The 57,671-nt window shown below is 67.8% G+C and carries 44 protein-coding genes, 1 tRNA gene, 3 rRNA genes and 2 pseudogenes (2 of these 50 only partly in view); 44 read left to right on the top strand and 6 right to left on the bottom strand.

Features of this window, described 5'->3' with window-relative positions; genetic code table 11:
• Positions 1-277, bottom strand: partial view of an ABC transporter permease gene (locus QE397_RS10250; RefSeq protein WP_027506755.1) — the beginning only. The gene continues 608 nt to the left of window position 1, outside the view; only the first 277 of its 885 coding nucleotides appear in the window; it begins with the start codon at positions 275-277; the stop codon falls past the left edge of the window.
• Positions 274-3,162: an alpha/beta fold hydrolase gene (locus tag QE397_RS10245; RefSeq protein WP_307093181.1), complete on the bottom strand. Its 2,889-nt coding sequence runs from the start codon at positions 3,160-3,162 to the stop codon at positions 274-276. Before QE397_RS10245 ends, QE397_RS10250 begins: the two co-directional genes overlap by 4 nt.
• Before the next feature lie 127 nt (positions 3,163-3,289).
• On the opposite strand from QE397_RS10245, the gene QE397_RS10240 reads away from it, so the two are divergent.
• Entirely contained in the window at positions 3,290-3,742 is a 453-nt protein-coding gene (locus QE397_RS10240; RefSeq protein ID WP_027506754.1) for a universal stress protein, read from the top strand.
• 56 nt (positions 3,743-3,798) lie between these two features.
• On the opposite strand, the gene QE397_RS10235 is transcribed toward QE397_RS10240, so the two are convergent.
• The 3 genes from QE397_RS10235 to QE397_RS10225 form a co-directional block, all read right to left on the bottom strand.
• Positions 3,799-6,084, bottom strand: a complete 2,286-nt coding sequence (locus tag QE397_RS10235) for an ATP-binding domain-containing protein (protein WP_307093179.1) — start codon at positions 6,082-6,084, stop codon at positions 3,799-3,801.
• Positions 6,085-6,239: 155 nt separating this feature from the next.
• A complete protein-coding gene (locus tag QE397_RS10230; protein WP_222627019.1) occupies positions 6,240-7,262 on the bottom strand; it encodes a DoxX family protein in 1,023 nt (340 codons plus the stop codon).
• A gap of 163 nt (positions 7,263-7,425) precedes the next feature.
• A complete protein-coding gene (locus tag QE397_RS10225; protein WP_307093174.1) occupies positions 7,426-8,115 on the bottom strand; it encodes an MBL fold metallo-hydrolase in 690 nt (229 codons plus the stop codon).
• 210 nt (positions 8,116-8,325) lie between these two features.
• Here QE397_RS10225 and uvrA point away from each other — a divergent pair, with 210 nt between their 5' ends.
• Positions 8,326-11,244 (top strand): excinuclease ABC subunit UvrA, encoded by a 2,919-nt coding sequence (gene uvrA, locus QE397_RS10220; RefSeq protein WP_307093172.1) that lies wholly within the window; start codon positions 8,326-8,328, stop codon positions 11,242-11,244.
• A gap of 19 nt (positions 11,245-11,263) precedes the next feature.
• On the opposite strand, the gene QE397_RS10215 is transcribed toward uvrA, so the two are convergent.
• The gene (locus tag QE397_RS10215; protein WP_231476444.1) at positions 11,264-11,656 is read right to left on the bottom strand and encodes a DUF1844 domain-containing protein; all 393 of its coding nucleotides are present in this window, start codon (positions 11,654-11,656) and stop codon (positions 11,264-11,266) included.
• Positions 11,657-12,157: 501 nt separating this feature from the next.
• Between QE397_RS10215 and infC the strand changes: the two genes are divergently transcribed.
• From infC to QE397_RS10005, 42 genes and pseudogenes are all read left to right on the top strand, one after another.
• On the top strand, positions 12,158-12,835 hold the full coding sequence (gene infC, locus QE397_RS10210) for a translation initiation factor IF-3 (protein WP_082544654.1): 678 nt from the start codon (positions 12,158-12,160) through the stop codon (positions 12,833-12,835).
• A gap of 50 nt (positions 12,836-12,885) precedes the next feature.
• Complete coding sequence (rpmI, locus tag QE397_RS10205) at positions 12,886-13,080, top strand: 50S ribosomal protein L35 (RefSeq protein ID WP_027506747.1); 195 nt, start codon at positions 12,886-12,888, stop codon at positions 13,078-13,080.
• A gap of 47 nt (positions 13,081-13,127) precedes the next feature.
• Positions 13,128-13,517 carry a 50S ribosomal protein L20 gene (rplT, locus tag QE397_RS10200; RefSeq protein ID WP_027506746.1) on the top strand — a complete coding sequence of 130 codons (390 nt, stop codon included), beginning with the start codon at positions 13,128-13,130 and terminating at the stop codon, positions 13,515-13,517.
• The gene (locus QE397_RS10195; RefSeq protein WP_037186780.1) at positions 13,517-14,356 is read left to right on the top strand and encodes an RNA methyltransferase; all 840 of its coding nucleotides are present in this window, start codon (positions 13,517-13,519) and stop codon (positions 14,354-14,356) included. Before rplT ends, QE397_RS10195 begins: the two co-directional genes overlap by 1 nt.
• Positions 14,357-14,441: 85 nt before the next feature.
• A complete protein-coding gene (gene pheS, locus QE397_RS10190; protein ID WP_307093169.1) occupies positions 14,442-15,521 on the top strand; it encodes a phenylalanine--tRNA ligase subunit alpha in 1,080 nt (359 codons plus the stop codon).
• 48 nt (positions 15,522-15,569) lie between these two features.
• Positions 15,570-18,072: pseudogene (gene pheT / locus QE397_RS10185) on the top strand (phenylalanine--tRNA ligase subunit beta).
• A 48-nt stretch (positions 18,073-18,120) separates the two neighbouring features.
• Positions 18,121-19,179: an N-acetyl-gamma-glutamyl-phosphate reductase gene (gene argC / locus QE397_RS10180; protein WP_156380537.1), complete on the top strand. Its 1,059-nt coding sequence runs from the start codon at positions 18,121-18,123 to the stop codon at positions 19,177-19,179.
• Positions 19,176-20,417: a bifunctional glutamate N-acetyltransferase/amino-acid acetyltransferase ArgJ gene (gene argJ / locus QE397_RS10175; RefSeq protein WP_307093166.1), complete on the top strand. Its 1,242-nt coding sequence runs from the start codon at positions 19,176-19,178 to the stop codon at positions 20,415-20,417. Before argC ends, argJ begins: the two co-directional genes overlap by 4 nt.
• Complete coding sequence (gene argB / locus QE397_RS10170; RefSeq protein ID WP_027506740.1) at positions 20,414-21,316, top strand: acetylglutamate kinase; 903 nt, start codon at positions 20,414-20,416, stop codon at positions 21,314-21,316. The genes argJ and argB overlap by 4 nt, the downstream gene beginning before the upstream one ends.
• Positions 21,313-22,521, top strand: a complete 1,209-nt coding sequence (locus QE397_RS10165; RefSeq protein WP_307093164.1) for an acetylornithine transaminase — start codon at positions 21,313-21,315, stop codon at positions 22,519-22,521. Before argB ends, QE397_RS10165 begins: the two co-directional genes overlap by 4 nt.
• Positions 22,518-23,465: an ornithine carbamoyltransferase gene (gene argF, locus QE397_RS10160; RefSeq protein WP_027506738.1), complete on the top strand. Its 948-nt coding sequence runs from the start codon at positions 22,518-22,520 to the stop codon at positions 23,463-23,465. Before QE397_RS10165 ends, argF begins: the two co-directional genes overlap by 4 nt.
• Positions 23,444-23,965 carry an arginine repressor gene (locus QE397_RS10155; RefSeq protein ID WP_197027837.1) on the top strand — a complete coding sequence of 174 codons (522 nt, stop codon included), beginning with the start codon at positions 23,444-23,446 and terminating at the stop codon, positions 23,963-23,965. The genes argF and QE397_RS10155 overlap by 22 nt, the downstream gene beginning before the upstream one ends.
• Before the next feature lie 53 nt (positions 23,966-24,018).
• Positions 24,019-25,245 carry an argininosuccinate synthase gene (locus QE397_RS10150; RefSeq protein WP_222638613.1) on the top strand — a complete coding sequence of 409 codons (1,227 nt, stop codon included), beginning with the start codon at positions 24,019-24,021 and terminating at the stop codon, positions 25,243-25,245.
• Complete coding sequence (gene argH / locus QE397_RS10145; RefSeq protein ID WP_027506735.1) at positions 25,242-26,669, top strand: argininosuccinate lyase; 1,428 nt, start codon at positions 25,242-25,244, stop codon at positions 26,667-26,669. Before QE397_RS10150 ends, argH begins: the two co-directional genes overlap by 4 nt.
• Positions 26,670-26,778: 109 nt before the next feature.
• Positions 26,779-29,737: pseudogene (locus tag QE397_RS10140) on the top strand (AMP-binding protein).
• A gap of 49 nt (positions 29,738-29,786) precedes the next feature.
• The gene (locus QE397_RS10135) at positions 29,787-30,011 is read left to right on the top strand and encodes a Trm112 family protein (protein ID WP_307093159.1); all 225 of its coding nucleotides are present in this window, start codon (positions 29,787-29,789) and stop codon (positions 30,009-30,011) included.
• Between the two features lie 31 nt (positions 30,012-30,042).
• Entirely contained in the window at positions 30,043-30,690 is a 648-nt protein-coding gene (locus QE397_RS10130) for a DNA-3-methyladenine glycosylase (protein ID WP_307093157.1), read from the top strand.
• A gap of 44 nt (positions 30,691-30,734) precedes the next feature.
• The gene (gene tyrS / locus QE397_RS10125; protein ID WP_307093154.1) at positions 30,735-32,003 is read left to right on the top strand and encodes a tyrosine--tRNA ligase; all 1,269 of its coding nucleotides are present in this window, start codon (positions 30,735-30,737) and stop codon (positions 32,001-32,003) included.
• Positions 32,004-32,537: 534 nt separating this feature from the next.
• Positions 32,538-34,056, top strand: a 16S ribosomal RNA gene (locus QE397_RS10120).
• 331 nt (positions 34,057-34,387) lie between these two features.
• Positions 34,388-37,523: ribosomal RNA gene (locus tag QE397_RS10115) — 23S ribosomal RNA — on the top strand.
• A gap of 143 nt (positions 37,524-37,666) precedes the next feature.
• Positions 37,667-37,783, top strand: a 5S ribosomal RNA gene (gene rrf / locus QE397_RS10110).
• The 16S, 23S and 5S rRNA genes sit together here, the layout of an rRNA operon.
• Before the next feature lie 134 nt (positions 37,784-37,917).
• The gene (locus QE397_RS10105; protein ID WP_373425223.1) at positions 37,918-38,937 is read left to right on the top strand and encodes a hypothetical protein; all 1,020 of its coding nucleotides are present in this window, start codon (positions 37,918-37,920) and stop codon (positions 38,935-38,937) included.
• Positions 38,934-39,938, top strand: coding sequence for an HAD-IIA family hydrolase (locus QE397_RS10100; protein ID WP_307093153.1), 1,005 nt, complete (start codon positions 38,934-38,936; stop codon positions 39,936-39,938). Before QE397_RS10105 ends, QE397_RS10100 begins: the two co-directional genes overlap by 4 nt.
• A 59-nt stretch (positions 39,939-39,997) precedes the next feature.
• The gene (locus QE397_RS10095) at positions 39,998-40,252 is read left to right on the top strand and encodes a hypothetical protein (protein ID WP_222631329.1); all 255 of its coding nucleotides are present in this window, start codon (positions 39,998-40,000) and stop codon (positions 40,250-40,252) included.
• Between the two features lies 1 nt (position 40,253).
• The gene (locus tag QE397_RS10090; RefSeq protein WP_056444390.1) at positions 40,254-41,087 is read left to right on the top strand and encodes a TlyA family RNA methyltransferase; all 834 of its coding nucleotides are present in this window, start codon (positions 40,254-40,256) and stop codon (positions 41,085-41,087) included.
• Positions 41,084-42,028 (top strand): NAD kinase, encoded by a 945-nt coding sequence (locus QE397_RS10085; RefSeq protein ID WP_027505467.1) that lies wholly within the window; start codon positions 41,084-41,086, stop codon positions 42,026-42,028. Before QE397_RS10090 ends, QE397_RS10085 begins: the two co-directional genes overlap by 4 nt.
• Positions 42,029-42,033: 5 nt before the next feature.
• Positions 42,034-43,803, top strand: coding sequence for a DNA repair protein RecN (gene recN / locus QE397_RS10080; protein ID WP_027505466.1), 1,770 nt, complete (start codon positions 42,034-42,036; stop codon positions 43,801-43,803).
• 94 nt (positions 43,804-43,897) lie between these two features.
• Positions 43,898-45,082: a putative cytokinetic ring protein SteA gene (gene steA / locus QE397_RS10075; RefSeq protein WP_027505465.1), complete on the top strand. Its 1,185-nt coding sequence runs from the start codon at positions 43,898-43,900 to the stop codon at positions 45,080-45,082.
• Positions 45,079-46,026, top strand: coding sequence for a copper transporter (locus tag QE397_RS10070; RefSeq protein WP_027505464.1), 948 nt, complete (start codon positions 45,079-45,081; stop codon positions 46,024-46,026). Before steA ends, QE397_RS10070 begins: the two co-directional genes overlap by 4 nt.
• 150 nt (positions 46,027-46,176) lie before the next feature.
• A complete protein-coding gene (locus QE397_RS10065; protein WP_222632474.1) occupies positions 46,177-47,913 on the top strand; it encodes a CTP synthase in 1,737 nt (578 codons plus the stop codon).
• Positions 47,910-48,548 carry an NUDIX hydrolase gene (locus tag QE397_RS10060; RefSeq protein WP_307097476.1) on the top strand — a complete coding sequence of 213 codons (639 nt, stop codon included), beginning with the start codon at positions 47,910-47,912 and terminating at the stop codon, positions 48,546-48,548. Before QE397_RS10065 ends, QE397_RS10060 begins: the two co-directional genes overlap by 4 nt.
• Entirely contained in the window at positions 48,538-49,464 is a 927-nt protein-coding gene (gene xerD, locus QE397_RS10055) for a site-specific tyrosine recombinase XerD (protein ID WP_307093149.1), read from the top strand. Before QE397_RS10060 ends, xerD begins: the two co-directional genes overlap by 11 nt.
• Positions 49,465-49,570: 106 nt before the next feature.
• Positions 49,571-50,470, top strand: a complete 900-nt coding sequence (locus QE397_RS10050) for a ParA family protein (RefSeq protein ID WP_307097474.1) — start codon at positions 49,571-49,573, stop codon at positions 50,468-50,470.
• A complete protein-coding gene (locus QE397_RS10045) occupies positions 50,467-51,315 on the top strand; it encodes a segregation/condensation protein A (protein ID WP_222632467.1) in 849 nt (282 codons plus the stop codon). Before QE397_RS10050 ends, QE397_RS10045 begins: the two co-directional genes overlap by 4 nt.
• Positions 51,312-51,986 carry an SMC-Scp complex subunit ScpB gene (gene scpB / locus QE397_RS10040; RefSeq protein WP_307093145.1) on the top strand — a complete coding sequence of 225 codons (675 nt, stop codon included), beginning with the start codon at positions 51,312-51,314 and terminating at the stop codon, positions 51,984-51,986. The genes QE397_RS10045 and scpB overlap by 4 nt, the downstream gene beginning before the upstream one ends.
• A gap of 9 nt (positions 51,987-51,995) precedes the next feature.
• A complete protein-coding gene (locus tag QE397_RS10035; protein ID WP_081821205.1) occupies positions 51,996-53,033 on the top strand; it encodes a pseudouridine synthase in 1,038 nt (345 codons plus the stop codon).
• A gap of 29 nt (positions 53,034-53,062) precedes the next feature.
• On the top strand, positions 53,063-53,755 hold the full coding sequence (cmk, locus tag QE397_RS10030; RefSeq protein WP_307097472.1) for a (d)CMP kinase: 693 nt from the start codon (positions 53,063-53,065) through the stop codon (positions 53,753-53,755).
• Positions 53,752-55,197 (top strand): ribosome biogenesis GTPase Der, encoded by a 1,446-nt coding sequence (gene der / locus QE397_RS10025; RefSeq protein WP_307093143.1) that lies wholly within the window; start codon positions 53,752-53,754, stop codon positions 55,195-55,197. Before cmk ends, der begins: the two co-directional genes overlap by 4 nt.
• A gap of 106 nt (positions 55,198-55,303) precedes the next feature.
• A tRNA-Pro gene (locus QE397_RS10020) sits at positions 55,304-55,377 on the top strand.
• 175 nt (positions 55,378-55,552) lie between these two features.
• Positions 55,553-56,158, top strand: coding sequence for a TetR/AcrR family transcriptional regulator (locus QE397_RS10015; RefSeq protein WP_307093141.1), 606 nt, complete (start codon positions 55,553-55,555; stop codon positions 56,156-56,158).
• Positions 56,159-56,241: 83 nt separating this feature from the next.
• A complete protein-coding gene (locus tag QE397_RS10010) occupies positions 56,242-56,589 on the top strand; it encodes a hypothetical protein (RefSeq protein ID WP_307093139.1) in 348 nt (115 codons plus the stop codon).
• On the top strand, positions 56,582-57,671 hold the 5' portion of the coding sequence (locus QE397_RS10005) for an ATP-binding protein (RefSeq protein ID WP_307097470.1). The gene runs 422 nt beyond the window's last position; the window shows 1,090 of its 1,512 coding nt (coding positions 1-1,090); the start codon lies at positions 56,582-56,584; the stop codon falls past the right edge of the window. The genes QE397_RS10010 and QE397_RS10005 overlap by 8 nt, the downstream gene beginning before the upstream one ends.

The raw sequence follows: 57,671 nt of genomic DNA, 5'->3' as shown, positions 1-57,671 counted from the left end.
CGAACAGGGCGAAGACGAGAAAGTTCACCCCGCTCTGCGTGCCCAGGTCGATGAGGCTCCCGCTGGCGGTGTCGGAGTCCGACCCGCCCACCGTGAACGCGATGGCCATGATGACGGGCAGCAACGCGAGGAAGCCCAGGGACAACTGGGTTCTCCGCCGCGTGAACTGCCGCGTCAGCTCGGTCCGTAGCGACAGCGTGCCCGCGGGGGTGTACCCCGCGACCCGGCCGTCCGGATGCGCCGCGGTGGTGGTCGTCGGTCGACTGTCGGCGCTCATGTGGTCGTTCCGTTCCCCGAGGATGCTTCCGCCGCATGACGGAGTCGGTCGGTGTCGTCGTGCACGAGGTCGAGGAAGACGTCCTCGAGTCGTGTCGATCGCGACGCGGAGGAGACGCCGATACCGGCGCCCACCAACGTCCGCACCACCATCGCGGGATCGAGCACTCCGAGCTGCGCCTTGATCGCGCCCTCCGGTTCCGCCTCGACGACCTCGCCCATGCCGTCGATGCCTCGCAGCACCGAGACGGCATCGGCGGGCCGATCGACACGGAACTCCAGCGGACCGCTCGCGCCGATCAGATCGTCGACCGTCCCGGAGCTGATGACGACGCCCTTGTTCATGACGACGACGTGCGTGCAGGTCTGCTCGACCTCCGCCAGCAGGTGGCTGCTGACCAGGACCGTGCGTCCCGTCTGCGCGTAGCGGATGAGGACGTCGCGCATGGTGCGGATCTGGGGCGGGTCGAGCCCGTTGGTGGGTTCGTCCAGGACCATGAGGTCCGGGAGTCCGAGCATCGCCTGCGCGATGGCGAGCCGTTGCCGCATGCCCTGGCTGTACGACCGGACCTTGCGGTGGATCGCCGTGCCGAGGTCGGCGATCTCGAGTGCCTCCTCGAGATGGGCGTCCTCCGCCGGTCGGCCGGTCGCCTTCCAGTACAGGTCCAGGTTCTCCATCCCCGAGAGATGGGGAAGGAATCCGGACCCCTCGACGAAGGAACCGAGTCGGGACAGGACCGGCGCCCCCGGAGAGACCAGGTGCCCGAAGACCCGGATCTCGCCGCTGGAGGGCGTGATGAGGCCCATCAGCATGCGCAGCGTGGTGGTCTTGCCGGCGCCGTTGGGGCCGAGGAGCCCGAGCACCTGCCCCGCGCCGACGCGGAACGACACGCCGTCCACCGCGCGGAAGCCGTTGGAGTAGCTCTTCGCGAGATCGGTGATCACCAGCGGGACGTCCACCAGCGACTCGTCCACCTCGGCGACGGTGCGACGCCGGGAGATGAACGATGCGAGAGCGACGAGGGCGGCGACCAGCACGGCGAGCCCCGCGATGCCCACGACGGGGACCCACGGGAACGTCGACTCCGCGTTCTCGGCGGGTACCTCGGGCAGCGCGAGCGTGGCGTCGGAGAGTGTGACCGACACCGCCGCGGGCTCGAGCGGGACGGCGTAGGCCTGGTCGGTGGTGGAGAACGCCACCTCGACGCGATTCCCGGCGGCGACCTGGTATGCCATGCCCGGCAACGTGACGTTCACCGCGGAGGGCTGGTCGGACGGGGGGACCCGCACCGCGGACACCAGGCCGTTGGGCAGAGTGCGTCGACCGTCGTCGGACACGTCGTACAGCTTGGCGAAGAGCACGGTGCCGCTCGGCGAGGTGGTCGGACCGACGGTGACGGACACCGACGACGTACCGACGATCGTGTACGACGAGTCGAGCGGCTCCGTGACGAACGACGCGGTCTGTCCCGGGATGTCGCCCGTCAGGAGTGCGCTCGCGGCCCCGCCGAGCCCGGCCGCGGCGCCGCCGAGGACCGAGGCGGAGCCGACCCCGGGCAGAGACGTGAGAGCAGCCGGGGACCCACCGGGCGGCCGGACGACGGTCTGAGTGTCGTTGCCGGTGGCCGAGGTGAGCGGGAAGTCCTGGCGTTCGGTCGGAGTGGCGTCCGAGAGCCCCGGATATGCGGCGGCGGTGAGCTCGCGAGCCCGATCGCCCTGGTCGGTCGGATCGCCCGCCAACGCGTACGTGAACGCCGAATCGGCGCGCGGGGAGTCGGTCCCGTCCCCGATCAGATGCTGCACCAGGAAGTCCGCGACCGCACCGTCCGCGGTGGAGTCGGTCCCGCCGGCATCGTGGCCGCCGTCGAACCACCGCACCTGGACCGAGCCACCGGCCGCCGCGATCTGCCGCGCGGTGGCGTCGGCCTGGTCGAGTCCGAAGAGGGTGTCGCGCTGGCCCTGCACGAGCAGGGTGGGTGCGGTGATCGAGGAGGCGAACGACCGGGGCGAGCGCGCACGCAGCAGTTCGCTGGTGGCCTCGGACGGTTGTCCGCTCACCGCGGACTCCGCGTACGCGAGACACACCTGGAGGGCGAACCGGCCGCATGCTCCAGCGGGGGCGGTCGATGTCGGAGCGTCGCCGGCTCCACCGGGAACGGGGGCCGCACCGGCGCCGAAGAAGATGCCGGCCCAGCCGCGCTTCAGGACGCCGGCGTCGCTGCCCTCGGACACGGCGGGTGTCGGTGCCTGCGACGACGGCTCGGCCACCGAGTAGTTGGGAAAGAGGGACTGGTTCAGGTCGTTCCACGTGATCGAGGCGGCGTCCGCGTCGATGCGAGGATCGGTTCCGGCCGCCATGAGCGCGAGCGCGCCGCCGTAGGAACCACCGGCGACGCCGACCCGAGGGTCACCCGGGGAATCGAGTTGCACCTCGGGGCGAGTGGCCAGGTAGTCGATCAGCCCGCGAGCGTCGGCCACCTCACGATCGGGATCGTTGAGGCCGATGCTGCCGGTGCTGAGGCCGAAGCCGCGCGCGCTGTACGCGAGGACGACGAGCCCTCGCGACGCGAGATCCCGTGCCTGGGCGGCCACCGAGTTCTTGTCGCCGCCGAAGCCGTGGGCCAACAACACCGCCGGTACGGGCCCGTCCGTGTCCGGCAGGTACAGCGTCGTGTCGATGTCGACGGTGGCACTGCTGCCCGGACTCTCCGGCAGTGTGCGGACGGCGTCCTCGGTCCGCACCGACGACGCGGAACCGTTCGAGTCGCGCAGAAGTGCGAACGACGCCACGGCGAGGGCGAGGACGACGAGCACCGCGACGACGACGATCACCGGTCGTCCGAGCGTCGAGGCGCGTCCGGGCAACCGGAATCGGGGTCGTGGCATTACTTCAATGTATGCGAGGGGAGAGACACGTGCTTTCGACCGGAAGCCGCGTCGGGCGGTCGCCGCTGCGACTAATGTCTCGAATCGACACTCGATGATCGTCGGGACATGACCACTGGAGGAATGTATGAGCGCTTACCGCAACGTCGTCGTCGGAACCGATGGCTCCGATTCGTCACTGCGGGCCGTGGAGAAGGCGGCAGCGCTGTCGGGCGATTCCGCCGCGACGCTCTACATCGCGTGTGCGTACTACCCGGCGGACTCGAAGGCGTCCTCGCAGGACGCGGACGCACTGAAGGACGACGCGTACCAGATCACGGGATCCGCTCCGACACAGGAGATTCTGCGTGTCGCGCGGGAGCGTGCGGTGGCGGCCGGCGCCTCGTCGATCGAGGAGCGTCCCGTGGTGGGCAACCCCGTCGACTCGCTGCTCGAGCTCGTCGGCGAGGTGAAGGCGGATCTGCTCGTGGTGGGAAACCGTGGACTGAACTCGCTCACCGGCCGCCTGCTCGGCTCGGTTCCGTCCGATGCGGCTCGCAAGGCGCGCTGCGACGTGTTGATCGTGCACACCACGCACTGACGCTCGAACCACCGCTGGATGCCGTCACGGCACGATCCGTTCGTGCCGTGACGGCATCACTGCGTCACGGGGGCGATGGGTCCCATCACGTCCGGTAGCGGCGATGTGTGGACGATTCCCAGCCGCTGTGTCGCGCGCGTGAGCGCGACGTACAGATCGTTCAGGCCGCGGGCCGAGTCGTCCACGATCCGTGCGGGTTCCACGATGAGCACCGAGTCGAACTCGAGTCCCTTCGCGTCGCGCACCGTGCACACCCGGACGTCGTCGGCCCCCAGGTGTGCGAGCCGCGCGGCGATGTCCGCGGGTGCCAGCACCGCCGACATCCCCGGGCGCGGATGCGCGGCGACGTGGCGTTCGACCGCCGACACCAGATCGTCCTCCGTGACTCGATGCGCCCACGGCGTCTCACCGTTGTCCCGCACCGACCGCGGGATCGATGCGGCCGGGTCGAGCGTCGAGAGAACTCGCCGGGCGATCTCCATGATCGCCGCGGGGGTGCGGTAGTTCACGGTGAGTTCGGTCAGCTTCCACCGTTGCGCCACATAGGGGCCCAGGACGTCCTGCCAGGACGAGGCACCCGCCGTGTCGCCCGTCTGGGCCACGTCGCCCACGAGGGTCATCCATCGATTGGGTATGCGGCGCATGACCATCCGCCACGCCATCTGCGAGAGTTCCTGCGCCTCGTCGACGATGACGTGGCCGTAGGTCCACGTGCGGTCGCCGGCCGCGCGTTCGGCCGCCGTCAACCGGCGTCCGTGCCCCTGACGCTGGGCGAGTCTGTCGGCGTCGATGAGGTCGTACGCCATGAGGATCTCCGGATCGAGTTCGTCCTCGAGATCCTGCGGTGCCGATCCGGTCAGGATGTCGAGAGCGCCCTGGGCGTCCTCGATCTGGGCGCGCCAGCGACGCTGTTCCCGTTCGCGTTCCGCGGCGTCGTCGATACCCAGGAGCTCGGCGAGCTCGTCGAGCAGGGGAGCGTCGGCACCGCTGAAGCGTCCGTCGTCCGACCGTTCGAGGGCGGCACGGTCCTCGGGGTCCCACCCCGGTGCGGCCGTCCGCAGCCGTTCGGCCGAGGCCAGCAGCCCGGCGAGAACGTCCTGGGCGGACAGCTCCGGCCACAGTGCGCCGATCGCACCCATCAGTTCGGGGCTCTCCCGCATCTCGTCGCGGATATCGGCTATGTCGTCACGGCTCAGCAGATTCGACCCGTCGAGCACGTCACCGCCCACGATGGCGGCGAACTGGTCGGCGAGCAGATCGATCATGGTGGACACGAAGATCGGTCGAGCGAGGTTGTGGGGTCGACGCGAGGACCGCGCTCGTCCCCGTGCGCGCGTGACCATCTTGCGGTCGATCCGCAATGTGTAGGTGTCGAAGTCGACCGACACCGGCTCCGGCGGAAGCTCCTGACGGTCGCGCACGGCGGCGATCAGGACGTCGACGATGTCGAGGGAGCCCTTGAGTTCCGCCGCGCGCGCGGAGTCCTCGCGGCTCGCGTCGACACCCGGGTACAGATCCCCGATGGTCGACAGCAGCACCCCCGTCTCGCCCAGGGAGGGCAGCACCTGGCCGATGTAGTCCAGGAAGGTGCTGTTCGGTCCGATGATCAGCACGCCGCTCTTGTCCAGCTGCTTGCGGTACGTGTACAGCAGGTAGGCGGCGCGGTGCAGGGCCACCGCCGTCTTGCCGGTGCCGGGACCACCCTGCACTACCAGGACGCTGCGATGCGTGGACCGGATGATGTCGTCCTGCTCGCGCTGGATGGTCTCGACGATGTCGTTCATCTGTCCCGTGCGTGCGGCGTTGAGCGCGGACAGCAGAGCACTCTCACCGGCGACACCGTCCGATCCGGTGGCGACGCCGGCGTCCTGCGCCGTCCGGAGGTCCAGGTACTCGTCCGCCACCCCGGTGACGCGTCGACTGCGCGTCCGGATGTGGCGACGGCGTACGACGCCCTCGGGGGCGGCGGGCGTGGCGAGATAGAACGGGCGGGCCAGCGGGGCGCGCCAGTCGTAGAGCAACGACTGGTAGTCGTCGTCCTCGTCGAGGATGCCGACACGGCCGATGTAGCGCGGCGCGTCGTCCTCGACGTCGATCCGGCCGAAACACAGACCGTTCTCGGACGCGTCGTACTTCGCGATGTCGTCGTTGTAGAGAGCCGAGTAGGACTCGCGTTCGCTGCGCGCCTGCGGTGTCCCGCCCGTCTGGAGCAGGACGGCGCTGAGCCGGGACCGTGCATAGGTCCGCAGAGCGTCGAGGCGGTCGTAGAGCAGGGTGACGCGCTGTTGTTCCTGATCGAGGTCGGCGTCGTGCAGATCTGTCGGGGTGCCCTGATCCGGCACATGGTCTCCTGTACGCGAGTGGGGCGGGGTGACGAGGGCGGTCGTGCACCTCTCGGCGGCGCACGGAAGCGCCAGAAAAGTCTACGGGCTCCCGACGGCAACGGCCGGTGCCCCCGATCTCTCGGGAACACCGGCCGTGTGCTGCGGGGAAAAGATCAGAGGTACTGGTGCACCGTGCCCTCGACGCGGGCCCGTGCCTCCTTGGCGCGCTTCTCGGCGTCCTCGAGCGAGGCCTGCAACTGCTTCTGCGCGTCCTTGCTGGTGGACTTGTACTGCTTCTTGTACTCCTTGCGCGCTGCGTCGAACTGCTTGCGCGCGTCCTTGCCGGACTTCTTGGCCTGCTTGCGGGCCTTCTTGCCGTACTTCTCCGCCAGATCGCTGCCGTCGGCCTTGGCCTTCTCGGCCAGCTCGGCACCGCGGGACGCGGCGATCTCGGCGTACTTGCTGCCGCGATCCTGGGCGACGTCGGCGAACTCGGATGCGCGTGCCGCGGCCAGATCGGCCCACTTGGCACTGCGCTCCTTCGCCAGCTCGGCGAGCTTGCCGCCACGATCCTGGGCGACGTCCGCCAGCTCGGCGCCACGCTGCGAGGCGATCTCGACGAGCGGCTGTGCGCGCTCGGCGGCGACGCCCGCGAGCTCCTTGGCGCGCTCGCCGGCGTGGGCGAGCGTCTCGGAGCTGTCCGAGGAGGACACCAGCGGGAGGGCGCCGGCGACGGCGACCTTGGCCGACTTGGCCGCCTTGCGACCGCGCCAGGCGACGGACGGCTTGCCCTCGGTGTCGACGGCGGCGATGAGCAGGCCGCCGAGGAGGCTGACGTTCTTGATGAACTGGGTGCGCTGCAGCGCCTTCGCCTGCGGGTCCGTCTCGTTCCAGAAAGAGTGACCCGCGAGGGTCGTCGGGACGAGGCTGCCCGCGAGCACGGTGGACGCGAGGCGCGGCGCCCGACCGGTCGCGAGAAGGAATCCGCCGCCGATCTGCACCGCGGCGTTGATCTTGACCAGCGTCTCGGGGTCGGAGGGAACGTTCTGCGTCACCTCGTCGGGAAGGGCGTCCTGGCTCTTCTCGATCAGAGGCTTCGCGGCCTGAGCCCTTCCGGCGGGGTTGCGCAGCGCATCCACGCCTCCTGCGATGAAGATGGATGCGAGCATCGGTCGGGCGATCCGGCGGACAATCACTGAGCCTCCTGCGTTGCGGCTGTGGTGTGGGGGACTGCTCTGGCTGCACGAGTGCGGTTGTTCACGCCCATGACATGCATGTGACGCTCTCGAACTGTATCCATACCCCCCGCCCCGGCGATTGAATCGCGGGGCGGGCGGGGGACCGGATCGTGGTGACGGATCACCAGCCGCGGGTCCGCCATTCCTGAAGGTGAGGACGTTCCGAGCCCAGCGTCGTGTCCTTGCCGTGGCCCGGGTAGACGACCGTTCGATCGTCGTAGCGACCGAAGATCCGCGATTCCACGTCGTCCAGCAGCGACACGAAGTTCGCCTCTCCGTCGGTCTTGCCGACGCCGCCGGGGAAGAGCGAGTCGCCGGTGAACAGGTGCACGACGCCGCTCTCGGGGTCCGTGAGCGCCAGCGCGATCGACCCGGGAGTGTGGCCGCGGAGGTGGATCACGTCGAGGGTGACGTCGCCGACCTGCACGGAGTCGCCGTCGTCGAGCAGGCGGGTGGGGGCGACGGGGAGCGGTTCCGCATCGAGCGGATGTGCCGCCGACGGGGCGCCCGTCGCCGATGCGACGTCCTCGAGCGCCTGCCAGTGGTCGAAGTGCTGGTGCGTCGTGACGATCAGCGAGACCTCGGGTGCCACGTGGTCGACGACGGCGCGCAGCGTCGGAGCGTCGTTCGCGGCGTCGACGAGCAGCGATCGGCCCGTCCGGGAACAGACGACGAGGTAGGCGTTGTTGTCCATCGGGCCCACCGAGGTCTTCACGATCGTGGCGTGCGACAGGGTCCGGCGCTGCGAGCCCGTCCCCACGGACACCTCGCCGGTGTAGTCGTCGGAGATCGTCGGTGCATTCTCGGTCATGAGCGTGAGATTACCCACGATGACCGGTCGTGAGCCGGGCGCGGAGCCCGTCGGCCGGTCGAGTCTGTCGGACCTCGGGCATATGGTCGTCGAAGCCTGTCGTGTCCGAACACGACATGTCCGACGAAGAGTGGGCAGTTCACGCGGTCGACGAGAGAGTCGACGCAGCACGTTGCACGGCCGTGGGCCGTGACGAAGGAGAGGACAACCGTGGCGGATCGCCTGGTAGTGCAGGGCGCACGCGAACACAATCTCAAGGGCGTCGACATCGATCTGCCCCGGGACAGTCTCATCGTGTTCACCGGTCTGTCCGGGTCGGGCAAGTCGAGCCTGGCGTTCGACACCATCTTCGCCGAGGGTCAGCGCCGCTACGTCGAGTCGCTCTCGGCCTACGCGCGCCAGTTCCTGGGCCAGATGGACAAGCCGGACGTCGACTTCATCGAGGGCCTCTCGCCCGCGGTCTCGATCGATCAGAAGTCGACCAACCGCAACCCGCGGTCCACGGTCGGCACCATCACCGAGGTCTACGACTACCTGCGCCTGCTCTACGCACGCGCCGGCACGGCGCACTGCCCGCAGTGCGGTGAGCGCATCGCCAAGCAGTCGCCCCAGCAGATCGTCGACCAGGTACTCGCGATGGAGGAGGGCCTGCGTTTCCAGGTGCTCGCTCCCGTCGTGCGCACCCGCAAGGGCGAGTTCGTCGATCTCTTCGAGCAGCTCAACACGCAGGGTTACTCGCGTATCCGCGTCGACGGCACCGTGCACCAGCTCACCGATCCGCCCAAGCTGAAGAAGCAGGACAAGCACGACATCGAGGTGGTGGTCGACCGCCTGACCGTCAAGGCGTCGTCCAAGCAGCGACTCACCGACTCGGTGGAGACCGCGCTGCGCCTCGCCGACGGCATCCTGGTGCTCGACTTCGTCGACCGCGAGGAGAACGCCGCCGACCGTGAGCGCCGGTTCTCCGAGCGTCTGGCGTGCCCCAACGGGCACCCGCTGTCCGTCGACGAACTCGAACCCCGCGCGTTCTCGTTCAACTCGCCCTACGGCGCGTGCCCCGAGTGTGCGGGACTCGGCATCCGCAAGGAGGTCGACCCCGAACTGGTGGTTCCGGACCCCGATCTGAGCCTGGCGGACGGCGCCATCGCGCCGTGGTCCATGGGCCAGACGTCCGAGTACTTCGGCCGGCTGCTGTCCGGGCTCGCCGACGCCATGGGCTTCGACATCGACACCCCGTGGCGGAAGCTGCCGGCCAAGGTGAAGCGTGCCGTCCTCGAGGGCAGCGAGCATCAGGTGCACGTCCGCTACAAGAACCGGTACGGACGCACCCGGTCCTACTACGCCGAGTTCGAGGGCGTCATGCCCTTCCTGCACCGTCGGATGGATCAGACCGAGTCGGAGCAGATGAAGGAGCGCTACGACGGCTACATGCGGGAGGTCGACTGCCCGGTGTGCGAGGGTGCCCGCCTGCGCCCCGAGATCCTGTCCGTGACCATCGCCGCGGGCGATTTCGGGGACAAGTCCATCGCCGACGTGTGTGCACTGTCCATCTCGGAGTGCTCGAACTTCCTCAACACGCTGACGCTCGGTCCGCGTGAGGAGGCCATCGCCGGCCAGGTGCTCAAGGAGATCCAGGCCCGCCTCGGCTTCCTGCTGGACGTGGGACTCGAGTACCTCACGCTGTCGCGCGCGGCAGGAACGCTGTCGGGCGGCGAGGCGCAGCGCATCCGCCTCGCGACGCAGATCGGCAGTGGTCTCGTCGGAGTCCTGTACGTGCTGGACGAGCCGTCCATCGGCCTCCACCAGCGGGACAACCGCCGGCTCATCGACACGCTCACGCGGCTGCGCAACCTCGGCAACACGCTCATCGTCGTCGAGCATGACGAGGACACCATTCGCACGTCCGACTGGGTCGTCGACATCGGCCCGCTCGCCGGTGAGCGCGGCGGACGTGTCGTGCACAGCGGAACCTACGAGACGCTTCTCACCAACGCGGAGAGCCTCACCGGGGCGTACCTCTCGGGTCGCTCGGCCATCGATGTCCCGGCGGTACGTCGCCCGATCGATCCCAAGCGCAAGATCTCCGTGATCGGTGCCCGGGAGCACAACCTGCAGGACATCGACGTCAGCTTCCCGCTGGGAGTGCTCACCTCCGTGACGGGGGTGTCGGGATCGGGCAAGTCCACGCTGGTCAACGACATCCTGGCGACGGTGATGGCGAACAAGCTCAACGGCGCTCGTCAGGTACCCGGTCGGCACACCCGCGTCAACGGCCTCGACCAGCTGGACAAGCTGGTCCGGGTCGACCAGTCACCCATCGGCCGTACGCCGCGGTCCAACGCGGCCACCTACACCGGGGTGTTCGACAAGATCAGGACACTGTTCGCCGCGACGACCGAGGCCAAGATCCGCGGCTACCAGCCGGGTCGGTTCTCCTTCAACGTGAAGGGCGGCCGGTGCGAGGCGTGCTCGGGTGACGGCACCCTGAAGATCGAGATGAACTTCCTGCCGGACGTCTACGTGCCGTGCGAGGTGTGCCACGGTGCCCGGTACAACCGGGAGACGCTCGAGGTCCACTACAAGGGCAAGACCATCGCCGAGGTGCTGAACATGCCCATCGAGGAGGCGGCCGACTTCTTCGAACCGATCACCTCGATCCACCGGTACCTCAAGACGCTGAACGAGGTGGGCCTGGGCTATGTCCGTCTGGGGCAGCCGGCCACCACGCTGTCCGGCGGCGAGGCGCAGCGTGTGAAGCTGGCCGCAGAGCTGCAGAAGCGCTCCATGGGACGCACGGTGTACATCCTCGACGAGCCGACCACGGGTCTGCACTTCGAGGACATCCGCAAGCTGTTGCTGGTGATCAACGGTCTGGTGGACAAGGGCAACACCGTCATCGTCATCGAGCACAACCTGGACGTCATCAAGACGTCCGACTGGGTCATCGACATGGGACCCGAGGGCGGATCCGGCGGCGGAACGATGGTGGCCGAGGGCACTCCCGAGCAGATCGCCGCCGTGCCCGAGAGCTACACCGGCAAGTTCCTGCAGGAGTCTCTCGACGCCGCCTCGACCCCACCGGTCCCGGTCAAGCGGACCCGCAAGCGCGAGCCTGTCGCGGTCTCCTGACCGGGCCGTCGCGTGACGGTCAGTGGACGGGCCCGGTGTACTTCTCGCCGGGCCCGGCGCCGGGCGCGTCCGGGTGCGCCGACTGCTCGCGGAACGCCTTCTGCAGCGCCTGCAGCCCTTCGCGGATGGGGCCGGCGTGCGGCCCCAGGTACTCCACGGAGGCCGTGACCAGTCCGGCGAGTGCGGTGATCACGCGTCGCGCCTCGTCGAGGTCGAGGTGGGGGCTGTCGGACGGATCCGCGTCCGAGAGTCCCAGCTTCTCGGCGGCGGAGCTCATGAGCATCACCGCGGCGCGGCTGATGACCTCGATCGCAGGGACGTCGGCCAGTTCACGCACGTCCGGCTCGAGCTGCGGCGCATCGCCCTCCACCTGTGGAGCACCGGCCTGAACGGCATCATCGGGGGTCGTCATGACATCAGACGATGCCACGATGCGCCGACACCGACGTCCCCGCCCGGTGCGTGACCGGACGGATTCGGTCCGCGAGGGCACCTGGTGTTATTCTTCTTTCCACGACCGCCTTCAGGTGTGTCCGTGTCGGCGCGTGAGTGCCGGGCACGGATGCGGAACCCGGAGGCAGCAAGTGGAGTCCGACTCCCACCACCGCACGGTTCGCCGGGCAGTGGTTCCGGTCCTTCCCAGCCACATCGGGAAGTGGTGCGCTTCGTCGACGAGACGAGGTGGCCCGCGGATGGTGACATCCGTCGACCGGTCGGTACCGGACCCCGCTGCTCGCGATCTCGATCGTGAGCGACGGGGTTTTCGTCGTTCGGAAGGTTCCCGCGGGAACAAATCGGGTGGCCACGGTGTCGAGGTAGACGGAGAGCACGAGCGCCGGTGTGGAGCGCGTAGGACGGCGCACCGCATCGGGTCGAGCACCACCATCCGTCACCGCACTACCGAGGAGGCCCCATCAGCACTGAGACCCGCATCAACGATCGCATCCGAGTTCCCGAAGTCCGACTCGTCGGACCTGGCGGTGAACAGGTGGGGATCGTGCGTGTTGAAGATGCACTCCGCCTGGCTGTCGAAGCCGATCTCGACCTCGTCGAGGTCGCACCCGACGCCCGTCCGCCGGTCTGCAAGATCATGGACTACGGCAAGTTCAAGTACGAAGCCGCGCAGAAGGCTCGTGAGTCGCGCAAGAACCAGACGCTCACGGTCATCAAGGAGCAGAAGCTTCGTCCCAAGATCGACGACCACGACTACGAGACGAAGAAGGGCCATGTCGTCCGCTTCCTCGAGGCCGGGTCCAAGGTCAAGGTGACCATCATGTTCCGTGGACGCGAGCAGTCGCGGCCCGAACTCGGTTACCGCCTCCTGCAGCGCCTGGGCGCCGACGTCGCCGAGCACGGCTTCGTCGAGACCTCGGCCAAGCAGGACGGCCGCAACATGACGATGGTCCTGGCTCCGCACAAGGGCGCCAAGACCAGGGCGAAGGCAGCGGAGGCGTCCAACGCACCGCGCGCCACCGTGCCGCCGCCGGCCTCCGCGCCGACTGCTGCACCCGCCGCCGAGGCGACACCGCCGGCACCCGCTGCTCCGCAGACGCCGGCGACGCCGCAGGCACCAGCCACACCGAGCGCCTGAGCGTTCGGATCCACCAGCACCACCGACCGAAGTAACAGAACTGAGGACTCATGCCCAAGTCGAAGACTCACAGCGGCACCGCGAAGCGATTCAAGGTGTCCGGTAGCGGAAAGATCCTGCGCCAGAAGGCCGGCCGCCGCCACCTGCTCGAGCACAAGTCCTCGCGCGTGACGCGTCGCCTCGACGGCAAGGCCGTCGTCAGCCCCAACGACGTTCCCCGCGTCAAGCGGCTTCTCGGTCTCTGATCTCTTTCCCACCCGGGCCCTAGGCCCCACTACGACAGGATTCACCAGTGGCACGCGTGAAAAGGGCGGTCAACGCCCAGAAGAAGCGTCGTTCGATTCTCGAGGCGTCCAGCGGATACCGCGGGCAGCGTTCGCGTCTCTACACCAAGGCGAAGGAGCAGCAGCTCCACTCGCTCACCTACGCGTACCGCGATCGCCGCGCTCGCAAGGGTGACTTCCGCAAGCTGTGGATCACGCGTATCAACGCGGCAGCTCGGGCGAACGACATCACGTACAACCGTTTCGTGCAGGGTCTGAAGATCGCCGAGGTCGAGGTCGACCGCAAGATCCTCGCCGAGCTCGCGGTCTCCGACGCTGCGGCGTTCACCGCACTCGTCGAGATCGCCAAGGCGGCACTGCCTGCCGACATCAACGCACCGGCCGGAGAAGCAGCCTGATCAGGCGCTTCGACGACACTCCGTCACGACCCGCGGCGCCGCTCACCGAGCGGACTCCGCGGGTCGTTTCGGCTGTCAAGCTGCAGCGCGGCGTCGAACGTCGGCGAACCGGCCTCTTCCTCGCGGAGGGCGAGAACGCGGTGACCGAGGCGGTCGCCGCCGGTGTCGTGCGCGAGGTGTTCGCCACCGAGCGCTGGTTCGACGAGCACCGCGGACTGCTCGAGGCGTCGGCCGCGGCCGGTGCGCAGCCGCAGCTGATGACCGAGCGCGCGGCGAAATCGCTGTCGGACACCGTGACGCCGCCGGGAATCGTGGCCGTGTGCACGTCCGTCGTCGTCTCCCTGGCCGAGGCGTTGGCCGCGAACCCGTCACTCGTGACGGTCGTCGTCGACATCTCCGAGCCGGGCAACGCGGGCACCATCCTGCGCGTCTCGGACGCCGCCGGCGCCGGCGCGGTGATCTTCGCCGGGGACAGTGTCGATCCGCTGAACGGCAAGAGCGTCCGCGCGTCCGCCGGAAGTCTCTTCCATCTCCCCGTCGCACGGGAGCGTTCGGTGACGGCGGTACTCGACGCGGTCCGTGCGACCGGCGCCAGTCTGCTGGCGACTACCGTCGACGGTGAACTGGACCTCGACGACGCCGACGACGCGCTGGCCGGGCCCACCGCCTGGGTGTTCGGCAACGAGGCGCACGGGCTGTCCCGCGAGGTCGCGGCTGCTGCGGATCACCGGGTGCGCATTCCCATCCACGGCCGCGCCGAGAGTCTCAACCTCGCCACCGCGGCCGCCGTGTGTCTGTACGCCGGTGCGCGGGTGCAGCGCCGCGGGGGCACCGCCTAGGCTTTCCCCGCCGGGTTCTGCCCGGCGACCGTGAGGAGCACCGCGACAGAGGTGCTCGCCGATCGAGACGATGGAGTGTGTGGACGTGGAGCGCAACGAGGGTGAAGCGCAGGCCGATCAGGCCGCTGCCGACGCGGAGGCGCTGACCGACGCGGCGCTGGACGCAGCCGTCACCGAGGCCGAGTCCGCCTTCGCCGCCGCGTCCGACATCGACGCTCTGTCCGAGGCCAAGATCCACCACATCGGGAACAAGGCGCCCCTCGCGCTCGCACAGCGCGCGTTGGGCTCGCTACCGAAGGCCGAGCGGGCCGACGCCGGCAAGCGGGTCAAGGTGGCGCGTGACCGCGTGCGGATCGCGTTCGACGATCGTCGTGAGGTGCTGCTCGCCGAACGTGACGCGGCCGTGCTCGTCGCCGAGGCGATCGACGTGACCCTGCCGTCCGTCCGCCGCCCGGTGGGTGCCCGCCATCCCATCACCGTCATCGCCGATCAGGTCGCCGACGTCTTCGTGGCGATGGGGTGGGAGGTGGCCGAGGGCCCGGAGGTGGAGACCGAGCACTTCAACTTCGACGCGCTCAACTTCCTGCCCGACCATCCCGCGCGGACGATGCAGGACACGTTCCACGTCGCGCCCGAGGGATCTCGTCAGGTGCTGCGCACGCACACCTCGCCGGTGCAGGTGCGGTCGATGCTCGAGCGCGACCTGCCGATCTACGTGGTGTGCCCCGGGCGTACGTTCCGTACGGACGAACTCGACGCGACGCACACGCCCGTCTTCCATCAGGTCGAGGGACTCGCCGTGGACAAGGGGCTCACGCTCGCCAATCTCCGCGGCACGCTCGACGCGTTCGCGCGTGCGCTGTTCGGCCCGGAGACGCGGACCCGGATGCGCCCCAACTACTTCCCGTTCACCGAGCCGTCCGCGGAGGTGGACGTGTGGTTCCCCCGCAAGAAGGGTGGAGCGGGCTGGGTCGAGTGGGGTGGCTGCGGCATGGTGAATCCGAACGTGCTGCGCGCCTGTGGCGTCGACCCGGAGATCTACAGCGGGTTCGCCTTCGGTATGGGCCTCGAGCGAACGCTGCAGTTCCGCAACGACATTCCCGACATGCGCGACATCGTCGAGGGCGACGTGCGGTTCAGCCTGCCTTTCGGCGTGGCCGGCTGACGCTCGGCCCCTGCAGACAAGCATTCAGACAGAGAGAGTGGAGAAGTCGTGCGAGTGCCCCAGTCCTGGTTGACCGAGGTCGTCCGGAAGGCCGCTCCCGAGTGGAGCGTCACTGCTGACGAGCTCGACGCGGGGTTCGTGTCCGTCGGCTTCGAGATCGAGGACGTCATCCCCCTTCCTGTGATCACGGGCCCGTTGGTCGTCGGCCGTGTGCAGTCCATCGAGGAGTTGACCGAGTTCAAGAAGCCGATCCGCTTCTGCCTGGTCGAGGTGGGCGAGGCGGAGCCCCGCGGAATCGTGTGCGGTGCACGGAACTTCGCGGAGGGCGACCTCATCGTGGCCGCACTTCCCGGCAGTGTTCTGCCCGGCGGGTTCGCCATCGCCGCGCGGTCCACGTACGGGCGCACGTCCGACGGCATGATCTGCTCGGTGTCCGAGCTCGGTATCGGTTCGGATCACTCCGGCATTCTCGTGCTGCCTGCCGGCACGGCCGAGCCCGGCGACGACGCACTCGCCGTTCTGGGCATGGACGACACCGTGTTCGACGTCAATGTGACGCCCGATCGCGGATACGCCCTGAGCGTGCGCGGTCTCGGCCGCGAACTGGCGTGCGGTTTCGACGTGGACTTCGTCGATCCCGCCGACGCCCCGCAGCCCGTCGTGTCCGCGGCCGCCTCCGAGGGCGAGGCGTGGCCCGTCGACGTCCGTTCCGAGTCGGGTGCCACCCGTTTCGCCGCGCGCCGCGTCGTGGGCATCGATCCGGCGGCGGTGACCCCCTGGACGATCCAGCGGCGGCTGCTGCTGTCCGGGGTGCGACCCATCTCGCCCGCGGTCGACGTCACCAACTACGTCATGCTCGAACTGGGCCAACCACTCCACGCGTTCGACGCTTCCGCGCTCTCGGGCGGGTTGGTGGTCCGCCGGGCCGAGGCGGGGGAGACGCTCCGCACCCTCGACGACACCGTGCGCACCCTCGACCCGGAGGACGTCGTCATCGCGGACGAGTCCGGCGTGGTGTCGTTGGCCGGTGTCATGGGTGGCGCATCCACCGAGGTGGGCGACGAGACCACCGACATCCTGCTCGAGGCGGCCATCTGGAGCCCGCTCGCCGTGTTCCGCACCGCGCGCCGTCACCGGCTGCCCAGTGAGGCCAGCCGTCGCTACGAACGAGTGGTGGACTCCGCTCTCCCGGTGCGCGCGCTCGACCGTGCCGCCGCACTGCTGGCCTCGATCGCGGGCGGCCGGGTGGAGCCGCTGCTCACCGACATCGGTGCACCGACGGTGTCCGACACCGTGACCATGGATCTCGACCTGCCGGACCGGGTGGCGGGTGTGACCTATCCGAGCGGAACCGCGGTGCGCCGCCTCACCCAGGTCGGGTGCGAGGTCGTCGTGGACGTGTCCGAGGCCGGGCGCGGGGTGGCCGTAGTGACGCCGCCGACGTGGCGTCCCGACCTCCGTCAGGCCGCCGACCTGGTCGAGGAGGTGCTGCGACTCGAGGGACTGGAGTCCATTCCGTCCGTCCTGCCGCACGCTCCCGCGGGCCGCGGACTCACCGCCGCCCAGCGTCGTCGCCGGGCGGTGGGTCGGGCACTGGCCTACACGGGGCACGTCGAGGTCCTCGCGCCCGTGTTCCTGCCGGCCGGGGTCTTCGACGTCTGGGGACTCGACGCGGACGATCCGCGCCGGGTGACCACGCGGGTGCTCAATCCGTTGGAGGCGGACCGACCCGAACTGGCGACCACTCTCGTCCCGGGCCTCCTGGAGATCGCCCAGCGCAACGTCTCGCGCGGACAGCGGGATCTGGCGCTGTTCGCCGTCGCGCAGGTCGTCGAACCGGGCGAGGGCACGCGCCCGATCGATGCGCTCGCCGTCGACCGTCGTCCCACCGAGGACGAGATCGACGCTCTGAAGCAGTCGTTGCCGGTGCAGCCGCTGCACGCTGCCGTCGTCCTGACCGGTGCGGTGACGGCACCCGGGCCGTGGGGCCCCCGGCCGTCCTGCCGACGCCACCGATGCCTTCAGCGCAGCGAGGACGATCGCGAGCGCGTCCGGTGTCGAGGTGGAACTCCGGTCCGCCCAGTACCTTCCGTGGCATCCGGGCAGGTGTGCCGAAGTCGTTGTCGACGGTGTCGTGGTCGGGCACGCGGGTGAGCTGCATCCCGGTGTCCTCGAGCGCGCCGGTCTGCCGCCGCGGACCTGCGCGGTGGAGATCGACCTCGATCGCGTTCCCACCCGCGAGCCGCTGCCGTCGCCGTCCATCTCGCCGTTCCCCGCCGTGCTGCAGGACGTCGCGGTCGTCGTCGACGAGTCCGTCCCGGCCGCCGCCGTGCAGTCGGCTCTGGTGTCCGGGGCGGGCCCACTCCTCGAGGACATTCGTGTCTTCGACGTGTTCTCCGGCGATCAGGTCGGTGCCGGCCGGAAGTCGCTGGCTTTCGCCCTGCGGTTCCGAGCGGCCGACCGTACTTTGACCGAGGACGAGGCGAGTGCCGCTCGCGATGCCGCCGTCGCGGCAGCGGCGACGGCGGTGGGAGCCGAACTCCGACACTGACGGTGCGCCGCTTTTGAATGAGCTTGCACCGTCATGCATAATCATCGTATGGACAGTGCATCGACATCGACGGGCACCCGGGTGGCCGTCGCGGGCGCCAGTGGCTACGCGGGTGGCGAGATCCTGCGTCTGCTGCTCGGACACCCGGCAGTGCTCGACGGCCGGATGACCATCGGCGCCCTGACGGCCGGTGGAAACGCCGGAACCACGCTGGGGCAACACCATCCGCATCTCGTTCCGCTCGCGGACCGCGTGCTGGTGGACACGGACGCCGCGGCCCTGGAGGGGCACGACGTCGTGTTCCTCGGGCTCCCGCACGGGAAGTCAGCCGCCCTCGCCGAACAGCTGTCGGACTCCACGCTGATCATCGACTGCGGTGCCGACTTCCGGTTGACCGACGCCGCCGCCTGGGATCGCTGGTACGGCGGGGAACACGCCGGACACTGGCCCTACGGCATGCCCGAGTTGCCCGGTGGTCGGGACGCCCTGGTCGGAGCGACGCGCATCGCGGTCCCGGGGTGCTATCCCACGGCCTCGTCGCTGGCTCTGGCGCCCGCGTTCGCTGCCGGCATGGTCGAGCCCCGCGTGACCGTGGTGGCCGTGAGCGGCACCTCCGGCGCCGGTCGTGCGGCGAAGCCGGACCTGCTGGGTTCCGAGGTCATGGGGTCGGTCCGTGCCTACGGTATCGCCGGTGCACATCGCCACACGCCGGAGATCACGCAGAACTTGTCCGCCATCGCCGGCACCGAGGTGATCGTGTCGTTCACTCCCGTGCTGGCTCCGATGCCGCGCGGCATCCTGGCGACGTGCACCGCTCCGACGACAGTGTCGGCCTCCGAGGCGCGTGCGGTCTACGAGAAGTACTGCGCCGACGAACCTTTCCTCCACCTTCTCCCGGAGGGTCAGCTGCCGCAGACGGGGTCGGTGCTCGGGTCCAACGCGGTCCACCTGCAGGTGGCGGTCGACGAGGACGCGGGACTGCTCGTGGTCCTCGCCGCCATCGACAATCTGACGAAGGGCACCGCCGGTGCCGCGGTGCAGTCGATGAACATCGCTCTCGGACTCCCCGAGAGCGCCGGACTCTCCACGGTGGGAACAGCACCATGACCGACCACAGCCAGTCCTCTCCCGACGCCCCCACGCGCGCTCCCGGGGTTCTCGTCCGCACACAGGGTGTGACGTCGGCAGCGGGATTCAGGGCCGCCGGGGTCGAGGCCGGTCTCCGGGCCAAGGGGGGCCTCGACGTCGCCCTCGTGGTCAACGAGGGCCCCGATCTGGCAGCGGCCGGTGTCTTCACCCTGAACAAGATCAAGGCTGCGCCCGTCCTGTGGTCACAGCAGGTGCTGACCTCCGGTCGGCTCCGCGCCGTCGTCCTGAACTCGGGCGGCGCCAACGCCTGCACCGGCGCGCCCGGATTCCAGGACACGCACCGTACCGCTGAGCACCTCGCATCGACCCTCAGCGACTGGGGAACTGAGACGGGCGCCGGCGAGATCGCCGTGTGTTCGACCGGACTGATCGGCGACCGGTTGCCCATGGACAAGGTGCTCGGCGGTGTCACCGAGGTGGTGCACGAGCTCGCCGGAGGCATCTCGGGCGGCACCGATGCGGCCTACGCGATCATGACGACCGACACCCGGCCGAAGCAGGCCGCGATCCACCACGAGAACGGCTGGAACGTGGGCGGCATGGCCAAGGGCGCCGGCATGCTGGCGCCCTCGCTGGCGACGATGCTGTGTGTCGTCACCACGGACGCGGTGGCTAGCGCCGATCAGCTCGATCGCGCCCTCCGGCACGCGACGGCACAGTCCTTCGACCGACTCGACGTGGACGGCGCGACCTCCACGAACGACACGGTGCTGCTCCTCGCGTCCGGTGCCAGCGGCATCGAGACGACACAGGAGGAACTCGACGCCGCTGTCCTCGCGGTGTGCGACGACCTCGCGGATCAGCTGATGGCCGATGCGGAGGGCGTGACCAAGCGGATCATCGTCAGGGTCGGTGGTGCCGAGTCCGAACAGGACGCACTAGTGGCGGCGCGAACCATCGCACGCGATTCCCTCGTCAAGACGGCGCTGTTCGGCTCCGATCCCAACTGGGGCCGCGTTCTCGCCGCTGTGGGCATCGCGCCGGTCGCGCTCGATCCCGATCGCATCGTCGTGTCGTTCAACGGCAATCCCGTGTGCGTCGACAGCATGGGTGTGCCCGGCGCTCGTGAGGTCGATCTCTCGGCCGTCGACATCACGGTCGAGGTGGACCTCGGTGTCGGCTCCGCGTCGGCGTCGATCAGGACCACGGATCTGTCGCACGCCTACGTCGAAGAGAACTCGGCGTACTCGTCATGACGTCGTCCGAGCCCGTGTCCGCACACGACACCGCACGCATCCTCGCCGGCGCCCTCCCGTGGCTCCAGCAGTGGACGGGCAAGGTCGTCGTGGTCAAGTACGGCGGCAACGCCATGATCGACGATCGACTCAAGGCCGCGTTCGCGGCCGACATGGCGTTCCTGCGCACCGTCGGTATCCACCCGGTGGTCGTGCACGGCGGCGGTCCCCAGATCACCGCCATGCTCACTCGACTCGGACTGGTGGGGGAGTTCCGCGGCGGCTTCCGCGTGACGACGCCCGAAGTGATGGACGTCGTGCGCATGGTCCTGTTCGGGCAGGTCGGTCGCGAGCTGGTCGGACTGATCAACGCGCACGGCCCCTACGCTGTCGGCATCTCCGGCGAGGACGCGCACCTGTTCACGGCGACTCGACGCACCGTGACCGTCGACGGTGTCGCCACCGACATCGGTCTGGTGGGCGACGTGACGACGGTGAATCCCGCTGCGGTGCACGACCTCATCGAGGCCGGGCGCATCCCGGTCGTCTCGACTATCGCTCCCGACGCGGACGGCGTCGTGCACAACATCAACGCGGACACCGCGGCCGCGGCCCTCGCGGAGGCGCTCGGCGCGCAGAAGCTCGTCGTCCTCACCGACGTCGAGGGGCTCTACACGAACTGGCCGGACCGCGGGTCGCTCGTCTCGGAGATCGAGGCGGACGTCCTCGCCGAACTGCTGCCCGGCCTGGACGCCGGCATGGTCCCCAAGATGGAGGCGTGTCTGCGCGCGGTGCGCGGGGGAGTTCCCAGCGCCCATGTCATCGACGGTCGACTCGAGCACTCCGTGCTCCTGGAACTGTTCACCGGCGAGGGCATCGGCACGATGGTGCACGACGGCAGTACGAGAGGACGGGCATGACCAGCACGGAGCAACTGCAGCAACGCTTCTCGAATGCGCTGATGAACAACTACGGCGTGCCGCGCGTGGCGCTGGTCGGCGGTTCGGGAGCCGTGGTGACGGACGCCGACGGCAAGGAGTACCTCGATCTCCTCGCCGGGATCGCGGTCAACATCCTCGGCCACGGACATCCTGCCGTCGTCGAGGCGGTCTCCGCCCAGCTGACGACGCTGGGCCACACGTCCAACCTCTACGCGGCGCCGCCGTCGATCGAACTGGCGGAGCACCTCCTCGAGCACCTCGGTCACGCGGCCGGCGGCGATGCTCGGGTGTTCCTCTGCAACTCCGGCACCGAGGCGAACGAGGCCGCCTTCAAGATCGCGCGTCTCACGGGTCGACCGAACATCATCGCGGCGGAGAACGCGTTCCACGGTCGGACCATGGGAGCCCTCGCGCTCACGGGGCAGGCGGACAAGCGGGCTCCGTTCGAGCCCATGCCCGCCGGTGTGTCGCACGTTCCCTACGGCGACATCGCCGCGCTCGAGGCGGCGGTCAACGAGAACACGGCCGCCGTCTTCCTCGAACCGATCATGGGTGAGGGCGGAGTCGTCGTCCCGCCGGAGGGCTATCTGCCCGCAGCGCGCGAGATCACTGCGCGCCACGGCGCCCTGCTGATCCTCGACGAGGTCCAGACGGGCATCGGCCGTACGGGGTGGTTCTACGCCCATCAGCGGTTCGGCATCGTCCCGGACGTCATCACCCTGGCGAAGGGGCTGGGCGGGGGACTGCCCATCGGCGCCTGCATCGGCATCGGCCCGGCAGCCGCCATGCTCACCCCGGGCAAGCACGGGACCACGTTCGGTGGCAACCCGGTGTGTTCGGCGGCGGCCCTGGCGGTGCTGCGCACTCTCGCGTCCGAGGATCTGCTCTCGCACGCCGACCGGCTGGGCAAGATCCTGCGACACGACATCGAGGCGCTCGGACATCCCCTCGTCGATCACGTACGGGGTGCGGGCCTTCTGCTGGGCATCGTCCTCACCGAGCCGGTGGCGGCCGATGTCGAGACCGCGGCCCGCCACGCAGGCTTCCTGGTGAACGCGGCGCAGGCGAACGTCCTGCGTCTGGCGCCGCCCCTGATCATCACGGACGAGCAGGCAGCATCGTTCGTCCGTGCACTTCCCGCGGTCCTCGACGAGGCGCGGCCGACAGCAGAGGCGACCTCGTGACACTGCGGCACTTCCTTCGAGACGACGATCTCTCCCCCGAGGAGCAGGCCGAGATCCTCGCTCTCGCAGCCGAACTCAAGAAGGCACCGTTCTCGCGGCGCCCGCTGGAGGGTCCGCGCGGCGTCGGCGTCATCTTCGAGAAGAACTCGACGCGCACCCGCTTCTCGTTCGAGATGGGCATCGCGCAGCTCGGCGGCCACGCAGTGGTCGTCGACGGCCGCAGCACGCAGCTCGGACGCGAGGAGACGCTGCAGGACACCGGGCGCGTGCTGTCCCGCTACGTCGACGCCGTCGTATGGCGCACGTTCGGGCAGAAGCGCCTCGAGCAGATGGCGACGGGGGCGAGCGTGCCCATCGTCAACGCGCTGTCCGACGATTTCCACCCCTGCCAGGTGCTGGCCGATCTCCAGACGCTCGCCGAGCGCAAGGGATCGTTGAGAGGTCTGCGCCTCTCGTACTTCGGCGACGGTGCCAACAACATGGCGCACTCCCTCATGCTCGGCGCCGTCACCGCCGGCGTCGACGTCACGATCGCCGCCCCGGAGGGCTTCGTGCCGGACCCGTCGGTGCTGGCTGCCACGCAGGAGCGCGGTGAGCGGACGGGAGCGAGCGTGACCGTCACGAACGATCCGATCGCCGCCGCGACCGGAGCCGACGTGCTGGTCACCGACACGTGGACATCGATGGGACAGGAGAACGACGGCCTGGACCGCGTCGGACCCCTCCGCCCGTTCCAGATCAACGAGTCGCTGCTCGACCGTGCCGACTCGGAGGCACTCGTCCTGCACTGCCTCCCGGCCCACCGCGGCGAGGAGATCAGCGACACGGTGCTCGACGGCCCTCGCAGCGTCGTGTGGGACGAAGCCGAGAACCGGTTGCACGCACAGAAGGCCGTCCTGGTGTGGCTACTCGAGCAGGCGGCATCGGGACGACGGACGCCGTGACCGCCGAGTCGCAGGGCCCGGTGACGTCGTCGACGCGCGCCGGGCGCCAGGCGCGCGTCGTGGCCCTGCTCTCCACCCACCAGGTCCGATCGCAGCAGGAACTCCAGTCGCTGCTCGCGGCGGAGGGGATCGAGGCCACCCAGGCCACTCTCTCCCGCGATCTCGACGAGTTGGGCGCCGTCAAACTTCGCGCCGCCGACGGCGGTGCGGGCGTCTACGTCGTTCCCGAGGACGGCAGCCCGGTCCGAGGGGTCGCGGGCGGCACCGATCGGCTCTCCCGGCTGCTCGGCGAGTTGCTCGTCTCCACCGACGCCAGCTCCACGATGGCCGTTCTCCGCACGCCGCCCGGAGCCGCGCACTATCTCGCCAGTGCACTGGACCGGGCGGCACTGCCCGAGATTGTGGGAACGGTCGCGGGGGATGACACCATCTTCGTGATTGCCCGCGATCCGCTGTCCGGACGCGAGCTCGCCGACCGCATCGAGAATCTCGCGCGCTGAACCACCAGTCCGAATCCCAGAACGTCCGAATCACACGAAGGAGCACACACCCCATGGCCGAACGCGTCATCCTCGCCTACTCCGGCGGTCTCGACACCTCTGTCGCCATCAGCTGGATCGGCCGCGAGACCGGCAAGGAGGTGGTCGCCGTGGCGATCGACCTCGGCCAGGGTGGCGAGGACATGGAGGTCATCCGGCAGCGCGCACTCGACTGCGGCGCTGTCGAAGCCGTCGTCGTCGACGCTCGGGACGAGTTCGCGGACGAGTACTGCCTGCCGACCATCCAGTCGAACGCCCTCTACATGGACCGCTACCCGCTGGTGTCGGCCATCAGCCGTCCCCTCATCGTCAAGCACCTCGTCGAGAATGCGCGCTCGCACGGCGGCACCGTCGTGGCTCACGGCTGCACCGGCAAGGGCAACGACCAGGTCCGCTTCGAGGTCGGCTTCAACACGCTCGCGCCCGAGCTCGAGGTGCTGGCCCCCGTGCGCGACTACGCCTGGACCCGCGAGAAGGCCATCGCCTTCGCCGAGGAGAACAGCATCCCCATCAACGTCACCAAGAAGTCGCCGTTCTCGATCGACCAGAACGTGTGGGGTCGCGCCGTGGAGACCGGGTTCCTCGAGGATCTGTGGAACGCCCCGACCAAGGACGTCTACGACTACACCGAGGATCCGACGGCCAACTTCAACGCGCCGGACGAGCTGGTCATCACATTCGACAAGGGACGTCCGACCGCCATCGACGGCCGCCCGGTGTCGGTGCTGCAGGCGATCCAGGAACTGAACACCCGTGCGGGCAAGCAGGGTGTCGGCCGCCTCGACGTGGTCGAGGACCGGCTCGTCGGCATCAAGAGCCGCGAGGTCTACGAGGCTCCCGGCGCCATGGTCCTGATCCGTGCCCACGAGGAGCTCGAGCACGTCACCCTCGAACGCGAGCTCGGCCGCTACAAGCGGCACACGGACCAGAAGTGGGCCGAGCAGGTCTACGACGGCCTGTGGTTCTCGCCGCTCAAGGGTGCACTCGACACCTTCGTCCAGCACACCCAGGAGCACGTGTCCGGCGAGATCCGCTTGGTGCTGCACGCCGGCACCGTCGTCGTGAACGGTCGTCGCAGCGGGGAGTCGCTGTACGACTTCAACCTCGCGACCTACGACGCGGGCGACACCTTCGATCAGTCGTCGGCCAAGGGCTTCGTGCAGCTGCACGGCCTGTCGTCCAAGATCGCCGCCAGCCGTGACCGTGGCGCGGTGGCGGCGCAGGGACAGTCGGACCTGTGACGTCACCCGCTCACGGCACCAACGCGGGCGCTCTGTGGGGTGGGCGCTTCGCGTCGGGTCCCGCGGAAGCCATGGCGGCGCTGAGCAAGTCGACCCACTTCGACTGGGTGCTCGCCCCGTACGACGTCCGTGCCTCCAAGGCTCACGCACGTGTGCTCAACTCGGCCGGCCTACTGACGGCGGGCGATCTCGAGGCGATGCTCACCGGCCTCGATCAGCTCGCCGCCGACGTCGACTCGGGTGCGTTCGGTCCCGCAGAGTCCGACGAGGACGTGCACGGCGCACTCGAGCGCGGGCTGATCGACCGGGTCGGTCCCGAGCTCGGCGGCAGGTTGCGTGCCGGCAGGTCGCGCAACGACCAGGTCGCGACCCTGTTCCGGATGTGGCTGCGGGACGCGGTGCGGCGGGTGTCGGCGGGCGTGCTGGACGTGGTCGAGGCCCTCACCGCGCAGGCGCAGGCACATCCCGACGCGGCGATGCCGGGCAAGACGCACTCGCAGGCCGCGCAGCCGGTCCTGCTCGCGCATCATCTGCTCGCACACACCCATCCGCTGCTGCGGGACGTGCAGCGCTTCCGGGACTTCGACGGCCGCGCCGCGGTGTCGCCCTACGGTTCGGGCGCCCTGGCGGGCTCGTCGCTCGGACTCGACCCGGAGAAGATCGCCGCGGAGCTCGGGTTCGACGGTTCCGCGGAGAACTCGATCGACGCGACGAGTTCGCGCGACTTCGCCGCCGAGGCGGCGTTCGTCCTGGCCATGACTGCCGTGGACCTGTCGCGTCTCGCCGAGGAGATCGTGTCGTGGAGCACCCCGGAGTACGGCTACGTGACACTCGCCGACGCATGGTCGACGGGCAGTTCGATCATGCCGCAGAAGAAGAACCCGGACGTCGCGGAGCTCACGCGCGGCAAGACCGGGCGACTGATCGGCAATCTCACCGGTCTGCTCGCGACGCTCAAGGCTCAGCCCCTCGCGTACAACCGTGATCTGCAGGAGGACAAGGAGCCCGTCTTCGACTCGGTGCTCCAGCTCGAGATGCTTCTGCCCGCCCTGACCGGGTTGGTGTCCACCCTCACCTTCCACACCGACCGGCTGCGCGAGCTGGCGCCGGCGGGATTCACGCTGGCGACGGACATCGCCGAGTGGCTCGTCCGCAACGGTGTGCCGTTCCGGCACGCCCACGAGGTGGCAGGCGACTGCGTGCGACGTGCGGAGTCGCGCGGTGTGGGTCTGGACGAACTGACCGACGAGGAGTTCGCGACGATCGACCCGGCGCTCACACCGGAGGTCCGCTCGGTGCTCACCGTCGACGGATCCATCGGCTCGCGGGACAGCCGCGGCGGTACCGCGCCCGCGCGGGTGGCGGAGCAGATCATCGTGGTCCAACGCACCGCGGGCGAGCTCAGGACGTGGATCACGGCCTGACAGGACGACCCGATCCGAGCGGTCGGAGTGGTGTGAGACGCTGTGTCCTCATCGGTCGACGAGTCGTGGACCACACCGACCGAATCGATGCCGCCTTCGAGGAGTGCAGTTGCTGGGAATCGACACCGGGTCGGTCGCGACGTCGTTGCGGCGTGTGGTCGCCACGGCGCAGAACGGGCTCGAGGTCATCCGTCTCGGGGGACTCGAGACGGATGCCGTTCCGTCTCCCTTCTCGGTGGTCGCGCGCGATCGTATGTACCGGCTGCGTCGGTACTTCCCGGAGTCCGAGCAGACGGGTCCGCCCGTCGTGCTCGTACCGCCGATGATGATGTCGGCCGACGTCTACGACGTCACCCGCGACCAGGGCGGCGTCGGTATCCTGCACGAGGCGGGGATGGACCCCTGGGTGGTCGACTTCGGTTCGCCGGCCACCGAGGAGGGCGGGTGGAACCGGACGCTGGCGGACCACATCGTCGCGATCAGCGAGATCATCGACATCGTCGCCGAGCGAACGGGTCGCGAGGTCCACCTCGGTGGGTACTCGCAGGGCGGCATGTTCTGTTACCAGGCCGCCGCGTACCGCTCGAGTCGCGACATCGCCAGCATCATCACGTTCGGCAGTCCGGTGGACACCCTCGCGGCGCTCCCTCTCGGGATCCCGGCGAACGTGGCCACCAAGGGTGCCGAGTTCCTCGCCGAGCACGTGTTCACGCGTCTCGCGGTGACCGACTGGATGGCCCGCACCGGGTTCCAGTTGCTCGACCCGGCCAAGACCGTCAAGTCGCGCATCGACTTCCTGCTCCAGCTCCACGACCGGGACGCGCTCCTGCCCCGCGAGTCCCAGCGCCGGTTCCTCGCGATGGACGGGTGGGTCGCCTGGTCGGGCCCGGCGGTCGCGGAACTGTTGACGCAGTTCGTCGTGCACAACCGCATGATGACGGGTGGGTTCTCCATCCGCGGCAAGGTCGTCTCGCTCGCGGAACTGACCATGCCGATCCTCGCGTTCGTGGGGGAGGTCGACGACATCGGCCAACCGCTCGCGGTGCGCGGCATCCGCAAGGCGGCTCCGCGGGCCAAGGTGTACGAAGCAGGGCTCCGCGCCGGGCACTTCGGACTGGTGGTGGGGAGCACCGCAGCCACGCAGACGTGGCCGAGCACGGCGGGGTGGATCCGGTGGCGCGAGGGCCTGGGGCCGCGGCCGGTCGAGGTGCACGCCATGGGGTACGACGAGCACCCGGCCTCGGAGAGCGGCGTGTCGGTGGGAAATCGTCTCGTCCACACCGCGGCCACCATCGCCGAGGTCGGCCTGGGTCTCGGTCGCGGCATCGCCTCGGCGGCGGCCGGGGGCCGTGAAGGGGTCTCGTGAGATCTCGTCCGAGGCCGCTCGCACACTGCCCCGTCTCGCCAGACTCGGCCAGCTGCAACCTCATTCGCAGGTCTCCCTCGGTCGTCTGCTCGGTGAGCAGGCTCGGCGCGCGAGTGCCGGTGAGTGCTTCGTGTTCGACGACCGTGTGTACTCCTACGCCGCCGTGGACCAGCGCATCGACAACGTGGTGCGCGGCCTGATCGTCAACGGTGTACGCCCCGCGATGCACGTCGGAGTGCTGATGGAGACACGTCCGAGCGCACTCGCCGCCGTCGCCGCACTGTCCCGCATCGGTGCGGTGGCCGTCATGCTGCAGCCCACCAGCGATCTCTCGGCGTCGCTGCGACTCGGGCGCGTCGAACTGCTGATCGTCGACCCCGACAATCTGGCCGGATCCGTCGACCACGGACTGGACGTGCTGGTCCTGGGCGGCGGCGAGTCCCGCTCGCTCGACATCGAGGACTCCGACCTGGTCGTGGATCTCGAGCAGGTCGACCCGTCGACGGTGGAGTTGCCGGGGTGGTACGTCCCCAACCCCGGGCGCGCACGGGAACTCGCCTTCGTGCTGTTCAGCGGGAACGACGACACCCTGGATGCCAAGTTCATCACCAACTACCGCTGGGCTCTGTCGGCCTTCGGTACGGCCAGCTCCGCAGGTCTGTCCCGCGGCGACACCGTGTACTGCCTGGCGCCGCTGCACCATTCGGCCGGACTGCTCGTGGCGGTGGGCGGCGCGTTGGCGGGCGGGTCCCGCATCGCGCTGTCGCGCGGTGTCGAGCCCGAGCGCTTCGCGGACGAGGTGCAGCGCTACGGCGTCACGGTCGTGTCCTACACGTGGACCATGATGCGGGACATCCTGACGTCGGAGTCCCTTCCGCACCGAGGACAGCACGCCGTACGGCTCCTCATCGGATCGGGCATGCCCACCAACCTGTGGCGGCACACGCTCGAACGACTGGCACCTGCGCGGGTACTCGAGTTCTACGCGTCCACCGAGGGCGACGTCGTCCTCGCGAACGTGGCGGGAACGAAGATCGGGGCAAAGGGTCGCCCGCTGCCGGGCAGTGCACGGGTGGAACTCGCGGCATACGACGCCGTCTCGGGTCGGTACCTCGTGGACGAGCAGGGATTCGTCCGACACTGTGAGACCGGCGAACCCGGCCTGTTGCTCGGCCGCCCCGGACTGGACGACTCCAGCGGCGCGTTCATGCGTGGTGTCTTCAGTGCCGGCGACGTGTGGACTCCGACCAACCTGCTGTTCCGCCGGGACGAGGGCGGTGACTACTGGTTGCTCGGGCACAAGCGCTCGGTGATCACCACCGCACGCGGACCCGTCTACCCGCAGCCGATAGCCGACGCGATCGGCGAGGCGGAGCCGGTGGACCTGGCCGTGGCGTACGGCATCGGGGAGCACGGTGACCAGTGGTCGGTGTGCGCGGTGACCGTGCGGGCGGGTCAGAACCTCACGGCATCGATGGTGTCGGACGCGCTGCTGGTGTTGGATCCGGCCGAGCGACCCGACGTCGTGCACGTGGTCGCGGACATCCCGCTGAGCCGCGCGTTCCGACCACTCGACGACACGCTGCGCGCTGCCGGACTGCCCGGTCCGGGGGTCAAGACCTGGTATCTGGCGTCGACGTCCGGCGAGTACAAGCGCATGACGAAGGCAGTGGCGGCGGAGCGCTTCACCGCGCATCAGTAGGGTGAGACCGCGTCGGAAGACCGACGCGACGACGGAACGAGGAGTCCTCTTGAGCGTCGATGCTCGCTTGCACAGCATTCTCGCCTGCCCGCAGGACAAGGGTCCGCTTCTGCTGATCCAGGACGAGCTGCTCTACAACCCCCGGCTGCGCCGTGTCTACCCCATCGAGAACGGCATTCCGGTGCTGCTCATCGACGATGCGCGTGACGCCACCGACGCCGAGCACGAGGACATTCTGGCTCGGGCGACCGCGCCCGATCCGATCGCGGAGTGACGGGAGCGACTGCGACTCGTCGATCGCCGACATGACCGGCCCCGTACTGCCGTCCGAACGACTTCTCGGGTCCGCGACTCCCGTCGACGCGGCGACGCGTCTGCTCGGCGCCAGTCTGACCTGCGCCGGCGTCACGCTGCGCATCGTCGAGGTGGAGGCGTACGGCGGAGATCCCGGCGGACCCTGGCCCGACCCCGCGGCGCACTCGTTCCGAGGCCCCACACCGCGCAACTCGGTCATGTTCGGGCCGCCCGGTCGCCTGTACGTCTATCTCAGCTACGGGATGCATCTGTGCGCGAACATCGTCTGTGGTCCTGACGGAACGGCCGGCGCCGTCCTGATCCGCGCGGGTGAGGTCGTCGACGGTCTCGCGGTCGCCAGGACGCGGCGGCCCCGCGCACCGGAGTTCGGTATTGCGCGCGGACCTGGCAACGTCGGGAGTGTTCTCGCACTGTCGTTAGCCCACAACGGTGTTCGTGTCTTCGCCGAGAGCGCGGAAGTGTCGGTGACGCTGTCGGACGAGACGGCGTCACCGGTACAGTCAGGTCCTCGTGTCGGCGTGTCCACCGCTCCCGACCGTCCGTGGCGTTTCTGGATTCCCTCGGTGGCCGTGTCTGCCTATAGACGGAGCCCGCGAGCTCCGACAGACCCCGCCGGGGAGCCCGGTACTCAGGCCTGAGGGCGCCGTCGGGTGACGTGCGCGCATGCGAAAGAATCAGCGGTGTGAGCATCATCGAGGACCTGACCTGGCGTGGACTGATAGCCCAGTCGACAGACATCGAGGCACTGACAGCGGCGACCACCGCGGACGCCCCGATCACCCTCTACGCGGGATTCGACCCGACGGGACCGAGCTTGCACGCAGGGCACCTCGTTCCGCTGCTGGTCCTGTCACGTTTCCAGCGTGCGGGTCATCGTCCGATCGTGTTGGCCGGCGGAGCGACCGGACTCATCGGTGATCCGCGTGACGTCGGCGAACGCATCATGAACTCGAGCGACACGGTGGCCGAGTGGGCCGATCGCATCAAGGGTCAGCTCTCTCGCTTCGTCGACTTCGAGGGTGCCGGCGGTGCGGTCATCGCGAACAACCTCGACTGGACCGCGTCGCTGTCGGCCATCGACTTCCTCCGCGACATCGGCAAGCACTTCTCCGTCAACGTGATGTTGGCGCGGGACACGGTGAAGAAGCGCCTCGAATCGGACGGGATGTCCTACACCGAGTTCAGCTACATGTTGTTGCAGGCGCAGGACTACCTGCACCTGCATCGGCAGCACGGTTGCACTTTGCAGGTCGGCGGATCGGATCAGTGGGGGAACATCGTCGCGGGCATCGATCTCACCCGACGTATGGACGGCGACGCCGTGCACGGACTGACCGTTCCTCTGGTCACTGCGGCGGACGGCACGAAGTTCGGTAAGTCCACCGGTGGCGGAAGCCTGTGGCTCGACCCCGAGATGACGTCGCCGTACGCCTGGTACCAGTACTTCGTGAACACGGCCGACGCCGACGTCGTGAAGTACCTGCGCTGGTTCACGTTCCTCGATCGTGACGAGCTGGCGGAACTCGAGGCGGCGACGGCAGAACGACCCCAGGCCCGCGCGGCGCAGAAGCGACTGGCGGCGGAGATGACGACGCTGGTGCACGGCGCGGACAACACCGCGGCCGTCGAACTTGCCAGCTCCGCCCTGTTCGGCCGGGGAGAGCTTCGCGACCTGGACGCGGGGACACTGTCGGCCGCGCTGTCGGAGACCGACGTCGCCGAGCTGCCGGCAGGGGAGGAGCGCACGATCGTCGACCTTCTTGTCGACACGTCGCTGTGCGAGTCGAAGGGCGCCGCCCGTCGTGTGGTGAAGGAGGGGGGAGTGTCGGTCAACAACCAGAAGATCGCTGCCGAGGACTGGACTCCCTCCGCGGACGACTTCCTGCACGGTGAGTGGCTGGTGCTGCGTCGGGGTAAGAAGAACATGGCCGGCGTACGGCGCTCGGTGTGAGCCACCCGTGCGCGGGGTCACAGTCGGGGTTCGAGCACTCGAAGGCCCGCGAGGCGCCGGAGCGGCGCGCTGACCTGCATGGTCGCGAGCCCGTCGTGTGGCCGACCTGCGGATTTGACGCACTGTTATCCGTCGCGTAACTTTTGTCGAGTCAGAGCGACACGGACACGGACCGAGACCGCAAGGCCTCGATCACCGGCTCCGTGGATCATCTGACATCCTGGTCAACGAAGAGTTCGAGTCTTGACTCGGCTCCGTGCGGCTGGCTAGGCTGGAACGGTTGCCCCGGATCCTCCTGCTTCGTGTGGGTGGTGGTGGTGTGTGCGTGTTCTTTGAGAACTCAACAGTGTGTCGATGAATGTCAGTGCCAATATTTTGTTGTGGTTTGCTGGTTCTTCTCCTTCTTCCCGTCGGGGAGGGACCGGTTCTTTTTTGTCAGCAATGGAGTTATTGCTGGCGTGAGTTTTATTGCTGGATTTGGCTCTCTAGTTTTCATTGGCTTCCTGGTTTCTAGCCGGGGGTTGATAAGAGTCTTCAACGGAGAGTTTGATCCTGGCTCAGGACGAACGCTGGCGGCGTGCTTAACACATGCAAGTCGAACGGTAAGGCCCTTCGGGGTACACGAGTGGCGAACGGGTGAGTAACACGTGGGTGATCTGCCCTGCACTTCGGGATAAGCCCGGGAAACTGGGTCTAATACCGGATAGTACTGCGCGGTGCATGCCGTGTGGTGGAAAGATTTATCGGTGCAGGATGGGCCCGCGGCCTATCAGCTTGTTGGTGGGGTAATGGCCTACCAAGGCGACGACGGGTAGCCGGCCTGAGAGGGCGACCGGCCACACTGGGACTGAGACACGGCCCAGACTCCTACGGGAGGCAGCAGTGGGGAATATTGCACAATGGGCGCAAGCCTGATGCAGCGACGCCGCGTGAGGGATGACGGCCTTCGGGTTGTAAACCTCTTTCAGCAGGGACGAAGCGCAAGTGACGGTACCTGCAGAAGAAGCACCGGCCAACTACGTGCCAGCAGCCGCGGTAATACGTAGGGTGCAAGCGTTGTCCGGAATTACTGGGCGTAAAGAGCTCGTAGGCGGTTTGTCGCGTCGTCTGTGAAAACCAGCAGCTCAACTGTTGGCTTGCAGGCGATACGGGCAGACTTGAGTATTTCAGGGGAGACTGGAATTCCTGGTGTAGCGGTGAAATGCGCAGATATCAGGAGGAACACCGGTGGCGAAGGCGGGTCTCTGGGAAATAACTGACGCTGAGGAGCGAAAGCGTGGGTAGCGAACAGGATTAGATACCCTGGTAGTCCACGCCGTAAACGGTGGGCGCTAGGTGTGGGTTTCCTTCCACGGGATCCGTGCCGTAGCTAACGCATTAAGCGCCCCGCCTGGGGAGTACGGCCGCAAGGCTAAAACTCAAAGGAATTGACGGGGGCCCGCACAAGCGGCGGAGCATGTGGATTAATTCGATGCAACGCGAAGAACCTTACCTGGGTTTGACATACACCGGAAAGCCGTAGAGATACGGCCCCCCTTGTGGTCGGTGTACAGGTGGTGCATGGCTGTCGTCAGCTCGTGTCGTGAGATGTTGGGTTAAGTCCCGCAACGAGCGCAACCCTTGTCCTGTGTTGCCAGCGGATTATGCCGGGGACTCGCAGGAGACTGCCGGGGTCAACTCGGAGGAAGGTGGGGACGACGTCAAGTCATCATGCCCCTTATGTCCAGGGCTTCACACATGCTACAATGGCCGGTACAGAGGGCTGCGATACCGTGAGGTGGAGCGAATCCCTTAAAGCCGGTCTCAGTTCGGATCGGGGTCTGCAACTCGACCCCGTGAAGTCGGAGTCGCTAGTAATCGCAGATCAGCAACGCTGCGGTGAATACGTTCCCGGGCCTTGTACACACCGCCCGTCACGTCATGAAAGTCGGTAACACCCGAAGCCGGTGGCCTAACCCCTTGTGGGAGGGAGCCGTCGAAGGTGGGATCGGCGATTGGGACGAAGTCGTAACAAGGTAGCCGTACCGGAAGGTGCGGCTGGATCACCTCCTTTCTAAGGAGCACATCTCGGGGCAGTACCACCCACACAGGTGGGAGGGACGCCCCGCAGAGACCGTTTCGTTCCCGTACGTGGAACGACGGACGCTCATGGGTGGAACACTGACAACCAGAGCCGGCAGTAGCGAACTTCCTCAGTGTTGTTCCGCTGGTTCTATATCGATGCACTGTTGGGTCCTGAGAGAACACGCGAGTGTTTCTTTCTAGGCAAGAATGTATCTCTTTCGGATGTCTGGCATACCGCGCCTTCGGGTGGGCATGGTGCAGATGGGAGTTCGAAGGGGGTGTGTTGTTTGAGAACTGCACAGTGGACGCGAGCATCTTTGTTGTAAGTAATGAAGAGCGTACGGTGGATGCCTTGGCACCAGGAGCCGATGAAGGACGTAGGAGGCTGCGATAAGCCTCGGGGAGCTGTCAACCGAGCTGAGATCCGAGGGTGTCCGAATGGGGAAACCCAGCACGAGTGATGTCGTGTTACCTGCACCTGAATATATAGGGTGTGTGGAGGGAACGTGGGGAAGTGAAACATCTCAGTACCCACAGGAAGAGAAAACAACAGTGATTCCGTCAGTAGTGGCGAGCGAACGCGGAAGAGGCCAAACCATGTGCATGTGATACCCGGCAGGGGTTGTGCGTGTGGGGTTGTGGGGTTTGTCTTGTCGATTCTGCCGGATCGGCCGACAGTAAGAAATCATGCGGTTAGTCGAAGTGGTCTGGGATGGCCTGTCGTAGAGGGTGAGAGTCCCGTAGACGAAAACTGTGTGACTGTCGTGATGAATGCCCAAGTAGCAGCGGGCCCGTGAAATCTGCTGTGAATCTGTCGGGACCACCCGATAAGCCTGAATACTCCCTGGTGACCGATAGCGGACTAGTACCGTGAGGGAAAGGTGAAAAGTACCCCGGGAGGGGAGTGAAATAGTACCTGAAACCGTGCGCTTACAATCCGTCAGAGCCTTCGAGTGACTTGTCACTGGGGGTGATGGCGTGCCTTTTGAAGAATGAGCCTGCGAGTTAGTGGTATGTGGCGAGGTTAACCCGTGTGGGGTAGCCGTAGCGAAAGCGAGTCCGAATAGGGCGTTTCAGTCGCATGCTCTAGACCCGAAGCGGAGTGATCTACCCATGGCCAGGGTGAAGCGACGGTAAGACGTCGTGGAGGCCCGAACCCACTTAGGTTGAAAACTGAGGGGATGAGTTGTGGGTAGGGGTGAAAGGCCAATCAAACTCCGTGATAGCTGGTTCTCCCCGAAATGCATTTAGGTGCAGCGTCGCGTGTTTCATCTTGGAGGTAGAGCTACTGGATGGTCTAGAGGGCCCACAAGCTTATCGAAATCAGCCAAACTCCGAATGCCAGGATGTGAGAGCGCGGCAGTGAGACTGCGGGCGATAAGGTTCGTAGTCGAGAGGGAAACAGCCCAGATCGCCGGCTAAGGCCCCCAAGCGTGTACTAAGTGGAAAAGGATGTGAAGTCGCGAAGACAACCAGGAGGTTGGCTTAGAAGCAGCCACCCTTGAAAGAGTGCGTAATAGCTCACTGGTCAAGTGATTTTGCGCCGACAATGTAGCGGGGCTCAAGTACACCGCCGAAGCCGCGGCACTCACACAACAGCCCCCGGTTCCCTTGCGAGGGTTCCGGCAGGTGTGTGGGTGGGTAGGGGAGCGTCGTGTGGCCAGGGAAGCGCCGGAGTGATCCAGGTGTGGAGGCCACGCGAGTGAGAATGCAGGCATGAGTAGCGAAAGACGAGTGAGAAACTCGTCCGCCGAATGATCAAGGGTTCCTGGGCCAGGTTAATCCGCCCAGGGTGAGTCGGGACCTAAGGCGAGGCCGACAGGCGTAGTCGATGGACAACGGGTTGATATTCCCGTACCCGTGTATCCGCGCCCATGATGAATCAGGAGTACTAACCGTCCAGAGCCGCCAGGAGCACCTTCGGGTGCCGGGTGTGGTGATGCACGGGACCTTTCCTGGTAGTAGTCAAGCGATGGGGTGACGCAGGAAGGTAGCTGAGCCAGTCAGTGGTAACACTGGTGTAAGCCTGTAGGGCGAGACCTAGGCAAATCCGGGTCTCACACAAGCCTGAGAGGTGATGCATAGCCGAATGAGGCGAATTCAGTGATCCTATGCTGCCGAGAAAAGCCTCTAGCGAGCTGGTACATGGCCCGTACCCCAAACCGACACAGGTGATCAGGTAGAGAATACCAAGGCGATCGAGATAACTATGGTTAAGGAACTCGGCAAAATGCCCCCGTAACTTCGGGAGAAGGGGGACCCCTGCTGGTGATGGAACTTGCTTCCTGAGCTGGTGTGGGTCGCAGAGACCAGTGAGAAGCGACTGTTTACTAAAAACACAGGTCCGTGCGAAGTCGTAAGACGATGTATACGGACTGACGCCTGCCCGGTGCTGGAAGGTTAAGAGGACCGGTTAGTTCTTTCGGGAGCGAAGCTGAGAATTTAAGCCCCAGTAAACGGCGGTGGTAACTATAACCATCCTAAGGTAGCGAAATTCCTTGTCGGGTAAGTTCCGACCTGCACGAATGGCGTAACGACTTCTCAGCTGTCTCAACCATAGACTCGGCGAAATTGCATTACGAGTAAAGATGCTCGTTACGCGCGGCAGGACGAAAAGACCCCGGGACCTTCACTACAGCTTGGTATTGGTGTTCGGTTCGGTTTGTGTAGGATAGGTGGGAGACTGTGAAGCATGCACGCCAGTGTGTGTGGAGTCGTTGTTGAAATACCACTCTGATCGTATTGGATACCTCAACCTCGGACCATGATCTGGTTCAGGGACAGTGCCTGGTGGGTAGTTTAACTGGGGCGGTTGCCTCCCAAAATGTAACGGAGGCGCCCAAAGGTTCCCTCAGCCTGGTTGGCAATCAGGTGTCGAGTGCAAGTGCACAAGGGAGCTTGACTGTGAGACTGACAAGTCGAGCAGGGACGAAAGTCGGGACTAGTGATCCGGCACCGGCAAGTGGAAGCGGTGTCGCTCAACGGATAAAAGGTACCCCGGGGATAACAGGCTGATCTTCCCCAAGAGTCCATATCGACGGGATGGTTTGGCACCTCGATGTCGGCTCGTCGCATCCTGGGGCTGGAGTAGGTCCCAAGGGTTGGGCTGTTCGCCCATTAAAGCGGCACGCGAGCTGGGTTTAGAACGTCGTGAGACAGTTCGGTCTCTATCCGCCGCGCGCGTCAGAAACTTGAGGAAGGCTGTCCCTAGTACGAGAGGACCGGGACGGACGAACCTCTGGTGTGCCAGTTGTTCCACCAGGAGCACCGCTGGTTAGCTACGTTCGGAAGGGATAACCGCTGAAAGCATCTAAGCGGGAAGCCTGTTCCAAGATGAGGTTTCTCACCCCCTCGAGGGGGTAAGGCCCCCGGCAGACCACCGGGTTGATAGGCCAGAACTGGAAGCCCAGCAATGGGTGCAGGTGACTGGTACTAATAGGCCGAGGACTTACCACAAAGAAGCTACGCGTCCACTGTGCAGTATCTGAGACAACACACGAGTTGGTCAGCAGATAACTGAAACCCGCACCACCGATCCGTCACCAGCAGCACCGGTGACAGGGAACGTGTGTGCCTCGTGCTCTGTTGTTTCACAGAGTTTCGGTGGCCATAGCGGAGGGGAAACGCCCGGACCCATTCCGAACCCGGAAGCTAAGCCCTCCAGCGCCGATGGTACTGCACCCGACAGGGTGTGGGAGAGTAGGACACCGCCGAACAATCCGTTCCGAAAGGGGACCCATTCACATGGGTCCCCTTTCGTGTTTCTGCACTCCGATCGTGAGTGCGGCATGATGACACCACCGGTGACGAGCGGGAGAGCTCGGTCGCCGATCGATCGAAAGGAACCACCGTGCCGGAAGAGCCGTCATCGGAAGGTCGTACGTCCGATTCGGACCGCCGGCCGCCCGCGCGCGACAACCGGGCACCTCGCCGCGACAGCGCGGGGGAACGCGGGTCGTTCCGATCATCGGCCCCTCGCTCCGGTGACCGTTCCGGGAGCCAGGACGAACGTCGCCACACCGGCGACCGTGGGCGCTCCGGGGATCGATCGACGTCCGGCGACCGTCGGCAGGGTTCCGGCAGGGGCCAGGCACCCGACCGCACTCGAGGACAGGGTGCACCTCCCCGTCGTCGCGGCGGTGAAGGGAGCGCAGGTCCGCGCGCCGGCGGTGGGCGAGGCCCTGATTCTCGCGCTCCTCGTCCGGTCGAGCCCGATCTGCCGGACGACGTCGACGCGAAAGATCTCGAACCCGGGGTCCGTCGAGACCTGTTGAGCCTCGACAAGAGCAACGCGGAAGCTGTTGCACGACACATGGTCATGGTCAGTCAGCTGATCGGAGACGATCCCGCCGCAGCACTGCTGCACGCGCGAGCGGCGCGGCAGCGTGCCGGCCGCATCGCCGTGGTCCGAGAGACGGCCGGCATCGCCGCGTATCACGCAGGAGAGTGGGCGGAGGCTCTGTCAGAGCTCCGCGCCGCCCGCCGTATGGCCGGTGGACCAGGCCTGCTGTCCGTCATGGCTGATTGTGAGCGGGGCCTCGGTCGGCCGGAGCGCGCCATCGAGCTCGGACGCAGCGACGAGGCTCGCCAGCTGACGGGTGACGATGCGTCCGAACTGCGCATCGTCGTCGCGGGTGCCCGCATGGACATGGGGCAGTACGACCAGGCGGTGGTGACGCTGCAGACTCCGGATCTCGAGGGAGATCGCACGGGGTCGGCTGCAGCGCGGCTGTACTACGCCTACGCCGACGCTCTCGTGGCCGCCGGTCGAGCGGACGACGGGGTGCAGTGGTTCCTCCGTGCCGCCGCCGCCGACGTCGAGGGTGAGACGGACGCCGAGGACCGAGTCGACGAACTGACCGGTCAGTGACCCGTCTGACCGACGCTCACGACGCCCTGCTGCTCGATCTCGACGGGACTCTGTACCGGGGTCCCGATCCGATCGACGGTGCCGTCGACATTCTCCGCGAGTGCTCCTCTCAGCTCTGCTACGTCACCAACAACGCCAGTCGGTCTCCCGCTCAGGTGGCCGAGCACCTACGCGATCTCGGTTTCCGTGCGCCCGACGAGTCGGTGGTGACGAGTTCCCAGGCGGCGGGGCGGCTTCTCGCTGGTCTCCTGCCCGCAGGTGCGTCCGTGCTGGTCGTCGGAACCGAGGCCCTCGAGGCAGAGGTGTCCGCCGCCGGCCTGGTGCCGGTTCGTACAGCGGACCCCACTCCGGCCGCGGTCGTCCAGGGACATTCCCCCGAGACGGGGTGGGCGAACATCGCCGAGGCGACCTACGCGGTCCGTGCCGGCGCACGCTGGGTGGCCACGAATGCCGACACCAGCCTGCCGACGCCTCGCGGTCTCGGGCCGGGAAACGGTGCCATGGTCGCGGCGGTCGCCGCAGCGACGGGGGCCACCCCGATCGTGGCGGGCAAGCCCGAGGCACCTCTCATGAAGGACGCGCTCGAGCGCAGCGGGTCGACCACGCCGCTGGTGGTGGGTGACCGTCTGGACACGGACATCGCGGGAGCCAACGAGGTGGGTGTGCCGTCACTCCTCGTGCTCACCGGAGTGAGCACCGTGCACGATGTGCTCACTGCCGTCCCGCACGAGCGCCCCACGTACCTCGCGTCGTCCCTGTCGGCTCTGCTCGAGGAGCCGGCCGCGTCTCTCGTTCCCTCCGAGGCTTCCGACACCTGGTCGGTGTCGCTGTCCGGTTCCGTGCTGCGAGTCGAGACCACGGGCGACGTCGACGCCGACGGCGACCTCTGGATCGAGGCACTGCGCGACGTTCTCCCCGCGGTCTGGGCGCTCGGCGGCTTCGACACCGTCGAGGGCGCGTCCGGTGCGGCTGCGGATGTCGTCGCGCGGTGGACCGCCTGACACTGACGGTCACCACCGCCGACCGACGTCGTCGGGGGTATCGGCTAGCGTTGTCCGCGATGAGCACGCCCGTTCCCCGCCCCGGTCAGCACTTGCCGTCGCACTCCGATGTCGAGGGCACGTCCGTCGATCCCGACGCCGTCGTCTCGGCTGTCGACGCGCTGGTCGCCGAGGCGGACGTGGCGGCGTCGGCGCCGTTCGGCGAGGGTACGGACGACCCGCACGGCCTGGTCACGCTGACGCGGCAGGCCCGCATCCTCGACCGCGCGCACGAGGTACTCGTCGACGCGCTCGCGTCCGTGGACAAGAACTGACATGGCTCGTCGCGCTCGGGTGGACGCGGAACTCGTCCGCCGCGGTCTGGCCCGATCTCGGGATCACGCCTCGGAGCTCATCTCGGACGGTCGAGTGCTGATCGCCGGCACCGTGGCCACGAAGCCCGCCACCGCGGTCGAGCCCGGCACGGCGCTACGGGTCACCGAGGTCTCCGACGAGGTGTCGTGGGCCTCTCGAGGTGCACACAAGCTACTGGGCGCGCTCGCCGCCTTCGAGCCACGCGGTGTCACGGTGGAGGGCGCGCGGTGTCTCGACGCGGGTGCGTCCACCGGTGGGTTCACCGACGTGCTGTTGTCCAAGGGTGCACGCGAGGTCGTGGCGGTCGACGTAGGCTACGGACAGTTGGTGTGGCGGCTACGGACCGACGAGCGGGTGCGAGTCCTCGACCGTACGAACGTCCGCGGCATCGATGCCGAGGCCATCGGCGGGCCGGTCGACCTCGTGGTCGCCGACCTGTCCTTCATCTCGTTGGCTCTCGTACTCCCGGCGTTCGCCGCGTGTGCCCGTCCGGGTGCCAGCATCCTCCCGATGGTCAAGCCCCAGTTCGAGGTCGGCAAGGATCGCGTCGGTGCAGGGGGAGTGGTCCGCGATCCCGCCCTGCGCGCAGATGCGGTGCTGGGAGTCGCGCGCGCCGCGGCCGACCTGGGCCTGGTCACGTCCGGTGTGGAGCCGAGCCCACTGCCCGGTCCGTCCGGCAACGTCGAGTACTTCCTGTGGCTCACCGTTCCGGGTCCGGACGACGATCCCAGCACAGCCCAGTCGACGTCCGTCGAGCAACTGGTGTCCGACGCCGTGGAGAAGGGGCCTCAGTGAGCGAGTCGACCGTGCCCGAGCGCACCATCCTGCTCGTCGCGCATCCGGGTCGCCCGGACATCGAGCAGACGGCTCTGCGCGCGGCGAAGGTGTTCCACGATCACGGGATCGCCCTGCGCGTGCTCGTCGACGAGCACGACACGTCGCGGTTGGAGTCGACGTCGGGGATCGATGCGCTCTCCACACCGCAGTCCGACGTCTCCGTCGTGGAGTTCGGTCCGTCGGCGGCGGTGGGCTGCGAGCTCGTCCTGGTCCTCGGCGGCGACGGAACCTTCCTGCGCGCTGCGGAACTCGCGCGGGTGGCGTCCATCCCGGTGCTCGGCGTGAACCTGGGACGCATCGGATTCCTCGCCGAGGCGGAGGCCGACGATCTCGAGGAGACCCTGGCCATCGTGGTGCGCCGCGAGTACCGCATCGAACCGCGGATGACGCTGGACATCACCGTGCACGTCGACGGCGAGATCATCGAACGTGGGTGGGCGCTGAACGAGGCCAGTATCGAGAACGGGTCGCGGCTCGGGGTGCTCGAGGTGGTGCTCGAGGTGGACGACCGTCCGGTGTCCTCGTTCGGGTGCGACGGTGTTCTGCTGTCGACCCCCACCGGGTCCACCGCCTATGCGTTCTCGGCCGGTGGTCCGGTCGTGTGGCCGGAGCTCGAGGCGATCCTCGTCATCCCCAGTAACGCCCACGCGCTGTTCGCGCGGCCGCTGGTGACCAGTCCCGAGTCACACATCGCCATCGAGACCTTCGACGGTGGACACGACGCGGTGGTCTTCTGCGACGGCAGGCGCACCCTGCGCCTGCCCGCCGGTGCTCGCGTCGAGGTGGTGCGAGGATGTGAGCCGATCAAGTGGATCCGGCTCGACTCCGCGCCGTTCGCCGATCGACTCGTACACAAGTTCGCCTTGCCGGTCACCGGCTGGCGGGGGAGGGTGACGTAACCGACGTGTTGTCCGAAATTCGTATCGACGGCCTGGGAGTCATCGCCGAGGCGACGGCGTCGTTCTCGGAGGGCCTGACGGTGCTCACCGGTGAGACCGGTGCCGGCAAGACGATGGTCGTCACCAGCCTGCATCTGCTCTCCGGCGCGCGCGCCGACGCCGGGCGTGTCCGTGTCGGCGCCGACCGCGCGGTGGTCGAGGGTCGTTTCACCACCGACCACGTCACCGACCAGGTCCGCGGCGACGTGGAGCAGTTGCTCGAGTCCACCGGCGGTCGGCGCGACGAGGACGACAGCATCATCGCCCTCCGGACGGTCGGCAGCGACGGCCGATCACGTGCTCATCTCGGCGGCCGCAGTGTGCCCGCAGGCGTCCTGTCGGAGTTCACCGGATCGTTGCTCACGGTGCACGGACAGAACGATCAACTGCGTCTGCAACGCAGCGATCAGCAGTTGGCCGCTCTGGACCGCTTCGCTGCGGACGCCATCGGGCCGCTGCTCGAGACGTACCGCACTCGCCGCTCGCAGTGGGTCGCTGCGGTGACCGAACTGCGGGAGCGGACGGAGAAGGCTCGCGAACTCGCGCGCGAGGCGGACCAGCTCACGTTCGCCCTGAACGAGATCGACGCGGTCGCACCGGCACCGCACGAGGACACCGACATCGCGGCGACCGTCCGGCGGCTCAGCGATCTCGACTCGCTCCGCGATGCGGCGTCCGCCGCGCACACGGCGCTCACCGGTGGCGACGACCCCGGCGACGTGTCCGTCATGGCGCTGTTGGGCGAGGCCCGCGATCGACTCGCCTCGACCGACGACGAGATTCTCTCGGCCGTCGGCCCACGTCTCGCCGAGGCTATCGCGGTGGTGACCGACGTCGGAGCCGAGCTCACCTCGTACCTCGAGGATCTGCCCGCCGATCCGGAGTCACTGGACACGCTGCTCTCGCGTCAAGCGGAGCTCAAGAGTCTGACTCGCAAGTACGCCGCCGACGTGGACGGAGTGCTCGCGTGGGCGGAGGACGCACGAACCCGCCTGACGGGACTGGACGTCTCCGCCGACGCCGTGGCAGCGCTGACCGAGCGCGTCTCCACCACCGGTGCAGCGACCGCCGAGGTCGCACGCAAGCTGTCGGCCGCGCGGGTGAAGGCTGCGGCGAAACTGTCCAAGGCGGTCAGCGCCGAACTCGCCGGCCTGGCGATGGGCAAGGCCAAGCTGGACGTCGAGGTGCGCCCCCGCGCTGCGGGTGCGGACGATCGGTCGGCGCTGTCCGTCGACGGAACCGCGCTGCACGCCGGGTCGACCGGCACCGACGAGATCGAGTTCCGTCTGTCCGCGCACAGCGGTGCGCAGTCGCTGCCGCTCAACAAGAGCGCGTCCGGCGGTGAGCTCTCCCGCGTGATGTTGGCGCTCGAGGTGGTCCTCGCGCGATCGGATGCCGGAGCGACCATGGTCTTCGACGAGGTCGATGCCGGCGTGGGTGGTCGCGCCGCCGTGGAGATCGGCAAGCGGCTGGCACGCCTGGCCAGGACGCACCAGGTCATCGTCGTGACGCACCTCCCGCAGGTCGCGGCGTTCGCCGACACGCACCTGGTGGTGAACAAGACCGACGGAAAACGTGGCGGCCCCAACAGTGGTGTGCGCACTCTGACGGATTCCGAGCGTGTCGTGGAACTCGCGCGCATGCTCGCCGGGCTCGACGACACCGAGACCGGCCGGGCACATGCCGAGGAACTGTTGCGCACCGCGACGGCGGAACGGGAGTCCGCGACCGCCTGAGAGCGATGTGCTGGTGTGACTGATGTGAATGATGTGGTAGTTGTTACGGCGCGCCTCCGCCGATGCTGCCGTGTTGTTGTCCATCATCGTGTGCATGAAGATGCCGGCTCTGCTCTCGCGTAGTCATGACTCACTTCCCGGAGTCACGGGAATCGCTCGGGTCGATCGCTCCACGGCCAAGCTCCTGCGCCGTGTCGGTCCCGGAGACATCGTCGTTCTCGACGAACTCGACCTCGACCGGATCACCGCCGACCTGCTGGTACAGGCCGGCGTGACGGCCGTGGTCAACGCCTCCGCCTCGATCTCGGGGCGCTACCCCAATCTCGGTCCGGAGGTGCTCGTCGCCAACGGCATCGAGCTCATCGACGAGGTGGGCTCCGACGTCTTCAAGAAGGTCAAGGACGGTTCGAAGATCCGCCTGCACGACGGCAACGTGTACGCCGGGGAGCGACGTCTCGCCACCGGCACCGAGCAGTCCGAGGCCGACATCTCCGACCGCATGATCGAGGCCAAGTCCGGTCTGATCGATCACCTGGAAGCGTTCTCGGGCAACACGATCGAGTTCATCCGCACCGAGTCGCCGCTGCTGATCGACGGCGTCGGAGTGCCCGAGGTGGACGTCGACATGAACGGTCGTCACGTCGTGGTCGTCGCCGAGGGCACCGACCACGTGGCCGATCTCAAGTCGCTCAAGCCGTTCATCAAGGAGTACTCGCCGATCCTCATCGGTGTCGGCGCCGGCGCCGACACGCTGTCGGAGGCGGGATATCGCCCCGACCTGATCGTCGGCGACCCGGACGACGTGAGCAGCCGCACGCTGAAGTCCGGCGCCGAGGTGGTGCTCCCCGCCGATTCCGACGGCCACGCCAAAGGCCTCGAGCGCATCCAGGACCTGGGCATCGGAGCCATGACGTTCCCGGCCACGGGCACCCCGGCGGACCTCGCGCTCCTGCTCGCCGACCACCACGGCGCCTCACTCATCGTCACGGTCGGATGTGCCGCGTCGCTCGACGAGTTCTTCGACGCCAGCAAGCGCGCGGACACACCGTCGACGTTCATGACCCGACTCAAGGTCGGTCCGAAACTGGTGGACGCCAAGGCCATGGCGACGTTGTACCGCAGCCGGGTCTCCGGTGGCGCGGTGGCGCTGCTCGTCCTCGCAGCCCTCATCGCCGTCATCGCGGCGCTCGTCGTGACCAACGGCAGCGGTGCGACTCTGGACTGGGCGATCGAGACCTGGAACAGCTTCGCCCTGTGGGTGCAGGGGCTGCTTCAGTGATTTCGCTTCGTCAGCACACCATCTCGTTGATCGCGGTGTTCCTGGCGCTCGCGGTCGGAGTCGTCCTCGGCTCGGGCCTGCTGTCCGGTCGAGTGCTGTCCGGACTCCGCGACGACCGGGACGATCTGCAGACCGAGGTCAACGACCTGCAGTCGGCGAACAACGCACTCGGTGAGCAACTCAACGCCGCCGACGGTTTCGACGCGGCCGTCGCGACCCGGGTGGTCGCCGGAGCGCTGGCCGACCGCACCGTCGTGCTGGTCACCACGCCCGACGCAGACCCCGCCGACGTGGAGGGTGTGCAGCGCACCATCGCCGACGCGGGCGGGTCGGTGACCGGACGAGTGGGGCTCACCGAGGCGTTCGTGTCCGCCGCCAGCGGCGACGATCTCCGCACGCGCCTCACCAACGTGGTTCCCGCAGGCGCACAACTGCGTACGGGATCGGTGGATCAGGGCAGCCTCGCGGGCGATCTGCTCGGTACGGTGCTGTTGCTGAACGCACAGACCGCCCAACCGCAGAGCACGCCGGAGGAACTGGGCCTGGCCCTCGACACCCTGCGCGGCGGCGGCTTCATCACGTACGACGACGGTGCCGTGGCACCGGCACAGCTCGCGGTGGTGGTCTCCGGACAGGCCGCCGACTCGGGTGAGGACGGCAACCGCGGCGCGATCGTGGCTCGCTTCGCCGGCGCTCTGGACGGACGCGGAGCCGGAACCGTGCTCGCGGGCCGTGCCGGTTCGGCTGAGGGCAGCGGTCCCATCGCGGTGGTGCGGTCGGATTCCGCCCTCGCAGCCGGGACCAGCACCGTCGACGACGTCGATCGCACGTCGGGGCGCATCACCGTCGCCTTGGCACTCGGTGAGCAGCTCGCCGGTGGTACGGGTCGGTACGGAACGGGTCCTGCCGCGACGGCCGTGACGGTCGGGGCGACCCCGAGCTAGGTACTCCAGCCGTCGTCGCCCGCGTGGTGTCGACCGAACTCGCGTGAAGGTGTTACCGTGAAGTCCCGTGGGTCGGCCAGGTTCCGAACCACTCGATGTTGAGCGATTCGCTCGCTGTCACCATCGGGTCGCACCGTCACGGGAGTCTCTTTGCAGTCACGCATTCATACGCGGGCCGACATCAAGCACATCTTCGTCAGCGGCGGCGTCGCGTCGTCGCTCGGCAAGGGGCTCACGGCCTCGAGCCTCGGTCAGCTTCTCACCTCACGTGGCCTTCGCGTCACGATGCAGAAGCTCGATCCCTACCTCAACGTCGATCCCGGAACGATGAACCCGTTCCAGCACGGCGAGGTCTTCGTCACCGAGGACGGCGCGGAGACCGACCTCGACGTCGGCCACTACGAGCGGTTCCTCGATCGGGATCTCTCCGGATACGCCAACGTGACCACCGGCCAGGTGTACTCCACGGTGATCGCCAAGGAGCGTCGCGGCGAGTACCTCGGCGACACCGTCCAGGTCATCCCGCACATCACCGACGAGATCAAGGCCCGCATCCTCGCGATGCGCGGACCGGATCTGCAGGGCCAGGAGCCCGACGTCGTCATCACCGAGATCGGTGGCACCGTCGGCGACATCGAGTCGCAGCCCTTCCTCGAAGCGGCGCGTCAGGTCCGCCACGACGTCGGCCGGGAGAACGTCTTCTTCCTCCACGTCTCGCTCGTTCCGTTCCTCGCGCCCTCGGGTGAGCTCAAGACCAAGCCGACGCAGCACTCGGTGGCGGCGTTGCGCAGCATCGGTATTCAGCCCGACGCGCTGATCCTGCGATCAGACCGCGACGTGCCGCAGGCCCTCAAGGCGAAGATCGCGCTCATGTGCGACGTGGACGTCGACGGGTGCATCTCCACACCCGACGCGCCCTCCATCTACGACATCCCGCGCGTGCTGCACGGCGAGGGTCTCGACGCGTACGTCGTGCGGCAGCTCGGACTGCCGTTCCGGGACGTCGACTGGACCGTGTGGGGAACCCTCCTCGAGCGAGTGCACCAGCCTCGTGAGACGGTGCGCGTCGCCCTGGTCGGCAAGTACGTCGATCTGCCCGACGCCTACCTGTCGGTGACCGAGGCGCTGCGGGCCGGCGGTTTCGCCAACCGCGCGAAGGTCGAACTCGTGTGGGTGCAGTCCGACGACTGCGACACCGCGGCCGGCGCCAAGCTGGCGCTCGCCGACATCGACGCCGTGGTGATTCCCGGCGGCTTCGGCATCCGCGGTATCGAGGGCAAGCTCGGCGCGATCACCCACGCCCGGACGCACAAGATCCCGACGCTCGGGCTCTGCCTGGGTCTGCAGTGCATGGTCATCGAGGCGGCGCGGTCCGTCGGTCTCACCGATGCGAACTCGGCCGAGTTCGAGCCCGAGACGACACAGCCGGTCATCTCGACGATGGCGGACCAGGAGCAGGCGGTTGCCGGCGAGGCGGACCTGGGCGGCACGATGCGCCTCGGGGCCTACCCCGCCACGCTCACCAAGGGGTCGGTGGTGTCGCAGGCCTACGGCAGCGAGTCCGTCTCCGAGCGTCACCGCCATCGCTACGAGGTCAACAACAGCTACCGCGACCGCATCGCGGAGAGTGGACTGCAGTTCAGCGGCACGTCCCCGGACGGCCACCTGGTCGAGTTCGTCGAACTGCCGCGGAGCGCGCATCCGTTCTTCGTCGGCACGCAGGCGCATCCCGAACTCAAGAGCCGGCCGACGCGGCCGCACCCGCTCTTCGCGTCGCTGATCTCCGCTGCGCTCTCGTACAAGTCCGAGGAGCGGCTGCCCGTCGACGTCCACGGTGACGAGTCCGACACGGCGCAGCCGGCCGAACCCGCCGCGACGAAGGCCTGACCATGGCCGATCGTCACGAGTTCGAGATCCTCGAATCGTCCGTCGAGTACCAGGGTGCGATTCTCGCGCTCCGGCTCGACCAGGTGACGATGCCCGGCGGTCGTGGGGCCGAACGTGAGGTCGTCGAGCATCACGGTGCGGTCGCCGTGGTCGCGCTGGACGACGACGAGCGCATCGTGCTGATCAGTCAGTACCGACACCCTCTGGGGCGTCGCCTGCTCGAGCTTCCCGCGGGTCTGTTGGACGAGCCGGGGGAGGATCCCGTCGAGGCCGCGAAGCGTGAGCTGACCGAGGAGACGGGGCTCGCCGCGGCGTCCCTGTCGTTGCTGGTCGACGTGGCGGCGTCACCCGGGTTCACGGACGAGACCGTGCGGATCTACCTGGCCGACGAGGTGACCGAGGTCGATCGACCGGAGGCTCACGACGAGGAAGCCGACATCGAGCTCGTCCGCGTCCCGGTGGACGAGGCGGTGTCGCGCGTGTTCAGCGGCGAGATCGTGAACGCGTCGGCGGTGGCGGGAATCCTGGCGCTGGCGGCGGTGCGGTCACGCTCGGTTCCGTTGCGGCCGAGCGATGCACCCTGGCGTGATCGACCCACCGCGTTCGAGAAGCGCAAGGGCGCGCATGGCAGCTGACTCGCCGGGCGAGGTGATCGCGACCTATCTCGATCACCTCGCCGTCGAGCGCGGGTCAGCTCGCAACACCATCACCTCGTACCGCCGCGACCTCTCGCGCTACGCCAGCCATCTGGGTGAACTCGACCGGAACAGTCTCCGCGACGTCACCGAGGTGGACGTCGCGGAGTTCGTGACGGCCCTCCGGTCCGGCAACGAGCTGTTCCCGCCGCTCGCGGCGAGCAGCGCCGCGCGCACGGTCATCGCGGTTCGCGGAGTCCACCGCTTCGCGCTGGCCGAGGGCATCGTCGACGTCGACGTCGCTGCCGGGGTCAAACCGCCGGCGCCGGGCCGCCGGCTCCCGAAGTCGCTCTCCGTCGAGCAGGTGTTCGCGCTCCTCGATGCCGTCGCCGGGGAGGCCGCGGACACCCCGCGCGGTCTTCGCGACCGGGCGCTGCTCGAGCTCCTCTACTCCAGCGGTGCGCGCATCTCCGAGGCCGTGGGACTCGACGTCGACGACATCGACTCCGACTCGCGGTCCGTGGTCCTGCACGGCAAGGGCGGCAAGGAGCGCATCGTGCCCATCGGCCGTCCCGCACTCGACGCCGTCGACGCGTACCTCGTCCGTGGTCGACCCGCACTGGTATCACAGGGCACGCCCGCGCTTCTGCTGAACGTGCGGGGCGGCCGGTTGTCACGCCAGAGCGCGTGGCAGGTCCTGCAGACCGCGGCGGAGCGCGCCGGGATCGGAGCCAGCGTCTCCCCGCACACGTTGCGGCACTCCTTCGCGACCCACCTGCTCGACGGCGGCGCGGACGTACGTGTGGTGCAGGAACTTCTGGGTCACGCCTCGGTGACCACCACGCAGATCTACACACTGGTCACCGTCACGACGTTGCGCGAAGTGTGGGCCGAGGCGCATCCGCGCGCACGGTAGCGTGTCCGCACGAAGCTGCACCCGACACGCGGTAGCGTTCAGGGGAACTGCAGCACGAGGTGAGGATGGAGGTCCGGTGGTGTCAGCGGCGCACGACGACGGAGCACTGTTCCGCACTCGTCAGCCCGAACCGGAACATCCGACCCTGGCCCACCCGTCGGGCATGGGTCCGACGGGGCGCCCGTATCGCGACATCCCGGATCCGCAGCCGCTGTCCTCGCACGGACCGGCGACGGTCATCGCGATGTGCAACCAGAAGGGCGGCGTCGGCAAGACCACGTCGACCATCAATCTGGGTGCGTCGCTGGCCGAGTACGGATGCCGAGTGCTGCTGGTCGACCTCGATCCGCAGGGCGCGCTCTCCGCAGGTCTCGGTGTGCCACACCACGAGTTGGACCTCACGGTGCACAACCTGCTGGTGGAGCCGCGGGTAGCGATCGACGACGTCCTCATGCGTACGCGGGTGGACGGGATGGACCTGCTCCCCAGCAACATCGACCTCTCCGCGGCCGAGATCCAACTGGTCACCGAGGTCGGCCGCGAGCAGACGCTGGGACGCGTGCTGCACCCGATTCTCGATCGCTACGACTACGTCCTCATCGACTGCCAGCCGTCGCTCGGCCTGTTGACCGTCAATGCCCTCGCGTGCGCCGATTCCGTGCTCATCCCGATGGAGTGCGAGTACTTCAGTCTGCGCGGACTCGCGTTGCTCAACGACACCGTCGACAAGGTGCGCGATCGTCTCAATCCGCGGCTGAAGCTCGAGGGCATCGTGGTCACGATGTTCGACGCCCGCACGCTGCACTCGCGAGAGGTCATGAATCGCGTGGTCGAGGTGTTCGGCGACGTCGTCTTCGACACCGTCATCACGCGCACCGTGCGTTTCCCGGAGACGAGCGTCGCCGGCGAGCCGATCACCACGTGGGCGCCGAAGTCCGCGGGTGCCGACGCGTACCGGTCGTTGGCCCGCGAGGTCATCCACCGGGACACCGCACCCCAGTCTTGACCGACGGGACGGTCGTGACGGACACGACGGTCGGGGACGCGCCGACGCCCACCGGATTCCAGGTGCGGCTCACCAACTTCGAAGGCCCGTTCGACCTGTTGCTGACCCTGATCGGGCAGCACCGACTCGACGTCACCGAGGTCGCACTGCACACCGTCACCGACGACTTCATCGCGTACACCCGCGCGATGGGCGCGGAGATGGGTCTCGACCAGACCACCGAGTTCCTGGTGGTCGCGGCGACCCTGCTGGACCTCAAGGCCGCCCGCCTCCTGCCGTCGGGCGAGGTGGACGACGCCGAGGACCTGGCACTGCTCGAGGTGCGGGACCTGCTGTTCGCCCGGCTGCTGCAGTACCGGGCCTACAAACAGGTGGCGCAGTTGTTCGGCGAACTGGAGAACGCCGCGCTGCGGCGTTATCCGCGATCGGTCTCGCTCGAGGACTCGTTCGCGTCGCTGCTGCCGGAGGTGTTGCTCGGTGTGGATCCGCGCCGCTTCGCCGAGATCGCCGCGGCGGCGTTCACCCCGCGCGAGGTGCCGACGGTCGGTCTCGGCCATCTCCACGCGTCGGCGGTGTCGGTCCCGGAACACGCGCGGGCGATCCTGGCGATGCTGCGCGACCGCGGAGTGGGTGAGTGGGCGACGTTTGCCGACCTGGTCCGCGACTGCGAGGTCACCGTCGAGGTGGTCGCACGGTTCCTCGCGCTGCTCGAGCTGTATCGCGAGAAGGTCGTCGCGTTCGACCAACCCGAGGCGCTGGGCGATCTCGCGGTCACCTGGACCGGCGACGACGACGCTGCCGACATCGACCGGATGGACGTCTCGAGGATGGAGGACTACGGATGACAGCGAGCGAGGACGCTCCCGCCGCCCTGTCGGACGCCGAGGTGCGCGCGGCGCTCGAGTCGGTGCTGCTCGTCGTCGACACCCCGGCATCCGTCCCGCAGCTCGCCTCCGCCCTGGACTGTGACGAAACGCGCATCCGGCAGGCGCTGACCGCCATGGCCGCCGACCTCACCGCCCGCGGCAGTGGCATCGACCTGCGGTTCGCCGGCGACGGGTGGCGTTTCTACACCCGCACCGAGTACGCGCCCTATGTCGAACGGCTCCTCCTCGACGGTGCGCGGTCCAAGCTCACCCGAGCGGCACTGGAAACCCTCGCTGTGATCGCCTATCGTCAACCGGTTACCCGCGCACGAGTCAGTGCTGTGCGCGGAGTGAACGTGGACGGCGTGATGCGCACTCTCCTCGCGAGAGGTCTCATCGCCGAGGCGGGTCCCGACCCGGACTCTGCGGCGACGCAGTACGTCACCACGGAAATGTTCCTCGAACGGTTGGGGTTGGCGTCACTGTCCGACCTCCCCGAACTTGCTCCGCTGCTTCCGGGCGTGGACATGATCGACGACATCAGCGACAGCATGGACTCCGATCCGCGGGTCCTGCGTGCCGAGCGTCGACGAGAGAACACCGAGTCGGACTCGACCACCGAGTTCGGCACCGACACCACAGACGAATAGGTAAGAAACGTGAACGACTCCGCTCGCCGTGATGGCACACCGGACCGGGACGGCGCATCCGACGCCTCCACTCCCGAACGACAGAAGAAGCGCCCCAACAAGAAGGTCGCCGCTGCTGCGTACAGCAAGCGCACCGAGAGCCGTAAGCCCGGCGGCAAGTCCGGGTACCCCCGGGTGGCTCCCAAGAACAGCGGCTCCAAGCCCGGTAAGTCGCCGAAGCCGGAGCGCAAGACGACGGCTGCTCCCACCATCAGCAACGCCAAGCCCGCCCGCCACCAGCACACCGACGGCCCGCGGCCGCACGTGGCTCCGGAGGACGGTGTGCGCTTGCAGAAGGTGCTCGCCCAGGCAGGTGTCGCCTCGCGTCGCGCCGCCGAGCAGCTCATCGACGAGGGACGCGTCGAGGTCGACGGCCGCATCGTCACCGAGCAAGGTGTCCGCGTCGACCCCGAGGTCGCGGTCGTGCGGGTGGACGGCACCCGTGTCGTCATCAAGGCCGATCTGGTCCACATCGCGCTGAACAAGCCGCGCGGATGGCAGTCCACGATGTCGGACGACCTCGGTCGGCCCTGCATCGGCGACATCGTCTCGGAGCGGGTCCAGGCAGGACAGCGGCTCTTCCACGTCGGCCGACTCGATGCCGACACCGAAGGCCTGATCCTGCTGACCAACGACGGCGATCTGGCCCACCGGCTGATGCACCCCTCCTTCGAGGTGTCCAAGACGTACCTCGCCACGGTGCAGGGTGTCCTGGACCGCGATGCGGGCAAGAAGCTGCGTTCCGGAGTCGAACTCGACGACGGACCGGCGAAGGTGGACTCCTACGCGGTGCTCGACGTGAACGAGGGCAAGACGCTCGTGAAGGTCGTGCTGCACGAGGGTCGCAAGCACATCGTGCGCCGACTGTTCGACTCGGTCGGGTTCCCGGTGAAACGCCTGGTGCGCACCGACATCGGGGCCGTCGCCCTCGGCGACCAGCGACCCGGCACGCTGCGGGTGCTCGGTCGCGGCGAGGTCGGCAGCCTGTACGGGGCGGTCGGCCTGTGACCGCGTCGGAGGATCGACTGATCGTCGCGATGGACGGCCCGTCCGGTACCGGCAAGTCGTCCGTCTCCCGCCTGTTGGCGACCCGGCTCGGTGCGTCCTACCTCGACACCGGTGCGATGTACCGCGCGGCGACGGCATGGGTGCTGACGAACGACGTCGATCCCGGAGACGCGGACGCCGTCGCTGCGCTCACCGAGTCCATCGACCTCTCCATCGGCACCGATCCCACGGGGGAGCGGGTCGAGGTGTCGGGCGAGGACGTCACCGGTCCGATCCGCGGGTCCGCCGTGACGGCGGCCGTCTCCGCGGTGTCCGCCGTTCCCGCAGTGCGCGAGAAACTCGTTGCGCTGCAACGAGAGATCGCGGACACTGCCGGTCGGATCGTCGTGGAGGGTCGCGACATCGGCACCGTCGTCCTCACCGACGCACACATCAAGATCTATCTGACCGCGTCCGCGGAGACGCGCGCCACGCGTCGTAACGACCAGAACATCGCCGAGGGCCGCGGGGACGACTACGACGCCGTGCTCGCCGACGTCCAGCGTCGGGACCACGCGGACTCCACACGTGCCACGTCCCCGCTGCGACCCGCGGACGACGCGGTCACCGTGGACACCAGCGACCTCGACAAGGACGCGGTGATCGACGAATTGACGCGTCTGGTCACCGAGCGTCTGGACATCCGGCGTCCGACTCATGCCCCGGAAGGAGCACGCTCATGAGCGACAACACATTCGACACGCTCGACGCGACCGAGGTCTACGCCTCGGACGGCATCTGGTCCGAGGAGTCGGACTGGGAGGACATCGACTTCGAGGGTGACGGCGAGGCCGAGGCCGAGGTCGCCGTTCCCACCCTCGCCGTCGTCGGTCGGCCCAACGTGGGCAAGTCCACGCTCGTCAACCGCATCATCGGCCGCCGCGAGGCCGTGGTGGAGGACGTTCCCGGCGTCACCCGCGACCGTGTCTCGTACGAGGCCAACTGGTCCGGACGTCGATTCATGGTGCAGGACACCGGCGGCTGGGAGCCCGACGCCAAGGGGATGCAGCAGTCGATCGCCCGGCAGGCCGAGATGGCGATGCAGACAGCGGACGCCATCCTGCTCGTCGTCGACGCCGTCGTCGGTGCGACGGCGACGGACGAGGCCGTGGCACGGGTCCTGCGTCGGTCGAAGACACCGGTCATCCTGGTGGCCAACAAGGTCGACGACGAGCGCACGGAATCCGAAGCGGCACTGCTGTGGTCGCTGGGTCTCGGTGAGCCCCGTCCGGTCAGTGCGACGCACGGCCGCGGTACCGGCGATCTGCTCGACGACGTCCTGGCAGTCCTGCCCGAGACGCCCCGCGAGGGAACCGGTGTCGCCGGCCCTCGTCGTGTCGCCCTGGTCGGCAAGCCGAACGTGGGCAAGTCCAGCCTGCTGAACAAGCTCACCGGTGACGAGCGATCGGTCGTGCACGACGTCGCCGGCACCACCGTCGATCCGGTCGACTCACTGGTGGAACTGGGCGGCAAGGTGTGGCGTTTCGTCGACACCGCGGGGTTGCGCAAACGCGTCAGTCACGCCAGCGGCGCCGAGTTCTACGCCTCGCTCCGCACCAAGGGCGCCATCGACGCGGCCGAGGTCGCGATCCTGCTGCTCGACGCGTCCGAGGTCATCTCCGAGCAGGACCTGCGGGTGCTCTCGATGGTCGCCGACGCCGGCCGCGCACTGGTCATCGCGTTCAACAAGTGGGACCTCGTAGACGACGACCGTCGTGGCCAGCTCGAGAAGGAGATCGACCGGGACCTGATGCGCGTGCCGTGGGCGCAGCGCGTCAACGTCTCGGCCAAGACCGGTCGTGCGGTGCAGAAGCTCGTGCCCGCTCTGGAGACGTCGCTCGCGTCGTGGGACAAGCGCATCACGACCGGTCAGCTGAACTCCTGGCTCAAGGAGGTCGTGGCCGCGACGCCGCCGCCGATGCGTGGTGGTCGACTGCCGCGCGTCATGTTCGCCACGCAGGCGAGCACGCGGCCGCCGACGTTCGTGCTGTTCACCACCGGTTTCCTCGAGGCCGGGTACCGCCGGTTCCTCGAGCGCCGACTGCGTGAGGAGTTCAACTTCGACGGCAGTCCGGTGCGGATCTCGGTGCGTATCCGGGAGAAGCGGGACCGCAAGAAGAAGTAGGCGACTGCCCCGGTGGTGCTGCTGAGGCGATTGGCGTCCAGCGTCGCCACTGGGGTAGTGTTTGCTCGTTCCCTTCGGGACACACACGATCCCTTTCGAGGGATCGCGGGCTGTGGCGCAGCTTGGTAGCGCACCTGACTGGGGGTCAGGTGGTCGCAGGTTCAAATCCTGTCAGCCCGACACAGAAATGGCTCCGGACGGTTGTCCGGGGCCATTTTCCATGTTCGCGTCCAGTGCGGTGCGCGCGGAGGCCGCGCCCGTGGTCGTCGACTTCCTCGGCAGCTGAGAGAGCCTGCCGTGGGAGAATGACGGGAGTACATCACCCGTCAGGAGTGCGCGAAGGAGGGCAGCGGCGGTGTCTTCCTCCCCGGCGATGAGTCGTCGAGAACGGAACAAGCAGGACAAGCTCGACCGCATCACCACGGCGGCACGCGACCTCTTCGCCGAGTACGGCGTGAGTGAGGTGACCACACAACAGGTCGCCGACCGCGCCGACGTGGGAACCGGAACGGTCTTCCTGTACGCGAAGAACAAGGGTGAACTGCTTCTTCTGGTGCAGAACTCGGACTATGCGAGCGCGCTCGAGCGGGGCATCGCCGCGGCCGCCCACGTCGTGGACCCGGTCGAGGCCGTCATGGCCGTCCTCATGCCGGTCGTCGAGTGCAACCGCAAGCAGATCGAGAACGGCCGGACCTATCAGCGAGAGGTCGTGTTCGGTGACGACACGGAACCTCATCGTCGTGAAGCGTTGTCACTCGCCGCGCGGACCGAGGCGGTCGTCGCGGAGATCCTCGGCCGCGACGACGACGACGCGACGCACCACCCGGACCGGCAGGTGCAGGCCCACATCGTCTCCGCCATCCTGTTTCTCAGCATGGCTCTGACGGCGAACGCGACCAAGAGTGTCGCGGACGTGGCGGCAGAGATCGAGATGCAGATCGGTGTCCTGCTCGGCCGTTGAGGCCACTCACGGCGTGTCGAACATGAAGAAACCTTCATCGTCGTCTCATGGGACGGTCATGGACCCCCGGCATAGTTGCTGTCATGCGCTCCTCCCGCCCACTCGCCGCGGCCGCCGTCCTGGTGGCCATCGCGTGCGTTCTCGTCGCCGGGGTCCTGGTGACGCGATCACCGGCGCCACGCCTCGACCCCTCGCCCGTCGTGGTGAGTGTGGCGCCGGAGCCGACGCCCGAGGTGATCGCTCCCACACCTGATGTCCCGCCTGCCTCTCCCGCGCCCGCGCCGGCCGCTCCCGCTCCGATCACACCGCCGCCAGTTCAGGCCCCAGTGCAGGCACCGCCGATCGTCGACTTCTCCGAGGACGACGCGGACGACGCGGACGACGGCGATGACGGCGCCGACGACGTCGACGGCGGTGACGACGATGAGTGACGCCGCCGGTGTCTCGGCTCGCCGTGGATCGGCACTTCCGGCACGGTGGAAGATCACCGCCTGGATCATGTTGACGACCCTTCTTCTGTTGGTGGTCGTGCTGGTGACCGCCCGCAATCTGCTGTTGCGCGACGTCGACGTGCGCGCCAACGGGGACGTCGCGCAGGAAGCCGAGGAGTTCCGGACCTTCGCGTCCGAGGGGGTCGATCCCACGACGACGCAGCCGTTCGTCTCGGTGGAGCGGCTTCTCGAGGTGTACCTCGCCCGGCAGTCGGCCGGCACGGGTGAAGTGATGTTCGGCGTCGTGGGCGACTCGGTACTGACTCAGCCCGGCGTCGATGTGCCGACCGTGCTCGCACCGGGGTCACCGATCCTGACGACGGTCGTGCAGTCGGCCGAACCCGCCGGAGTGCTGGACACCGACAACGGCGAGATGCGGTGGGGGCACGTCGTCATCGACGACGCGACCGGCCGCGCCGGCACGTTCGTCGTCACGGCGTTCACCGGTGCGAACCGTGATCTCGTCGATCGGACCATGCGAACCATGGCAGTGGTCGGCGCCGTCGGACTGCTGCTGACGACAGGAATCGCGTATCTCGTCGCCGGTCGTATTCTCGCTCCTGTCCGCACGGTGCGCACGGTCGCGGCCGAGATCGGGGAGACGGATCTGACCGCGCGCGTCCCGGTCCACGGGCGCGACGACATCTCCGATCTCGCCGAGACGTTCAATGCGATGCTCGACCGGCTGGAGCAGGCGTACACCACCCAGCGACAGTTCGTCGACGATGCCGGACACGAACTGCGCACGCCGATCACGATCGTCCGGGGACATCTCGAGCTCATGTCGGAGGACCCGGAGGAGCGGCGGCGTACGTTGGCGCTCGTCGACAGCGAGCTCGCCCGCATGGGGCGGATCGTCAGCGATCTGCTCATGTTGGCCAAGGCCGAGCAGCCCGATTTCGTCGTGCCCGCCCCCGTCGATGCGGCGCAACTCGTCCTCGACATCGAGTCGAAGGTGCAGACGCTCGGCGATCGGCAGTGGTTGCTGATGCAGGTCGCGGAGGGCTCGTGTGTTCTGGACG

The organism is Rhodococcus sp. SORGH_AS_0301, from assembly GCF_030818285.1.
GTDB lineage: Bacteria > Actinomycetota > Actinomycetes > Mycobacteriales > Mycobacteriaceae > Rhodococcoides.
The sequence above is the reverse complement of the archived record's forward strand: the minus strand, read 5'-3'. Positions and strand labels throughout refer to the sequence as shown.

What these genes read in the sequence shown, in the direction of transcription:
- QE397_RS10130 (WP_307093157.1), top strand. Translation starts at nt 30,043, where the DNA reads ATGACCGGCCCCGTACTGCCGTCCGAACGACTTCTCGGGTCCGCGACT.
- argB (WP_027506740.1), top strand. Translation starts at nt 20,414, where the DNA reads ATGACGTCGTCCGAGCCCGTGTCCGCACACGACACCGCACGCATCCTC.
- argC (WP_156380537.1), top strand. Translation starts at nt 18,121, where the DNA reads ATGGACAGTGCATCGACATCGACGGGCACCCGGGTGGCCGTCGCGGGC.
- QE397_RS10215 (WP_231476444.1), bottom strand. Translation starts at nt 11,656, where the DNA reads ATGACGACCCCCGATGATGCCGTTCAGGCCGGTGCTCCACAGGTGGAG.
- QE397_RS10245 (WP_307093181.1), bottom strand. Translation starts at nt 3,162, where the DNA reads ATGCCACGACCCCGATTCCGGTTGCCCGGACGCGCCTCGACGCTCGGA.
- rpmI (WP_027506747.1), top strand. Translation starts at nt 12,886, where the DNA reads ATGCCCAAGTCGAAGACTCACAGCGGCACCGCGAAGCGATTCAAGGTG.
- xerD (WP_307093149.1), top strand. Translation starts at nt 48,538, where the DNA reads ATGGCAGCTGACTCGCCGGGCGAGGTGATCGCGACCTATCTCGATCAC.
- steA (WP_027505465.1), top strand. Translation starts at nt 43,898, where the DNA reads ATGAAGATGCCGGCTCTGCTCTCGCGTAGTCATGACTCACTTCCCGGA.
- QE397_RS10010 (WP_307093139.1), top strand. Translation starts at nt 56,242, where the DNA reads ATGCGCTCCTCCCGCCCACTCGCCGCGGCCGCCGTCCTGGTGGCCATC.
- QE397_RS10090 (WP_056444390.1), top strand. Translation starts at nt 40,254, where the DNA reads ATGGCTCGTCGCGCTCGGGTGGACGCGGAACTCGTCCGCCGCGGTCTG.
- QE397_RS10095 (WP_222631329.1), top strand. Translation starts at nt 39,998, where the DNA reads ATGAGCACGCCCGTTCCCCGCCCCGGTCAGCACTTGCCGTCGCACTCC.
- der (WP_307093143.1), top strand. Translation starts at nt 53,752, where the DNA reads ATGAGCGACAACACATTCGACACGCTCGACGCGACCGAGGTCTACGCC.
- QE397_RS10165 (WP_307093164.1), top strand. Translation starts at nt 21,313, where the DNA reads ATGACCAGCACGGAGCAACTGCAGCAACGCTTCTCGAATGCGCTGATG.
- QE397_RS10225 (WP_307093174.1), bottom strand. Translation starts at nt 8,115, where the DNA reads ATGACCGAGAATGCACCGACGATCTCCGACGACTACACCGGCGAGGTG.
- argJ (WP_307093166.1), top strand. Translation starts at nt 19,176, where the DNA reads ATGACCGACCACAGCCAGTCCTCTCCCGACGCCCCCACGCGCGCTCCC.
- QE397_RS10240 (WP_027506754.1), top strand. Translation starts at nt 3,290, where the DNA reads ATGAGCGCTTACCGCAACGTCGTCGTCGGAACCGATGGCTCCGATTCG.
- QE397_RS10150 (WP_222638613.1), top strand. Translation starts at nt 24,019, where the DNA reads ATGGCCGAACGCGTCATCCTCGCCTACTCCGGCGGTCTCGACACCTCT.
- cmk (WP_307097472.1), top strand. Translation starts at nt 53,063, where the DNA reads ATGGACGGCCCGTCCGGTACCGGCAAGTCGTCCGTCTCCCGCCTGTTG.
- scpB (WP_307093145.1), top strand. Translation starts at nt 51,312, where the DNA reads ATGACAGCGAGCGAGGACGCTCCCGCCGCCCTGTCGGACGCCGAGGTG.